This window comes from Variovorax sp. PDC80 (genome assembly GCF_900115375.1).
Classification (GTDB): domain Bacteria; phylum Pseudomonadota; class Gammaproteobacteria; order Burkholderiales; family Burkholderiaceae_C; genus Variovorax.
The window spans coordinates 111625-168234 of record NZ_FOWG01000014.1 but is presented as its reverse complement, the minus strand read 5'-3'; the positions used below and the strand labels follow the sequence as shown (position 1 = coordinate 168234).

At 70.0% G+C, this 56610-nt stretch carries 48 protein-coding genes and 1 pseudogene (2 of these 49 cut by a window edge); 16 read left to right on the top strand and 33 right to left on the bottom strand.

What is annotated here, in order from left to right; all coding sequences use genetic code 11:
- Positions 1-330, top strand: the 3' portion of a protein-coding gene (locus tag BM109_RS32925; protein ID WP_093352538.1) for an FMN-dependent NADH-azoreductase. Its footprint begins 276 nt before the window's first position; only the last 330 of its 606 coding nucleotides appear in the window; the start codon falls outside the window, past its left edge; its stop codon occupies positions 328-330.
- 7 nt (positions 331-337) lie between these two features.
- Here BM109_RS32925 and BM109_RS32920 read toward each other — a convergent pair whose 3' ends face one another.
- The 9 genes from BM109_RS32920 to BM109_RS32880 all read right to left on the bottom strand — a co-directional run bounded on the left by BM109_RS32920 (position 338) and on the right by BM109_RS32880 (position 8315).
- The gene (locus BM109_RS32920) at positions 338-1126 is read right to left on the bottom strand and encodes a class II aldolase/adducin family protein (RefSeq protein WP_218159434.1); all 789 of its coding nucleotides are present in this window, start codon (positions 1124-1126) and stop codon (positions 338-340) included.
- Between the two features lie 47 nt (positions 1127-1173).
- On the bottom strand, positions 1174-2142 hold the full coding sequence (locus BM109_RS32915; protein WP_093352536.1) for a Bug family tripartite tricarboxylate transporter substrate binding protein: 969 nt from the start codon (positions 2140-2142) through the stop codon (positions 1174-1176).
- Positions 2143-2159: 17 nt separating this feature from the next.
- Complete coding sequence (locus BM109_RS32910) at positions 2160-3143, bottom strand: Bug family tripartite tricarboxylate transporter substrate binding protein (protein WP_093352533.1); 984 nt, start codon at positions 3141-3143, stop codon at positions 2160-2162.
- A gap of 82 nt (positions 3144-3225) precedes the next feature.
- Positions 3226-3420 (bottom strand): hypothetical protein, encoded by a 195-nt coding sequence (locus tag BM109_RS32905; protein WP_093352531.1) that lies wholly within the window; start codon positions 3418-3420, stop codon positions 3226-3228.
- A gap of 9 nt (positions 3421-3429) precedes the next feature.
- Positions 3430-4020 carry a 3-phenylpropionate/cinnamic acid dioxygenase subunit beta gene (locus BM109_RS32900; RefSeq protein WP_093352528.1) on the bottom strand — a complete coding sequence of 197 codons (591 nt, stop codon included), beginning with the start codon at positions 4018-4020 and terminating at the stop codon, positions 3430-3432.
- Positions 4021-4046: 26 nt separating this feature from the next.
- The gene (locus tag BM109_RS32895; RefSeq protein ID WP_256222919.1) at positions 4047-4856 is read right to left on the bottom strand and encodes an SDR family NAD(P)-dependent oxidoreductase; all 810 of its coding nucleotides are present in this window, start codon (positions 4854-4856) and stop codon (positions 4047-4049) included.
- A 20-nt stretch (positions 4857-4876) separates the two neighbouring features.
- Positions 4877-6241 (bottom strand): aromatic ring-hydroxylating oxygenase subunit alpha, encoded by a 1365-nt coding sequence (locus BM109_RS32890; RefSeq protein WP_093352523.1) that lies wholly within the window; start codon positions 6239-6241, stop codon positions 4877-4879.
- 53 nt (positions 6242-6294) lie between these two features.
- Positions 6295-7302, bottom strand: coding sequence for a 2Fe-2S iron-sulfur cluster-binding protein (locus tag BM109_RS32885; RefSeq protein WP_093352521.1), 1008 nt, complete (start codon positions 7300-7302; stop codon positions 6295-6297).
- Between the two features lie 23 nt (positions 7303-7325).
- A complete protein-coding gene (locus tag BM109_RS32880; RefSeq protein ID WP_093352518.1) occupies positions 7326-8315 on the bottom strand; it encodes a tripartite tricarboxylate transporter substrate binding protein in 990 nt (329 codons plus the stop codon).
- A gap of 174 nt (positions 8316-8489) precedes the next feature.
- Between BM109_RS32880 and BM109_RS32875 the strand changes: the two genes are divergently transcribed.
- A complete protein-coding gene (locus BM109_RS32875; protein WP_093352516.1) occupies positions 8490-9275 on the top strand; it encodes an IclR family transcriptional regulator in 786 nt (261 codons plus the stop codon).
- 99 nt (positions 9276-9374) lie between these two features.
- The gene (locus BM109_RS32870) at positions 9375-10349 is read left to right on the top strand and encodes a hypothetical protein (RefSeq protein WP_143129299.1); all 975 of its coding nucleotides are present in this window, start codon (positions 9375-9377) and stop codon (positions 10347-10349) included.
- 4 nt (positions 10350-10353) lie between these two features.
- Here the strand turns inward: BM109_RS32870 and BM109_RS32865 are convergent, their stop codons facing one another.
- The 15 genes and pseudogenes from BM109_RS32865 to BM109_RS32800 all read right to left on the bottom strand — a co-directional run bounded on the left by BM109_RS32865 (position 10354) and on the right by BM109_RS32800 (position 26057).
- Entirely contained in the window at positions 10354-10731 is a 378-nt protein-coding gene (locus BM109_RS32865) for a VOC family protein (RefSeq protein WP_218159433.1), read from the bottom strand.
- A 31-nt stretch (positions 10732-10762) separates the two neighbouring features.
- Positions 10763-12235, bottom strand: coding sequence for an SRPBCC family protein (locus tag BM109_RS32860; protein WP_093352510.1), 1473 nt, complete (start codon positions 12233-12235; stop codon positions 10763-10765).
- Complete coding sequence (locus BM109_RS32855; protein ID WP_093352508.1) at positions 12235-12675, bottom strand: SRPBCC family protein; 441 nt, start codon at positions 12673-12675, stop codon at positions 12235-12237. Before BM109_RS32855 ends, BM109_RS32860 begins: the two co-directional genes overlap by 1 nt.
- 3 nt (positions 12676-12678) lie before the next feature.
- Complete coding sequence (locus BM109_RS32850; RefSeq protein WP_093352505.1) at positions 12679-14367, bottom strand: flotillin family protein; 1689 nt, start codon at positions 14365-14367, stop codon at positions 12679-12681.
- A 17-nt stretch (positions 14368-14384) separates the two neighbouring features.
- A complete protein-coding gene (locus BM109_RS32845) occupies positions 14385-15215 on the bottom strand; it encodes a phosphoenolpyruvate hydrolase family protein (RefSeq protein WP_093352503.1) in 831 nt (276 codons plus the stop codon).
- Positions 15216-15246: 31 nt separating this feature from the next.
- Complete coding sequence (locus BM109_RS32840; RefSeq protein ID WP_256222931.1) at positions 15247-16464, bottom strand: Tm-1-like ATP-binding domain-containing protein; 1218 nt, start codon at positions 16462-16464, stop codon at positions 15247-15249.
- 525 nt (positions 16465-16989) lie between these two features.
- Positions 16990-17487, bottom strand: a pseudogene (locus BM109_RS41535) (ABC transporter ATP-binding protein); the annotation flags it as partial.
- Entirely contained in the window at positions 17487-18308 is an 822-nt protein-coding gene (locus tag BM109_RS32835) for an ABC transporter ATP-binding protein (protein ID WP_093352498.1), read from the bottom strand. The gene BM109_RS32835 and the pseudogene BM109_RS41535, both read right to left, overlap by 1 nt.
- 71 nt (positions 18309-18379) lie before the next feature.
- A complete protein-coding gene (locus BM109_RS32830; protein WP_093352495.1) occupies positions 18380-19642 on the bottom strand; it encodes an ABC transporter substrate-binding protein in 1263 nt (420 codons plus the stop codon).
- A 16-nt stretch (positions 19643-19658) separates the two neighbouring features.
- Positions 19659-20810, bottom strand: coding sequence for a branched-chain amino acid ABC transporter permease (locus BM109_RS32825; RefSeq protein ID WP_093352492.1), 1152 nt, complete (start codon positions 20808-20810; stop codon positions 19659-19661).
- On the bottom strand, positions 20807-21757 hold the full coding sequence (locus BM109_RS32820) for a branched-chain amino acid ABC transporter permease (protein ID WP_057592689.1): 951 nt from the start codon (positions 21755-21757) through the stop codon (positions 20807-20809). Before BM109_RS32820 ends, BM109_RS32825 begins: the two co-directional genes overlap by 4 nt.
- Positions 21754-23049: a metal-dependent hydrolase family protein gene (locus tag BM109_RS32815; RefSeq protein ID WP_093352490.1), complete on the bottom strand. Its 1296-nt coding sequence runs from the start codon at positions 23047-23049 to the stop codon at positions 21754-21756. Before BM109_RS32815 ends, BM109_RS32820 begins: the two co-directional genes overlap by 4 nt.
- Positions 23050-23077: 28 nt before the next feature.
- Positions 23078-24385 carry a metal-dependent hydrolase family protein gene (locus tag BM109_RS32810; protein ID WP_093352487.1) on the bottom strand — a complete coding sequence of 436 codons (1308 nt, stop codon included), beginning with the start codon at positions 24383-24385 and terminating at the stop codon, positions 23078-23080.
- 2 nt (positions 24386-24387) lie between these two features.
- Positions 24388-25185, bottom strand: a complete 798-nt coding sequence (locus BM109_RS32805; RefSeq protein ID WP_093352484.1) for an alpha/beta fold hydrolase — start codon at positions 25183-25185, stop codon at positions 24388-24390.
- Complete coding sequence (locus BM109_RS32800) at positions 25182-26057, bottom strand: fumarylacetoacetate hydrolase family protein (protein WP_093352675.1); 876 nt, start codon at positions 26055-26057, stop codon at positions 25182-25184. Before BM109_RS32800 ends, BM109_RS32805 begins: the two co-directional genes overlap by 4 nt.
- A 179-nt stretch (positions 26058-26236) precedes the next feature.
- Here BM109_RS32800 and BM109_RS41700 point away from each other — a divergent pair, with 179 nt between their 5' ends.
- The 3 genes from BM109_RS41700 to BM109_RS32785 all read left to right on the top strand — a co-directional run bounded on the left by BM109_RS41700 (position 26237) and on the right by BM109_RS32785 (position 29362).
- Positions 26237-27778, top strand: a complete 1542-nt coding sequence (locus BM109_RS41700) for an alpha/beta hydrolase fold domain-containing protein (protein ID WP_256222917.1) — start codon at positions 26237-26239, stop codon at positions 27776-27778.
- A gap of 144 nt (positions 27779-27922) precedes the next feature.
- Positions 27923-28945, top strand: a complete 1023-nt coding sequence (locus BM109_RS32790; protein ID WP_093352481.1) for an alpha/beta hydrolase — start codon at positions 27923-27925, stop codon at positions 28943-28945.
- A gap of 30 nt (positions 28946-28975) precedes the next feature.
- The gene (locus BM109_RS32785; RefSeq protein ID WP_093352478.1) at positions 28976-29362 is read left to right on the top strand and encodes a response regulator; all 387 of its coding nucleotides are present in this window, start codon (positions 28976-28978) and stop codon (positions 29360-29362) included.
- Positions 29363-29371: 9 nt separating this feature from the next.
- On the opposite strand, the gene BM109_RS32780 is transcribed toward BM109_RS32785, so the two are convergent.
- The 3 genes from BM109_RS32780 to BM109_RS32770 are packed head-to-tail and all read right to left on the bottom strand — an operon-like array spanning position 29372 to position 33545.
- On the bottom strand, positions 29372-30862 hold the full coding sequence (locus BM109_RS32780) for a DUF1214 domain-containing protein (RefSeq protein WP_093352670.1): 1491 nt from the start codon (positions 30860-30862) through the stop codon (positions 29372-29374).
- Positions 30863-30894: 32 nt separating this feature from the next.
- The gene (locus tag BM109_RS32775) at positions 30895-31998 is read right to left on the bottom strand and encodes an NAD(P)-dependent alcohol dehydrogenase (protein WP_093352476.1); all 1104 of its coding nucleotides are present in this window, start codon (positions 31996-31998) and stop codon (positions 30895-30897) included.
- Positions 31999-32057: 59 nt separating this feature from the next.
- Complete coding sequence (locus BM109_RS32770; RefSeq protein ID WP_177239523.1) at positions 32058-33545, bottom strand: aldehyde dehydrogenase family protein; 1488 nt, start codon at positions 33543-33545, stop codon at positions 32058-32060.
- Positions 33546-33813: 268 nt separating this feature from the next.
- Between BM109_RS32770 and BM109_RS32765 the strand changes: the two genes are divergently transcribed.
- Together BM109_RS32765 and BM109_RS32760 are read left to right on the top strand one after the other, a co-directional pair.
- Positions 33814-34764 carry an AraC family transcriptional regulator gene (locus tag BM109_RS32765; protein WP_177239522.1) on the top strand — a complete coding sequence of 317 codons (951 nt, stop codon included), beginning with the start codon at positions 33814-33816 and terminating at the stop codon, positions 34762-34764.
- Between the two features lie 31 nt (positions 34765-34795).
- Positions 34796-35287: a GNAT family N-acetyltransferase gene (locus tag BM109_RS32760; protein WP_093352469.1), complete on the top strand. Its 492-nt coding sequence runs from the start codon at positions 34796-34798 to the stop codon at positions 35285-35287.
- A gap of 27 nt (positions 35288-35314) precedes the next feature.
- Here the strand turns inward: BM109_RS32760 and BM109_RS32755 are convergent, their stop codons facing one another.
- The 3 genes from BM109_RS32755 to BM109_RS32740 all read right to left on the bottom strand — a co-directional run bounded on the left by BM109_RS32755 (position 35315) and on the right by BM109_RS32740 (position 37493).
- Positions 35315-35578: a hypothetical protein gene (locus tag BM109_RS32755; RefSeq protein ID WP_093352466.1), complete on the bottom strand. Its 264-nt coding sequence runs from the start codon at positions 35576-35578 to the stop codon at positions 35315-35317.
- Positions 35579-35584: 6 nt separating this feature from the next.
- Positions 35585-35920 carry a patatin-like phospholipase domain-containing protein gene (locus tag BM109_RS32750; RefSeq protein ID WP_093352464.1) on the bottom strand — a complete coding sequence of 112 codons (336 nt, stop codon included), beginning with the start codon at positions 35918-35920 and terminating at the stop codon, positions 35585-35587.
- Between the two features lie 667 nt (positions 35921-36587).
- Positions 36588-37493: a LysR family transcriptional regulator gene (locus BM109_RS32740; RefSeq protein ID WP_093352459.1), complete on the bottom strand. Its 906-nt coding sequence runs from the start codon at positions 37491-37493 to the stop codon at positions 36588-36590.
- Positions 37494-37613: 120 nt separating this feature from the next.
- Between BM109_RS32740 and BM109_RS32735 the strand changes: the two genes are divergently transcribed.
- From BM109_RS32735 to BM109_RS32725, 3 genes are all read left to right on the top strand, one after another.
- Positions 37614-38561, top strand: a complete 948-nt coding sequence (locus tag BM109_RS32735) for an alpha/beta fold hydrolase (RefSeq protein ID WP_093352455.1) — start codon at positions 37614-37616, stop codon at positions 38559-38561.
- Positions 38562-38600: 39 nt separating this feature from the next.
- Positions 38601-39392, top strand: coding sequence for an SDR family NAD(P)-dependent oxidoreductase (locus BM109_RS32730; RefSeq protein ID WP_093352452.1), 792 nt, complete (start codon positions 38601-38603; stop codon positions 39390-39392).
- A gap of 148 nt (positions 39393-39540) precedes the next feature.
- Complete coding sequence (locus BM109_RS32725) at positions 39541-40431, top strand: DUF1444 family protein (protein WP_177239521.1); 891 nt, start codon at positions 39541-39543, stop codon at positions 40429-40431.
- Positions 40432-40566: 135 nt separating this feature from the next.
- On the opposite strand, the gene BM109_RS32720 is transcribed toward BM109_RS32725, so the two are convergent.
- From BM109_RS32720 to BM109_RS32710, 3 genes are all read right to left on the bottom strand, one after another.
- Positions 40567-40965 carry a hypothetical protein gene (locus BM109_RS32720; RefSeq protein WP_093352446.1) on the bottom strand — a complete coding sequence of 133 codons (399 nt, stop codon included), beginning with the start codon at positions 40963-40965 and terminating at the stop codon, positions 40567-40569.
- A 76-nt stretch (positions 40966-41041) separates the two neighbouring features.
- Positions 41042-41398, bottom strand: a complete 357-nt coding sequence (locus BM109_RS32715; protein WP_093352444.1) for a hypothetical protein — start codon at positions 41396-41398, stop codon at positions 41042-41044.
- A 242-nt stretch (positions 41399-41640) separates the two neighbouring features.
- Positions 41641-42294, bottom strand: a complete 654-nt coding sequence (locus BM109_RS32710) for a hydrolase (RefSeq protein WP_093352440.1) — start codon at positions 42292-42294, stop codon at positions 41641-41643.
- A 152-nt stretch (positions 42295-42446) separates the two neighbouring features.
- On the opposite strand from BM109_RS32710, the gene BM109_RS32705 reads away from it, so the two are divergent.
- From BM109_RS32705 to BM109_RS32685, 5 genes are all read left to right on the top strand, one after another.
- Entirely contained in the window at positions 42447-43328 is an 882-nt protein-coding gene (locus BM109_RS32705) for a LysR family transcriptional regulator (protein WP_093352438.1), read from the top strand.
- A gap of 191 nt (positions 43329-43519) precedes the next feature.
- On the top strand, positions 43520-44314 hold the full coding sequence (locus BM109_RS32700; RefSeq protein ID WP_177239520.1) for an STN domain-containing protein: 795 nt from the start codon (positions 43520-43522) through the stop codon (positions 44312-44314).
- A gap of 8 nt (positions 44315-44322) precedes the next feature.
- Complete coding sequence (locus tag BM109_RS32695) at positions 44323-44871, top strand: RNA polymerase sigma factor (protein WP_093352433.1); 549 nt, start codon at positions 44323-44325, stop codon at positions 44869-44871.
- Between the two features lie 5 nt (positions 44872-44876).
- Complete coding sequence (locus BM109_RS32690) at positions 44877-45866, top strand: FecR family protein (protein ID WP_177239519.1); 990 nt, start codon at positions 44877-44879, stop codon at positions 45864-45866.
- Positions 45867-46068: 202 nt separating this feature from the next.
- Positions 46069-56610: the 5' portion of a filamentous haemagglutinin family protein gene (locus BM109_RS32685; RefSeq protein ID WP_177239518.1), read on the top strand. 1626 nt of this gene lie beyond the right edge of the window; 10542 of the gene's 12168 nt are visible here — the first part of the coding sequence; it begins with the start codon at positions 46069-46071; its stop codon lies off the right edge, out of view.

The window sequence follows — 56610 nt, the reverse complement described above, 5'->3', positions numbered from 1 at the left end:
ATGCACAACCTGAGCCTGCCCTCGGTGCTCAAGGCCTGGATCGACCACGTGGTGCGCGCGCGCCGCACCTTCCGCATGACGCCCGAAGGCAAGGTCGGCATGCTGCGCGACCGGCCCGTGTTCATCGCGATCGCCTCGGGCGGCCGCTTCTCGGGCGAGCGGGCGCGGCAGCCCGATTTCCTCACGCCCTATCTGCGCGCCATCCTCGGCAGCATCGGGCTCACCGAGCTGCACTTCTTCTCGGTGCAGGGCACGGGACTGGGCGAGGCGGCCGTGGCCGAGGCGAGGTCCGCGGCGGACCTCGCGCTCGCGGCGCACTTCGCGAGCTAGTCCGGGCTCAGGCGAACATCGCGCGCGAGATGCCCGCGCGCCGCAGCATGGCCTCGAACACCAGCCGGTTCACCGGACCGCGCCCCGCGACGCGCGTGGCCGGCACGGTCTCGAGGATCTCGGCGGGAATCGCACGGTTAGCCCCGCGCCCGGCATCGGACGCGAGCTGGATCTCGCAGGCGCGCTGCAAGGTCCACAGGCGGTTGAAGGCGGTCGGGATGTCGGGCCCCGCGGTCAGCAGCCCGTGGTTGCGCAGGATCAGGTGGTTGGCCTGGCCGAGTGAGCGCACCAGCCGCGGCTGCTCGTCGAGGTTCGTGGTCACGCCCTCGTAGTCGTGGTAGGCCACGTCGCCGTACATCATCGCGCTGTAGAAGTTGTCGTGCCGCAGGCCTTCCTCCTTCGACGCGACGGCGCAGCCCGCGGTTGTGTGCACATGCATGATGCAGTGCGCATCGGGCCGCGCGGCATGCACCGCGCTGTGGATCACGAAGCCCGCCTTGTTGACCGTGTAGGCGCTCTCGCTTCGAGAGTTGCCGCCGATGTCGGTGCAGATCAGGTTCCGTGGCGTGACCTCGGCGTAGTGCAGGCCGAAGGGGTTGATCAGGTAGCGCGCTTCCGATCCCTCGCCGGCCTCGTCCACGCGCAGCGTGATGTGGTTGAAGATCAGCTCGGTCCAGCCGAGGTGATCGAACAGCCGGTAGCAGCAGGCCAGGTCGAGCCGGGCGGTCCATTCGGCGGCCGGCATGCCGGCCGGCGCGGGGGGAGCGGGTGGGGCCGAGGCCGCATCCATCGTCATTCGTGTGTCTCCTGGGTTCTTCATTCGGATCGTGAGGGGTGTGCTGGTCAGTCGACGGTGGCGCCGGTCGACTTGATGACCGCACCCCAGCGGTCGACTTCCTTGTCGATCCAGCGCGAGAAATCCTCGGGCGAGCCGGCCACCACGTCGAATTCCAGCTCCCGGAGTTTCGCGCTGATCTCGGGCGAGCGTACGATCTTCACGATCTCTGCATTGAGCCGGTCGATCACCGGCCGCGGCGTGCCGCCGGGCGCGAGGAAGCCGACCCACGACGTGGCGACGAAATCGGGATAGCCCGATTCGACCATCGTCGGCACCTCGGGCACGTTCGCGAAGCGCTTCTCGCCCGTGGTCGCGATCACGCGCAGCCGGCCGTCCTTGACGAACTGCTGCACGTTGCCCGGCACCAGGAAGGCGCTCTGCACGTTGCCGGCCACCAGGTCGACCAGCGCCGGGCCGGCGCCCTTGTACGGCACGTGCGTGATGTTGACCTGCGCGGCGGACTTCAGCATCTCCATCGTCAGGTGCGAGGCACTGCCCACCGCCACCGAGGCATACGACAGCCCGCCCTTGCGCGCCTTGGCCAGTGCGACGAACTCGGCCGGCGTCTTCGCGGGCAGGTCGGCATTGACCACGAGGTACTGCGGCGAGGTCACGGCCAGCGTGATCGGCGCCAGGTCCTTGCGCGGATCGAAGGGCATCTTGCGGAACAGCGTGGCGTTGATCGCGATCGGCCCGTTGTAGCCCACCAGCAGCGTGTGGCCGTCGGGCGGTGACTTGGCGACGTAGTCGGCGCCGATGTTGCCGCCCGCGCCGGGCCGGTTCTCGACGATCACCGGCTGGCCCAGCGCCTCCTGCAGCTTCGGCTGCACCAGCCGCGCCACCGTGTCGTTGGTGCTGCCGGTGATCGGCACGATGATGCGCACCGGCTTGGTGGGCGCCCAGGGCGCGGCGGTGCTGGCGCCGGCCAGTGCGACAAGACCGAGCAGGCTCGTGAATCTCTTCAGGCGGTTCATGGCGTCTCCTTGGCGGGCTACTTCTGCGGCGCGGGAATGGAGGCGATCACGCCCGCCCATTTGTCCGACTCGGCGTGGATGAAGCTCTTGAACCCGGCCGGCCCGAGGTAGCGCGGTTCGGCCGCGAGCCCGACGATCTGCGACTGCACCTCGGGCTTGGCGACCACGGCCTGGATCGCGCCGGCGAGCTTCTCGATCGCCTCGGGCGGTGCCTTGACGGGCGCGAACAGGCCCATCCACGCGGTGGCCGAGTAGCCGGGCACGCCGCCCTCGGCGATGGTCGGAATCTCGGGCGCCACCGCGCTGCGCGTGGCGCTGGTCACGCCGAGCGCCACCAGCGCGCCGCTCTTGATGTGCGGATAGGCCGAGGTCAGGTCGACCACCGCCACCGGCAACTGGCCACCGAGCAGGTCGGTCACCGCGGGGCCGCTGCCGCGGTAGGGCACGGCGACCAGCTTGAGCTTCGCCATGCTGGCCAGCAGTTCGCCCGCGAGGTGTTGCGCGGTGTACTGGCCGGTGGTGCCGTAGCTGGTGCCCTCGGGCGTGGCGCGTGCCTTCTCGATGAAGCCGCGCAGGTCGCGCAGCCCGGTCTTCGCGCCGGCCACCAGCACCAGCGGGATGTCGGCCACCTTCGCGACCGGCGCGAGCTGCTCCTGCGGCTTGAGCGGCGCGGCATCGGGCAGGTTCGGATTGACCACGATCGCGCCGGTGGCGCCCATGCCGATGGTGTAGCCGTCGGGCGCGGACTTCGCCACGCCGATCAGGCCGGTGGCGCCGCCGCCGCCGGGTTTGTTGTCGACCACCACGGGCTGGCCCAGCGCGGTGGAGAGTTCGCGCCCGACGATGCGCGCGATGCCGTCGGCCGAGGCGCCGGGCGCGAAGGGAACGACCAGCGTCACCGGCCGGGAAGGGAAGGGTTGGGCGGTGGCAGCGAAGGCGCAAAGCGCGAGGGCGGCGCTCGCGAGCGCACGCGCGCTGAAGCGCGTCGAAAGAATCTTCATGGGGCTTGTCTCCGTGGGTTCTGGATGTCGTCGACGGACGGCCGGGCTTCGTTGGCCCGGTCCTGCCCGCCGCGTGTCGATGTCAGTCGGGCGCGAGGTCCTTGATGTCCTCGCAATGGATCAGCTCTTCGTCGCCCGCGGCGAAGTCGCCGCGCGGCGCGCTCAGGATGCGCAGCTGCACCCAGATGCCGTCGCCCATGTTCTCGACGATCTCGCCGATGGCGCCGCTGCGCAGTTCGAGCCTGCGGCCCGCCTCGAGGTGCATGATGTTCAGCATGGGCGGGCCTCAGAAGAACATGGTGAGGTTCTTGGCCAGCAGCACGTTCTGGCCGAGCCGGATCTCGCGCCGCGCGAGCTGCCACCGGCCGTCCACGCGCCGCAGCACGTCGCTGCGCTTGCCGGCGAAGTAGTACTCCTCGTGCTCGCAGCGGTTCTGGTAGATCAGGAAGCCGCTGAGCACCGACACCTCCTGCTGGCCGGCCGCGTTCTCGCCGATCGCGGTGAGCTGCACGTTGGTGACGAGGCGGCACAGCCGCGACAGCGGTTCCTCGGCCCAGTGCACGCCGGTGAGGATCTGCTCGGCGCGCTTGGTCAGGGTCCACTTGCCCTCGTTGAACCAGCTCATGTCCTTCTCGTAGCGGGTCTTCTCGCGCGTCTCGTGCTGGCCGAACTTGACGTTGAACATCATCGGCATGAAGTACACGAGGTCCTCGGCCAGCGTGTCCAGCCATTCGCGGAATCGCCGCTGGTCGAGCATCTCGGCCTCGTCGTAGAGGAACTCCTCGATCTCGCGCTTGAGTTCGTAGTAGCGCGCGTCGCGCGGCGGCCTCGGCGGCGGGCTGGCGACGGCGGTCGGTTCGGTGAGGGTCTCGGTCATCGATGCGTCCTTCGTGGGAGGTTCGGTCAGGAATTCGGTGCGGGCGGGATCGGCCCGCCCTGGTTCGCGAAGCAGCCGACGTCGACCACCGTGCCCGAGACGGTGGCTGCATCGTCGGACAGCAGGAAGGCCACGGCATTGGCCAGATCGCGCCCGGTGGCCGGGCGGCCCGCCACCGTGCCCGCGACCTTGCGGCCCGCGAACAGCGCGGCGTCGCCGCCCACGCGGCCCACGCTCATGCCCGAGACGATGCCGCCGCCGCCGGGAATCGCGAGGTTCACGCGGATGCGTTGATGGAAGTGGTCGTAGGCCATCGCGGTGGTGAGCGCGAGCACCGCGCCCTTGCTGGCCGCGTAGGCCGCCATGTTGGGCTTGCCGTGGCCGGCGCCCGAGCCGATGTTGACGATCGAGCCGCCGCCCTGCGCGGCCATCGTGGGGATGACGGCGCGCGAGGCGAGGTACACGCCCTTCACGTTGACGGCCAGGATGCGGTCGAACATCTCCTCGCTCGTGTCGAGCACCGTGCCGAGCGGGCCGATGGCGGCGTTGTTGACGAGGCCGTCGATGCGGCCGAAGCGCGACAGCGCGCGTTCGACCACGCGTTCGACGTCGGCGGCGCTGGAGACATCGGCCTCGAGCACCTCGATGCGCTCCGCGAGGCCCGTGGCCTCGGCCGCGGCGCGCACGCCCTCGAGGCCCTGCGCGGTGCTCGAGACCTGCGGCTGCGCGAGCCCGAAGGCCAGCACGCGGTGGCCGCGCCGGGCCAGTTCGAGCGCGATGGCTTCGCCGAGGCCGAAGGTGCCGCCGGTGACGAGGGTGACGGGTTGGTGCGCCATGCCTGCCATTTCTGCGGCCGTCATCCGGCGAAGCTCGCCGCGCCGGTGTCGTGACGGCCCAGCAGGGTGTCCCAGTCGGCGCCGTCCATGTAGTCGCGCCAGCGGCGGTAGAACTGGCGCGGGTTCTCCTCGCTGACCTGCAGGCTCACGTTGCCGGGCACCGGGCCCTCGGTCGTGACCTTGCCCATCGACTGCTGGTAGTTGTAGGGATAGCGCTTGGCGATGGTGCCGCGGCTGCCGGCGGTGGCGTAGTTCCAGTTCTCCATGTCGTCCTGCTCGGTCATGCCGGCCGGGCCCGAATAGCGCATGTAGTAGGTGCGCAGGAAGTCCTTCACCTCCTGCGGCGCGTCGGCATCGACCAGGAAGAAGCGCCAGGCCTCGGTCGACTCCGGCCCGTTGGGATGCCACACGCAGAGGTTGCGCGGCTGCTTGCCGTGGAACGAGGTGTTCGGATAGATGGTGCCGACGAAGGGCACCAGCCGGTTCTTCTCGGCGCCGAGCCGGCGCTTGCGCTCCTCGTGGCAATGGCGGAAGTACTCGGCGATCACCGGGTTGTTCTTGTAGGTGTCGACGAAGGGCGTGTCTTCCGGCAGCAGCGCGCTGTGCACGCCGTGGCCGGCGGGGAAGTTCACCCACAGGTGCTGCGCGTACTCGAGCTCGTTGTCGCGCCGGCCCTTCACGCCGACTTCGGCGCTCGGGCCGATGCCGATCAGGTCGACCGAGCGGTGGCTCACGTTGTGATAGGTGTCGCCGAGGAAGTTCTCGGCCGCGAACTTCCAGTTGCAGGGGATCACCCATTTCTGCACGCCCACCAGCACCTCGGAGCCGCCCTCGCGGCCGTCGCGGCAGTCGAGCGCGAGGTCGAGGTGCGCGCGCGCGTCGCCCAGGTAGGTGAGGAAGTCGGGCGCGTCCTTGTCCCAGGTGGCCCACACCGTGCCCTTGTAGATCGCGAGCTGCGCGACCTCGATCAGCGACCAGTTCTCCTTCTCGAGGCAGCCTTCGTAGATGGCCTTGAACTGCGGCACGCCGAACAGCTTGCCCTCGGTGGTGTAGCTCCAGCTGTGATAGGGGCAGGTGAAGAGCTGCGTGTTGCCGTGGTCGTACTGGCACACCTTCATGCCGCGGTGGCGGCAGGAGTTGAGGAACACGTGCACCTTGTTCTTCTTGTCGCGCGTGAGGATCACCGACTCCGCGCCCATGCGCGAGGTGAAGTAGTCGCCGGGCTTGGGGATCTGGCTCTCGTGGCCCACGAAGAGCCAGGCGCGCGTGAACACCTTCTCGAGCTCTTCCTCGTACACGTCCTTGCTCGAGAAGATCTCGCGGCTGATCGTGCCCTGCTTGAGGTCGACCATCCGGTGATAGACCATCGGTGTCGTCGTCGTCATTCGTTGCGTCCTTGTCGTCGTGTGCGTCGGGTGGGGAATCGGAAAGCGGCGCTTCAGTTGAAGCGTTCGCAGAGCATGTCGGCGCGGGCCAGGCCGGCCGAGGCCGCGGCGCTGCGGCCGGCCTCGACCATCGGCGGCGGGCCGCACAGGTAGATGCGCGTGGCGGGATCGAGCGCGAGCGTGCCGATCAGGTCGGTGGCATAGCCGCCATGGCAGGCGTCGCCGGGCTCGGCCTCGGCGGCCAGGCGCACCTCGAGCGCCGGCAGCCGTTGCTTGAGCTGTTCGATCCGCTCGAGCGCGAACAGGTGGGCGCCGCTGCGCACGCCGAGCAGCAGCGTGGTCGGCTGCATCGCCGCGCCTTCGCGCGAAGCGATCGCCTCGAGCATCGAGAGAAAGGGCGCGAGCCCGGTGCCGCCGGCCACGAACAGGCGCGGCCGCGACTCCTGGCGCAGGAAGAAGCTGCCGCGCGGCTCGCTGAGTTCGAGCGTGGCGCCGACCGCGGCCGACTGCGCGAGCCAGCTCGAGAAGGCGCCGCCGTCGACCAGCCGCACGTAGAACACCAGCGTGCTGTCGCCCGAGGCATTGGCCATCGAGTAGGAACGCCAGGCCTCGCTGCCCGCGGCGCGCAGGCGCACGTACTGGCCGGGCTGGAAGCTCACGGGCGCATCGACGCGGACTTCGAGCCGCATCGTCTCGAGCGCCACGCGCTCGAGCGCGCTGACCGTGCCCACGATCGGCGGCGGTTCCTCGGCCGTGGCCTCGGAAAGGTCGTAGGGCAGCTCGATCACGCAGTCTTCCGCCGTGACGCGCGAGACGCAGCACAAGGTGGCGCCGTCCGCGCGGTCGGCATCGGGCAGCACGGCGCGGTCGTAGTCGCCGAGTTCGACGCTGCCGCAGACCAGCTGCGCGGTGCAGGTGCCGCACTGGCCGTTGCTGCAGTCGGTCAGCAGATTGAGCCCGGCCTCGGCGGCCGCGGCCACGACGGTGTCGCCGGGACGCGCGTCGACGCGGCGCGTGCCGCCATCGGCGAAGAGCAGGGTGATCGCGACGCTGGCGCTCATCGGTGGCTCCTTGGGTGCGCCGGTCAGTCGACCTTGAGGTTGGCGTTCTTCGCGAGCGCGGTCCAGCGCGCGATGTCGGCGGCGATCTGCCTGCCGAAGGCCGCGCTGTCGACATGGCCCGGCTCCATGCCGAGGGCCTGCAGCTTCTTCACGGTGTCGGGCTCGGCCAGCACCTCCTTGAGCGCGGCGCGGATGCGGTCCGCCACCTCGGTGGGCGTGCCCGCGGGCGCCACCAGGCCGGTCCAGATCGGCACGTCGTAGCCGGGCGTGCCCGACTCGGCGATGGTCGGCACCTGCGGCAGCACGCTCGAGCGCTTGGCCGTCGTCACGGCCACGGCCTTGAGCCGGCCGGCCTGGATCTGCGGCAGCACGGCCGCGATGTCGAGGAAGCCGAGGTCGACCTCGTTGCCCAGCAGCGCGGTGATGACTGGCCCGGTGCCCTTGTAGTTGACGTGTGTGAACTTCGCGCCGCCCTCGCTGGTGTAAAGCTCGGCCGCGAGCTGGAACGAGGACGAGGCCACGCCGTGGTTGAGGCCGCCGGCCGGCGCCTTGGCCGCGAGCGCCTTGAGCTCGGCCATGGTCTTCGCGCTCGACGCGGCGTTGGTCGTCACCACCAGCGGGAACGAGCCCAGCAGCGCCACCGGCTGGAAGTCCTTGACCGGGTCGTAGGGCAGCTTGCCGTAGACCGCCGGGTTCACCGTCATCGCGCCCGAGGAAGCCACGAACAGCGTGTAGCCATCGGCCGGTGCCTTGGCCACCAGCTCGGCCGCAATGATCGAGTTGGCGCCCGCGCGGTTGTCGACCACGAAGGACTGCTTGAGCCGCTCCGAGAGCTTGACCGAGATCAGCCGGGCCAGGATGTCGTTGGTGCCGCCGGGCGCGAAGCCGACCACCACGCGCACCGGCTTGTCGGGGTAGGCGGCCTGCGCGGGCGCGGCCAGGGCTGCGAGAAAGAGGGCGGCGGCCGCCAGCAGAGAGCGGCCGCGGAGGCGGGAAGGGGTGGCGGGGTTCATCGTGTCTCCAATCGCTTGTCGGTGCAGTTGTCCGTTGTGTGGACTATGCGCTCATTATACGGACAAGATTCGATCGTGCAATCGGGTCGCGCCGGCGCGGCCGCGCGGCGCGGGGGAGGGGATCGGGCGGGAAGCGAAAATGCCGCGATGCAAAGCGACAACACAGGAGGGACCATGGAGCCGAAGGAGAAGAACTCGGAGAACGTGCGCGCGGTCAACCGCGCCCTCGACATCCTTCTGGCGTTCACCAAGGACGACGCCGAGCTCACCGCCGGCGAGCTGCTGCAGCGCGTGGACCTGAGCCGGCCCACGCTCTACCGCATCCTCTACACGCTCGAGACCAAGGGCTTCATCGTCTCGGTCGGCGACCCGCAGCGCTTCCGGCTCGGGCCCTCGGTGGCGCGGCTGTCGCACGTGTGGACCGAGACGCTGGACCTGTCGGCGCTGGCCGAATCGATCATGCGCGGGCTGTGGAGCGAGACCCGCGAGACGGTCGCGATGTTCGTGGCGCAGGGCGAGATGCGCCTGTGTCTGGCCGAGATGCCGAGCCCGCAGCCGCTGAACTTCAAGCGCGGCGTCGGCTACACCGAGCGCATCGCGCGCGGCGCCAGCGGCCGCGCGATCCTGGCCTTCATGCCCGGGGCCGACGAGGGCCTCGCGCACTACACCAAGGACCTGAAGATCGACCTCAAGAAACTGCGCGCCGAACTCGAACGCACCCGCGAGCGCGGTTATGCCGTGAGCCGCGACGAACTGATCGAAGGCGCCGTGGCCGTGGCCGCGCCGTTCTACAACGGCCGCGGCGTCGCGGGATCGATCGGCATCTTCGGCCCGGCCGCGCGCATCGGCGAGGGGCATGTGGAGGCGCTGGGGCGGCAGGTGGTCGCGGCTTGTGCGCGGCTGTCGCAGGCGTTGGGGGTGAAGGGGGCGGGGGAGGCTCCACCCGCGTCACTGCCATGACGATGTAACAAACATCCGTAGGATGTCCGGACTCATACAAAGAGGGAGTTCGCGATGGCAGGGAGACGATGCGCTCCTCCGGCTTGGCTCGGAGTGGCGATGCTGCTGACCGCCTGTGGCGGCGGTGGAGGTGGTGGTGGCGGGTTTCCGATGATCGCGCCGCCCGCGGCCGTGGCGCCGCCGGCCGCAACGCCAGAACCGGCGCCGGAGCCTGAGGCCGATCCGATGGCGATCACGCCCTACACCTACCAACTGGGCGCGCAGGACATCAGCGATCCGAAGGCCCTGCTGGCGGAGCTGCACAGCACCCGGATGAGCGGCTTCCTGGTCTACCTTTCCTTCGGCATCCATGACCTGGTCAAGGGCGAGCAGAGAGCTCTCTATCAGAAGAAGGGCAACGCGGCCGGCTACGAGCATCGGATCCGGCCCATGAACGAGGCCAGGACCCTGGCCAGTATGCAGTCGCAGGGCGCCGAGGGCTATCGGATCACGGGCGACCAGTTCATCGAGACGGAGTTCAACGCGATCCTGAGCAAGGCCACCGACAGCACCACGACCTACGAATTCGTCGATACCGGCATCGTGTCGGGGCTTGACGGTATCCCGTCGAATCTCCTGGCCACGTTCAACAAGCTGGGACAGCAGGGCTATTGCGCGTTCGATTCCATCTACCCGGACGGCAAGCTGGTGCTGGGGCGCGAAGTGCCCACCACCTCGCGCTGCGTCTTCGAGCTGGTGCCTACGCGCGCGGAGGCCAGCCATCGAGAGAACGTGGAGCAGCTGAACGCACAGGGCGCCAAGGGCGCGAAGTTCGTCACGGGGCTCTCTTCGTCGAGCGAGCCGAAGAACCTGTTCGTCCGGGACGAAACCCAGCGCAGCACCTTCAGCTACCGCATCGTGGACACCTCGTCCTTCGAGGCGCCGACCGCGATCGAGTCGGCCGTGAAGGCGGTCGCGCTGTTCAACCAGGAAGGCGAGACCGGCGCCAAGCCCTATCGGGTGTTCAGCGATCCCGGGGGGCGGCCGTACACGGTCTTCATGACCGCCCGCGGCTGCAAGGGCCTGCTGTGCTGATCGCCTAAGGCATCTCCGCGGGATCGAAATCCAGCTCCACCTTGGCCCCGTTCGGATCGTGGCAGAACAGCTGCCAGGTCCCCGCGCCCGCCTGCTGCCGCAACTCGTACTTCACGCCCGCCGCGTCGAAGCGCGCCTTCACCGCGCGCAGGTCCTGCGCCGTGAAGGCCATGTGGTCGATCACGCCGGTGCGCTGCGCGGGCACGGGGCGGCCGAAGTACAGGTGCAGCACGGCCTGCGGCCCGCTGCCGTAGAGCCAGGCGCCCGGAAAGCCGAGGTCGGGCCGGTGGCCCACGCGCAGGCCGAGCAGGCCGGTGTAGAAGTCCAGCGTCTGGCGCTCGTCTTCCGCGGTGACGGTGAAGTGGTTCATGCCGACGATCACGGGCGTTCTCCTTGCATCGTGTTAACAGGCCCTAGGCCAGCAGAACCAATGCGCCGATGCTGGCGCGCGATTCGAGGCGTTCATGGGCGCGCGCCGCGGCATCGAGCGCGAAGCGTTCGATCGGCGGCTTGCGGATGGCGCCGCTGGCGAGCGCATCCCACAGGCGCTGCGCGCGCTCGGCCAGTTGCGCGGGCGTGGCGACGTAGTCGAACACCACCGGCCGCGAGAAGCTCAGCGACTTGGCGATCAACAGGTCGGGCGGCAGCGCGGCCAGCGCGCCGCTGGCCTGGCCGAGGCTGATCCAGTGGCCGCGACGCGCGAGCGCCGCATGGTTCTCGGCACGCGCGGCCTCGCCGAGGCCGTCGACCAGCACGTCGACGCCGCCGCAGGCGCGCTGCACCGCATCGGCGAAGCGGTAGTCGCGCGTGACGATCACGTGCTCGCAGCCATGGTCGCGCGCGACGCGGGCCTTCTCCTCGCTCGAGACGGTACCCACCACGACCGCGCCGAGGCTGCGCGCCCACGAACACAGCAGCAGGCCGACACCGCCGGCCGCGGCATGCACGAGGATGCGCGTGCCGCGCTGCACGCGGCCGAGGTCGCGCAGCAGGTAGTCGGCCGTGAGGCCCTTGAGCAGCAGTGCCGCGGCCTCGTCGTCCTCGACGGCCGCGGGCAGCCGCACCACCCAGTCCGCGGGCACCGATCGCACGCTGCGGTAGGCGCCGGGCACGGGCCCGAGGTAGGCCACGCGGTCGCCGGGAAAGAGGCCGCTGACGCCGCGGCCGACATCGATCACGCTGCCGGCCGCCTCCATTCCGGGCACGCCCGGCGCGCCCTCCGACACCGGCAGCATCGACGGCATCCAGCCGCGGCGCAGGTAGACGTCGAGGAAGTTCACGCCGATCGCGCGCTGGCGGATGCGCACCTCGCCCTCGGCGGGCGCCGCCGCTTCGTCGTCGCGCGGCCGCAGGACTTCGGGGCCGCCATAGGCTTCGAGGCCCACGCCGCGCCGCGGCAGCGCGAGCGCGGCCGATGCGGCGATGCCGGCGGAAGACGTGGACGTCCCGCGCTCCAGGTAGCGCCGCAGGTTCGCGAACCCCGCCTCGTACACGCCGCGCGCCACCGTGTCGCGCAGCTCGCGCTCGCGGCCCGGCGGCGTGGCGAAGGTCGATTCCCAATGCCAGAAGGTGCGGTTGCCGTCGGTCACGGGCTTCAGGGTGACGGTGGCCACGTAGCGCTGCAGCGGCAGGGTGGCCTCGACGATGCAGTAGGTGCTCCTGTGCTCGCTGTCCGACAGGCTCAGCAGCTGCTCGCGGATGCGGTTGCCGTCGCGCAGCGTGAAGCTGCGCACGCAGCCCACCTGGTCGCCGCGCTCGTCGCCCTCGATGCGGCTGGCCTCCACCACCTCGTGCCAGTCGGCATGGCTGTTGAAGTCGCGCAGCACCGCCCACACGCGCTCGATCGGCGCGTCGATGACGGTGGAGCGCACGACCCGCTGCAGCATCAGCGTCCTCCGAAGTGCCGCTTCAGCGCATCGAAGCCGCCCTGGAAGACGCCGTCGCCGATCGAGTCGGCCAGCTCGCGCTCGCGATGCTCCTCGCAGTCGAACTCGGCGCTCCATTCGGCGAAGCAGCGCCCGCCGTCGGTCACCGGCGTGAGCTTGAGCGTGGCGATGTAGTGGCTCACGCCCATCGGGCTCTCGAGGATCTCGTAGCTGCAGCTGTAGTCGTAGTCCGAGAGCGCGAGCAGCCGTTCGCGGATCATGCCGCCGTCGCGCAGGTGGAAGTGGCGGATGCAGCCCACGCGGTCGGCCGGCTGGTTGTTCTCGATCCGGCTGTCGGCGATCAGCGGATGCCATTGCGGCAGGCCGTTGAAGTCGCGCACGCGCGCCCACACGTTGTCGGCGCTCGCGTCGATCACGCTCGAGACGTAGACGTTCACCATGCCTTATTCCTTGGGCGTGCCGGCGCCCAGCGCGGCACGCGCGCCGCTGCTCTCGTTGACCAGCTTCTGGATGTCGCCGCCTTCGATGCCGATCTCGCGCAGCAGCTGGTCGACCAGCGGCGCCTGGGCCCGGAAGCGCAGCGCCGAATTGACCAGCCCGTCGGCGAAATTGCCACCGCCCTCGGCATTGCGAGCGCCGCCCGACGAACCGCCGAAGCCGTCGACCTGCAGGATCTTGATGCCCTCGATGCGCTCCATCGGCCGCACCGACTCGCGGATGATGCCCTCGGCCTTCTCCACCAGCCGCATGCGCAGGGCCGACATGCGCGCCTCGGGCGTGAGCATGTTGTGCGCCTCGTTCATCCAGCGCGCGGCCTCGGCCTCGATCTCGGCGCGCACGCGCGTGGCATCGGCGCGGATCTTCTCGGCGTCGGCATCGGCCTCGGCCTGGGCACGCAGCGCGGCGCCGCGGTGCGCGCTCGCGTCGTGCTCGGCCTGGGCCGCGGAGGTCAGCCGCAGCGCCTCGCGTTCGGCGATCAGCGCGGCCGCGATCAGCTCGATGGTCTTCTTGCGCTCGGCGCTCTCGACCTCGCGTGCCGTGAACACCTTCTCCTCGGCCGTCACGGCCTGGGCGCGCGCGGCCTCGGCCTCGGCCTGGGCCTCGCTCTGCGCCTTGCTCTCGCGCGCCACGGCGATCGAGCGCTGCTGCTCGGCCAGTTCGAGCGAGGTGCGGCGTTCGAGCTCGGCGCTCTGGATCGCGCGCTCCTTGCCGATGCGCTCCTCCTCGAGGGTCTGCTCGGAGCGAATGCGCGCGGCATCGATGCTCTGGCGCGCCGCGATCTGCGCGCTCTCTGCGTGCTGCTCGCGCTGCGCGCGCTCGATCGCCACCTCGGCGCGCTGGCGCGAGCGCGCCATCTCGACCTCGCGCTGCTGCGTCAGTCGCGCATGCTCGCTCTCGCGGTCGATCTCGAGCGACAGCTTCTCGGCCTCGAGGTTCTTGTTGCGGATCGCGATCAGCGTGTCCTGCTCGACGTCGTTGCGCTGCTTCTTGCGGTGCTCGATCTGCTCGGTCAGCCGCGTCAGGCCTTCCGCGTCGAAGGCATTGCTCGGGTTGAAGAACTCCATGCCGGTCTGGTCGAGCTGCGTGAGCGAGGCGGCCTCGAGCTCGAGGCCGTTGTTGGTCAGGTCCTCGGCCACTGCCTCGCGCACCCGCTTGACGTAGGCGCCGCGCTTCTCGTGCAGCTCCTCCATCGTCATCTCGGCCGCGGCGGTGCGCAGCGCGTCGACGAACTTGCCCTCGACCAGCTCCTTGAGCTGCTCGGGCTCCATGGTGCGCAGGCCCAGCGTCTGCGCAGCCACCGCCACCGCCTCGGCCTTGGCCGCCACGCGCACGTAGAACTCGGCGATCACGTCCACGCGCATGCGGTCCTTGGTGATCAGCGCCTTGTCGCGCCCGCGGCTGACCTCCAGCCGCAGCGTGTTCATGTTGACCGGGATCACGTCGTGCACGATCGGCAGCACGAAGGCGCCGCCGTCGAGCACCACCTTCTGGCCGCCGAGGCCGGTGCGCACGAAGGCGCGTTCCTTGGAACTGCGCAGGTAGAGCCAGTGCAGCAGCAGGACGACGATCGCGACCGCGATCGCCACCACCAGCAGCCCGAGAATGAAACTTCCGAATTGAGAACCTGACATGGATGTCGTCTCCTGGTTTATCGCGTGATCTGAACGAAGCGGCGCGTGGTCTCGGTCAGCGCCACCTCCGCGGGCAGGCGCTCCATCGAGCTGGCGCCATAGAAGCCGTCGCAGGCGGGGCAGCGCGCGAGCACGTACTGCGCATCCTCCGGCGTGGCGATCGGGCCGCCGTGAAAGAGCACGATCACCCCGGGGTTCACTTCCTGCGCGGCCGCGGCCCAGCGGTTGATCAGCGGCACGCAGTCGTCGAGCTTCAGCGAGGTCTCGGCGCCGATCGCGCCGCCCGTGGTCAGGCCCAGGTGGCAGACCACGATGTCGGCGCCCGCGCCGGCCATGGCGCGCGCATCGGCCTCGCTGAAGACATAGGGCGTGGTCAGCAGGTCGAGGGAACGCGCTCGCGCCACGAGCTCGACCTCCAGGCCGTAGCCCATGCCGGTCTCCTCGAGGTTGGCGCGGAAGGTGCCGTCGATCAGGCCCACGGTCGGAAAGTTCTGGATGCCCGAGAAGCCGAGCGCGATCAGCCGGTGCAGGAACTCGTCGGGGATCATGAACGGGTCGGTGCCGTTCACGCCCGCGAGCACCGGTGTGTGCTTGACCACCGGCAGCACCTCGCGCGCCATCTCGCAGACGATCTCGTTGGCATTGCCGTAGGCCATCAGCCCCGCGAGCGAGCCGCGCCCGGCCATGCGGTAGCGGCCCGAGTTGTAGATCACGATCAGGTCGATGCCGCCGGCTTCCTCGCACTTGGCCGACAGGCCGGTGCCGGCGCCGCCGCCGATCAGCGGCCGGCCCGAGGCGATCTTGGCGCGGAAGCGCTCCAGCAGCGCGGTGCGTGAGATGCGGGTCATGGTGATGGGCTCCTCCTCGGTTGTTCTTCGCTCATGCGCGGCGCGCGCCCGGCGCGGCCCGCGAGACCTCGCGCCAGGCCTCGACCAGCGCATCGGCGAAGGCTTCGTCGTTGATGTGCAGCGGCAGCCGCTTGAGCTGGCGGTTCGGCCCCGGCCGGAAGCCGGCCTCGAGCGCCGCGAACAGCGCGCGGTCGGCCTCGGGGTCATGGAAGGGCTGGCCCGGCCGGTCGATGGCCGAGACCCCGCCTTCGGGAATGAGGAAGCGCACCGGCCCGCGCATGGCGTTGAGCTTGGCGGCGATGAACTCGCCGATGGCGCGGCACTCTTCGGCCGTGGTGCGCATCAGCGTCACCGTGGTGTTGTGGCGATAGAGATTGCGCGCCCGGAAGCGCTCGGGCACGGTGTCCCAGGCACCGAAGTTCACCATGTCGAGCGCGCCGCACGAGCCCACGTAGGGCAGGGCGTGGCGCGCGAACACGTCGAGCCGGTCGGGCCCGGCCGACAGCACGCCGCCCGCGATCTCGTCGGCCACCTCGGTGGTCGACACGTCGATCGCGCCCGCGAGCAGGCCCGAGTCCGCGAGCTTCTCCATCGACTGGCCGCCCACGCCGGTGGCATGGAACACCAGGCAGTCCCAGTCGTCCTCGAGCCGCCGCGTCACGGCCTGCACGCAGGGCGTGGTCACGCCGAACATCGTGAGGCCGATGGCGGGCCGGGTCACGGCCGAGACCGAGGCCGGATGCGCCACCATGCCGGCCAGCGCATTGGCTGCGTTCGACAGCACGCTCTCGCTGATGCGGTTGATGCCCTGCACGTCGGTGACCGAATACATCATGCAGATGTCGCTCGGGCCCACGTAGGGCCGCGTGTCGCCGCTGGCCATGGTCGAGACCATGAGCTTGGGCACGCCGATCGGCAGCGCGCGCATGCCCTGCGTGGCCATCGAGGTGCCGCCCGAGCCGCCGGCCGAGATCAGGCCGCCGAGGTCGCGCCGCGTGCGCAGGAAGGCCTCGAAGGCCAGGCCCATGGCGGCGGTGGCGCTGCCGCGGTCGCCGCTGAACACCGCCGACTCGCCCTTGGGATGGTGGCGTGCCACCTCGCGCGGATGCACGCTCGCGGTCGAGGGCTTGCCCGAGGTCGAGAGGTCGACCGTGACCACGCGCAGGCCCAGCCGCTCGATGCACTGGCGCAGGAAGAACAGCTCGCGGCTCTTGGTGTCGAAGGTGCCGGCCACGTAGGCCGCGCGCACGCTGCTCGCGGCCACCGGGAAGTCGAACACCTGGCCCGAGGCTGCCGCGGGCTGCGCCGGCTCGGGCGGTGCGATCAGGCGCGGGATGTCGGCCGCGGGCGCGGCCGTGCCGCCGGCATTCCAGCGCGTGAAGCCGCGCACGCTGGCCGGCGCGAGGTCGTCGAGCGAGGGTGCGCCGTCGCCATGGGCGCGGCGCACGGTGTAGACGCGCGGCGCGTTGTCGCGGCCGTCGTCCTCGCCCATGCGCGGTGCCGGTTGCTCCGGCTCGGCCTCGTCGCCATGGCCGCCCGAGCGCACGCCTAAAAGCTTCTCCTGCAGCTCGCGGTCGGCCGCGAGTTCGGCCGCCGGCATCTCGCGCGCGATGCGGCCGTTGACCATCAGGCCGATGCGGTCGGCCACCGAGATCGCCACGCCGAGGTTCTGCTCGATCAGCAGCACCGCGATGCGGCCTTCGGCCGCGAGGTCGCGCAGCGCCTGCGCCACCTGGTCGACGATGACCGGCGCCAGGCCCTCGGTCGGCTCGTCCATCACCAGCAGCTTGGGGTTCAACAGCAGCGCGCGGCCGATCGCGAGCATCTGCTGCTCGCCGCCCGAGAGCTGGGCGCCGCCATTGCCGCGTCGCTCGGCCAGCCGCGGGAACATCGCATAGACGCGATCGACCTCGCGCCGGCGGCTGGCCACCAGCCGCAGCGTCTCGTCGACCGAGAGCGAGGGCCACACGCGCCGGCCCTGCGGCACGTAGGCGATGCCGCGGCGCGTGATCTCGTTGGGCGCCAGGCCCAGGATCTCCTCGCCGCCGAAGCGCACGCTGCCGCGCGCCGGCACCAGGCCGGTGAGCGCGTTGCACAGCGTGGTCTTGCCCATGCCGTTGCGCCCGACGATGCCGAGCACGCCGCGCTCCAGCGACAGGCTCACGTCCTGCAGCGCATGGGCGCGGCCGTAGTAGACGTCGAGGCCCTCGACCACCAGCGCGGTGGACCGGCCGGCCGCCGTGTCGCGATCGCCGCCGCCGAACCAGGCCATCAGTGCTTGCTCCCCATGTAGATCGCCTGCACCTGCGCATCGCCCTCGATCTCGGCCGGGCTGCCGGTGCGCAGCACGCGGCCGTTGTGCATCACCGTCACGCGGTCGACCACGCGCAGCGCGATGTCCAGGTCGTGCTCGATCAGCACGAAGCTCATGTGCGCGGGCAGCGAGGTCAACAGCGCCACCAGCTCGCGCCGCTCGGCCGGCGAGAGGCCGGCCGCGGGCTCGTCGAACAGGATCAGCCGCGGCGCGCCGGCCAGCGCCATGCCGATCTCGAGCTGGCGCTGCTGGCCGTGCGCGAGGTTCGCGACCTTCTCGTCGGCGATGTGCGACAGGCGCGCGCGCTCGAGCAGGTCCTCGGTCGCGCGGGTGCTCGGATGGCCGGCACCGGGTCGTCGAAAGCTGAAGCGGCCGCTGGCCACGCCGCGCACCGCGAGGAACAGGTTGTCGCGCACCGAGAGGTCGCGAAACAGCAGCGAGGACTGGTAGGTGCGCCGCAGGCCCTTGCGGATGCGGTCCTGCGGCGGCAGGTCGGTGATGTCCTCGCCGAAGAAATGGATGCGTCCCGCGGTCGGCGGGAAGTCGCCCGTGATGGCGTTGAACAGGGTGGTCTTGCCGGCGCCGTTCGATCCGAGGATGGCGTACTTCTGGCCCGCCGTGACCGCGAGCGAGACGCCGTCGACCGCGCGCAGCGCGCCGAAGGCGCGCGTCACGCCGTCCAGGCGCAATGCGTCGCCCGACAGGAGCTGCGTGCTCCCGCCGCGCGCGGGTTGGGGCGCGCGCGAGGCGGGCGGTCGCAGCGTGGTGATCGTGGCCATCCTGGATGTCTCGAAGGGGAGTGGGCGCGCGGGGCGGACCCCGCGCGTTCGTTCGACGGTGGTCGCCGGCCTCAGGTCCGGCAATCCGGCACGTCGCGCGTGCCCATCCCCATCTTCTTGAACTCGGCCTCCGACAGTCCCAGCGTCTGCGAGATGTTCGGCACCGACTTCACGACCTTGTTGTAGAACGAGCCGTCGGGCGCCTTGCTCACCTCGGTGATGTAGGTCGTGCCCACGCCGTTGCGGTTGGCATCGATCTTCACGTCGCCGGCCGGGCCCTTGAAGTTGGTCTTCTGCAGCGCCTCGCGGTAGGCCTTCTGGTTGTTCGACAGGTCGCCCTTGACCGCGTCGAGCGCATCGAGCGTGGCCTTGGTGTTGATGTAGTAGAGGTAGGCGAACAGCGACGGGCTCGGGAAGCCGTCCTTGAAGCTGGCCTTGTAGTCGGCCACGAACTTCTTCCACTCGGGCGTGTCGATCGAGTCGGCCATCGGGCCCGCCGAGGCCGTGCCCAAGAGCGATTCGCGGCGCTTGCCCTTGAAGTTCAGCACCGTCTGGTCGACCGTGATCGAGCCGCCGATCATCGGCTTGTCGCCGCCGGCCTGCTCGTACTGGGTCAGGAAGTTCACCGCGTCGGAGCCGCCGAGCACCACCACCAGCGCATCGACATTCTTCGGGATCTTCGCGATCACCGAGGCGTAGTCCTTGGTGCCCAGCGGCACCCAGGCCTTGTCGACCACCTTGCCGCCCTTGGCGCAGTAGCTGGCCATGAAGCCCTGCACCTGCGAGTAGGGGAAGCCGTAGTCCTCGGCGATCAGGAAGGTGCGCTTGTAGCCCTTGGACAGCGCGTGCTCGCCCAGGCCCACCATCCACTGTGCGCCCTCGGTGTTGAAGCGGTAGAAGTTGGGAGCGGGGTCCTGCAGCGTCGCGGCCTGCGCGCCGGCCGAGCCGTTGATGAAGGTGACGTTGGGCTGCGTCTTCGCGTAGTTCTTGACCGCGATGCCCTCGTCGCCCGACAGCGGGCCGATCATGATCTGCACCTTGTCCTGCTCGACCGCCTTGCGCGTCGAGTTCACGGCCTTGTCGGGCGTGGCGTCCGACGAGACCTTCACGAACTCGATCTTCTTGCCGCCGGCCATGCCCTTCTTCTCCTTCAGCGCGAGGTCGGCGCCGCGCATGCCGTCCTGGCCCGGCGCCGCGAACGGTCCCTCGAGCGAGGCCAGCAGGCCGATCTTGAGGGTTTCCTGCGCCTGCGCGAGGCCCGCGGCCCCGGCCATCGCGAACAACGCCGCGGCGGCGACGATGCCGCGTCCGAACACCTTCTCGACTCTCTTCATGTCTCGCTCCTTCTGGTCACTGGTGAATGCGGCCTGAGCCACGGGTGGGGAAAGGTGCGCCCAGGCGCGTGCGCAATCGATGCCACAGGCCCAGCAGTCCGTCGGGGGAAAAGAGGACGATCGCGAGGAAGACCCCGCCGATCACGAGATTGAAGCGTTCGCGGTCGACCAGGTCGATGGCGAAGTTCTGCAGCAGCACGAAGACGATCGCGCCGATGAAGGCACCGATGGGGTGCTTCATGCCGCCGAGCACGGCGATGATGAGGATGTTGATCATCGCGCCGATGCCGAGCGTGCCGGGCGAGATGCGGCCGTTGTACCAGACCAGCAGCACGCCGCCGACCGCGGCCAGGAAGCCCGAGACCGCATAGGCCGCGACCCGGTGCGCCGTGACGTCGAAGCCCAGCGCCTGCATGCGGCGCGGGTTGTCGCGGATGCCCTGCAGCGCCACACCGAAGGGCGCGCGGATCAGGTGCTTGATGAAGAAGTAGCCCGCCACCGAGCAGCCCAGCGTGAGCAGGTAGAAGGGCACGGGCTCGCGCAGGTCGAGCCCGAACACGGTGGGCGCGGCCAGCTTGCTGAAGCCCTGGAAGCCGTTGAACAGCGTGTAGTTCTGCTGCGCGAGGTAGAAGAAGGCCACGCCCACGGCCAGCGTGATCATGATGGTGTAGATGCCCTCGGTGCGCACCGAGAGCCAGCCCACCGCGGCCGAGAACAGCGTGGCCAGCGCCAGCGCGACGAGCACCGCGAGCCACCAGGGCCAGCCCAGGCTGATCGCCGTGTTGCTGCTGCTGCCCACGATCGCGACCACGTAGGCCGCGAAGCCCGCCACCGTCATCTGCGCCAGCGACACCATGCCGCCATAGCCGCCGAGGAAGGTCAGCGACAGCGCGATCAGGCCGAGCGCGAGCGACTGGGCGCCGATCTGGAAGGTGAAGAAGGGCGAGGCGACGAAGGGATAGACCAGCACCAGCAGCGCCACGACCAGATGGCGCCAGCGCACGGGGCGCAGCAGCCTGCCCAGCCAGCGCGGCAGCTCGCCGTGGGCCGGCGGCGGTTCGGCGGGTTGCGATGGCGATGCGACCGCGCGCGGCAACGCGGTGACGCGCGTCTCCTGCGCGGGCATTGCACCCGACTTCATGGCACGACGCCACTGCGCGGCGCTCATGCAGCCTTCCCCATCAGCCCGCGCGGCTTGAACGCCAGCGCGACCACCATGATCACGAAGGTGAAGACCACGCTGTAGGTCGGCGCATAGGCCAGCCCGAACTGCTCGGCCAGCCCGATCAGCAGCGCGCCGATGGCGGCACCGACCACGCTGCCCATGCCGCCGACGATCACCACCACCAGCGAGGCCAGCAGGTAGCGCGTGTCCTCGCCCGGCGAGATCGACAGGGCCGTGCCGCCGACCACGCCGGCCAGGCCCGCGAGGCCGGCGCCGATCGCGAAGGTCAGCGCGAACACCAGCTGCACGTTGACGCCCGAGGCGGCCAGCATGCCGCGGTCATCGACGCCGGCGCGGATCATCATGCCGATGCGCGTGCGCGCCAGCAGCAGCCACAGGCCCACGCCGATCAGCACCGAGGCCAGCAGCACCACCAGCCGGTAGGTCGGGAACTTCTCGACCAGCGGCAGCGTGGTCGAGCCGTAGATCCACGAGGGCGGATCGAAGGTGTAGATCTCGGCGCCCCAGATCCACAGCATCAGGTCGGCGAATACGATCGACAGGCCGATGGTCACCAGCGTCTGGCGCAGGTCCTGGCCCTGCATGTGGCGGAACACCAGCAGCTGCATCAGCAGGCCCAGCACCGCGGCCGCGAGGAAGCCCGCGATCACCGCGAGCACCCACGATCCGGTGTGCTCGCCGACGAACCAGCCCACGTAGGCGCCGAACAGGTAGAGCGAGCCGTGCGCGAGGTTCACGTTGCGCATCAGCCCGAACACCAGCGTGAAGCCGCTGGCCACGAGGAAGTAGAGCGAGGCCAGCGTGAGGCCGTTGAGCAGCGTCTTGAAGAACAGCGAGGCGTTGTCGGCCACGGCCCAGACCGCGAACACCGCGATCGGCACGCCGAGCACCAGCCACAGGGCCCAGCGCGTGAGGGCGGCGCGTGTCATGCCGCGCGCTCCCAGCCCCGGTCCCAGCCGCGCTCGGACGCGATCGCCGGTGCCTTGGCGAACTCGCCGTCCTTCATCACGGCCAGGATGCGCTTCGCGTCGCGCAGGATCGAGAGGTTGGCCAGCGGATCGCCGTCGACCAGCATCAGGTCGGCGAGGTAGCCTTCCTTGACGAGGCCGAGCTCGTCAGGCCGCATCATGATCTGGCCGCCATAGAGCGTGGTCGAGCGGATCGCCTCCATCGGCGTGAAGCCCAGGTACTTGACGAAGAACTCGAGGTCGCGCGCGTTCTGCGTGTGCGGCGTGAAGGCGAAGCCGTAGTCGCCGCCCGGCAGCACGCGGATGCCGCGCTTGTGCATCTTGGCGAGCGAGACGCAGGCCGCGTCCCATTCGATCTGGTAGCCCATGTCGGCCGCCATCTGGTAGGTCACGCCATAGGGCTCGGCCTCGTGCAGCATGGCGTAGAGGATGGCGATGCCGGGCGCGACGAAGACGCGGTCCTTCGCGGCCTCGAGCATGTCGAGCGCCTCCTCGTCGACGAAGCTCGCGTGGTAGATCAGGTCGATGCCGTGGCGCAGCGCCTGCTTCACGCTCTCCGACGAGCGCGCATGCGCCACGCCGCGCTTGCCGCGGATCTTGACCTCGCGCATCGCCGCGGCCACTTCCTCGTCGAGCATCCAGGTGGTTTCGGAGGGCGACTGCGGCGTGAAGTTGTCGCCCGAGAGGTTGAGCTTGATCGAGTCGACGCCGTACTTGAGGAACAGGCGCACCGCCTTGCGCATCTCGTCGGCGCCCGAGATGTTCACGCCGAAGCTGAACTCGGGAAAGGGCAGGTGCGGCAGCGTCTCGTCGCCCAGGCCGCCGAGCACCGTGATCTCCTGGCTCGCCGCGAGGTAGCGCGGCCCGGGGATCTGGCCCGCGTTGATCGCGTTGCGGATCACCACGTCGAGCCGCGGCTTGGCGCAGGCCGCGCCCACGCAGGAGGTGAAGCCGGCCTCGAGGTAGCGCTTCGCGACCTTGGCGCACCACAGCACGTGCTCCTCGAGCGGCATGGTCTGGATCGCCGCGAGCGTGGCGGCGTCGTTCCACGAGAAGTGCGTGTGGGCCTCGCACATGCCGGGCATGAGCGTGGCGCCCGCGCCGTCGATCACGGTGGCGCCGCCGGGCGCGATCGGCGCGGTGCTGCGGCCGACCTGGCGGATGCGGTTGCCGCGCACCAGCACGCTGCCGCTGTAGGGGTTCTGCCCCGTGCCGTCGAGGATGCGCACGTTGGTGAAGACGACGTCGGCCATGCGGTGCTCCGGTCGGGGTTCGGCGGGCCTAGGCGGCCCAGCGGGTGGGAGGGGCGACGCGCAGGCCCTGCGCCTGGCGCAGCGGCGGGGCGCGGTGGAACTCGCCGTCCTTCATGACGGCGAGGATGCGCGACTTGTCCTGCAGCACCGTGATGTCGGCCAGCGGATCGCCGTCGACGAGCAGGATGTCGGCCAGGTAGCCCTCGCGGATGTAGCCCAGCACCTTGCCCATGCGCATCATCGGACCGCCCCAGGCGGTGGCCGACAGCAGCGCCTCCATCGGGCTCATGCCCACGTACTTCACGAAGTACTCGAGGTCCTTGGCATTGGTGCCGTGCGGCGTCCAGGCAAAGCCGTAGTCGCCGCCCGGCAGGATGCGGATGCCGCGCTTGCGCATCGCGCGCATGCTCTCCACCGCGGCGTCGAGCTCGCGGTGATAGCCCATCTTCGTGGTGACTTCCTTCGTCAGGCCCCACTGGCTCGCGTGGTGGCAGGTGTTGATCAGCCACGCGAGGCCGGGCGCGATGAAGTGCTCCATCTTGTGCGCCTCGAGCAGGTCGAGCGCCTCGCTGTCGGTGAAGCTCGCGTGGTAGATCACCTCGATGCCGTGCTTCACGCACTGCTTGATCGACCAGGTCGAGCGCGCATGCGCGGCCACGCGCTTGCCCCAGGCCTTGGCCTCTTCCACGCAGACGCGGATCTCCTCCTCGGTGAACTGGCTCATCTCGCTGGGCATGCCGGTGATCGACTCGCCCGAGAGATTGATCTTGAGCGAATCGACGCCGTACTTGGCGAACATGCGCACGCAGCGGCGCATCTCCTCGGCGCCGCTGACCACCGCGCCGAAGGCGAACTCGGGCTGCGGCAGGTGCGGCTGCGTGGTGTCGCCGAGCCCGCCGGGCACCGTGATCTCCTGGCTCGCGGCCAGGTAGCGCGGGCCGACGATGGTGCCGTCGTTGATGGCGTTGCGGATCACCACGTCGAGCCGCGGCTTGGCGGTGGCGGCGCCCACGCAACTGGTCCAGCCCATGTCGAGGTAGCGCTTCGCGACCTCGGCGCACCACAGGATGTGCTCCTCGGGCGGCATGCGCTGGATCGCGTCGAGGCTGGGCTGGTCGTTCCACGAGAAATGCGTGTGGGCCTCGACCATGCCGGGCATCAGGAAGGCGCCAGCCCCGTCGATGACCTGGGCGCTATGCACGGGCGCGGAGCGCGCACCGTGCGAGGTCTTGACGACGCGCGCGATGCGGTTGCCCTGAACCAGCACGTCGCCGGTGAAGGGGGCTTCGCCGCCGCCGTCGAAGATGCGGACGTTGGTGAACAGCACGTCGGCCACGGTCAGCTCCTCGCCTGCGCCGCCAGGAATTCGCGCAACTCGCGCTGGCACTCGTCGGGGCGCTCGACGGGTGTCCAATGGCCGCACTTCGGCAGCACCACCACGCGCTTGCTGGCGGCACGGTGCAGCCGGTCGGCCATGGCGCGCACGGCCTGCGGCGGCGCCACGCCGTCCTCGTCGCCGGTCACCAGCAGCACCGCGGCCTCGATGTTCTCCACCGCCGCGGGCTGCGCGCCGGCCAGGGCCTCGCAGCTGCGGGCATAGGCTTCGCCGTCCTGGCGCATCAGGCTCTCGCGCACGAAGGCCGCCGTCACCGGCAGCCGCTGGCGCGTGTCGGCCGAGATCGCGCCCTGCAGCAGTGCCTGCGTGATCTCGTGCATGCCCGCCGCGCCGCCGCGCGCCTTGTCGGCGCGGGCCTTCATCGCGGTGCGCGCCGCGTCGGGCGGCGCGATCAGCGGGCCGAACAGCGCGAGGCTCGCCACGCACCTGGGATGCGCCGCGGCGATGTGCTGGCAGACGATGGTGCCCATCGAATGGCCGACCCAGTGCGCGCGCTGGATGCCCAGGCGTTCGCAGACCGACAGCACGGTCGCTACGTAGCGCTCGATCGAGAGCGGCCCTTCGGCGCGCTGCGAGCGGCCGCTGCCGGGCAGGTCGATGCGCACCACGCGGTGGCGCGCCAGCGCGGGCATCAGCGGCGTGTAGGTGTTCGAGCTGCCGCCCAGGCCATGCACGCAGACGACCACCGGGCCTTCGCCCTCGTCCTCCACCGCGATGCGGTCGATGAGCTGGAAGCTCATGCCAGGGCCTCGAAGCGGTTCTCGATGACGCCGATGCCGTCGATCTCGATGCGCACCGTGTCGCCCCGGCCCAGCCATTGCGGCGGGTTCAGGCCCATGCCCACGCCCGAGGGCGTGCCGGTGGCGATCACGTCGCCCGGATGCAGCGTGATGCCGCGCGAGCAGGTCTCGATCAGCGTCGGGATGTCGAAGATCATGTCGCGCGTCAGGCCGTCCTGGCGCAGCGCGCCGTTGACCCAGCCGCGCACGCGCGTGGCGCGGCCGTCCATCTCGTCGGCGGTCACGATCCACGGGCCCATCGGGCAGAAGGTGTCGAAGCTCTTGCCGAGGTCCCACTGCTGGTGGCGCATCTGCACGTCGCGCGCCGTCACGTCGTTGACGATGGTGTAGCCGAACACGTGCTCCATCGCCTGCGAGCGCGGAATGTCGCGCCCGCCGCGGCCGATGATCACCGCGAGTTCGGATTCGTAGTCGATCTGCACCGACACCGAGGACCGCGGCAGCCGCACCGGATCGTGCGGCCCGATCACGCATTCGCCGAGCTTGCCGAACACGATCGGCCAAGGATCGCTCTCGGGCATGCTGCTGCGGAACACCGAGCCCGCGAGTTCGGCCGCATGCGCGCGGTAGTTGCGCCCGACGCAGAACAGGCCGCGCAGCGGGCGCGGCAGCGGGGCGCGCAGGGTGATCACCTCGACCGGCAGCCGCGTGCCCGAGGGCTGCGGCAGCGGTTCGTTGCGTGCCAGCGCCTCGATCAGCGGCAGCACGCCGCGCGAGGCGTCGCCCACCGCCAATGGCGTGGCTTCCCGGCCGTCGGCCGAGATCGTGCCCGCATGGTTGCGGCCACCCCAACTCCAGCTTGCGAAGCGCATCGACTTTGTCTCCATATGGCCCCGAGGTCGTCGCGCTGTGCGCCGATCGCCTCGGTGGCTCCGGAAGTCATCTAGGGATTTTTGAGACTTGCGTCTCAAATCTGGGTGCGCGGATCATACGAGCCGTGTCACCATCTCCACAAGACGACTTCCGCATTTCCGAACCCCGTACAAACCCGATGGCAAGACTCAAGCACACACCGAGCGAGGCGCCGCGCGCGCCGGAACGCGGCGTTCGCGCCGCCACCTTCCGCCAGCTGCTGCAGGCCGCGATGGACATCATTCGATTGAAGGGCCACATCCCCTCGGTGGCCGAAGCGGCGGCGCGATCGAACGTGTCGCGCGCCACCGCCTACCGCTACTTTCCGAGCCGCAGCGCGCTGGTCACCGCGGTGGTCGACAGCTCGCTGGGCCCGGTGCGCCAGATGGCCTCGGACAACCCGAACGGGCGCGAGCGGCTGCACGAGCTGTTCTGCCAGACCTTCCCGCGCTTCAAGGAATTCGAGGCACCGATGCGCGCCGCGGCGCAGCTCTCGCTCGAGCAATGGGGCCTCGAGCGCGCGGGCCTGCTGGCCGAGGAACCGTACCGCCGCGGCCATCGCGTGCGCATCCTCGAGCACGCGCTCGAGCCGATGTCGCCGCTGCTGAGCCCGCGCATGCGCGACCGGCTGCACCATGCCCTCTCGATCGTCTACGGCATCGAGCCCTACGTGGTGCTCAAGGACATCTGGGGCCTCGAGGACCGCGAGGTCGAACGCACCGCGCTGTGGATGGCCGATGCGCTGGTCGACGCGGCGCTGCGCGACTCGGCGGCGAAGCGCGCGGCGGCCGAGGCGGCCGCGGCATCGACGCCGCCGCCGGCGCCCGAATGGTTCGATGCGCAGTACAACAACCGCGCGCGCATTCCCGAGCATCCGTCGATCCTGAAGTACTGGGCCGATGCATCGGCGCAGGCGCTGCAGCGGCCCGAGTGGATTCGCGATCTGGCCTATGGCGATGACGAGAGCGAGCGGCTCGACATCCTGCCGGCCGCATCGGGTGCCGGGAAGGCGCCCGTCTTCGTCTACATCCACGGCGGCTACTGGCGCGCGCTCGACAAGCGCGACCATGCCTTCCTCGCGCCGCCGCTGGCCGATGCGGGCGCCACCTTCGTGCAGCTCAACTACGCGCTGTGCCCGGCGGTCGACATCGAGCACATCGCGCGGCAGATGACGCAGGCGCTGGCCTGGGTGCATCGCAACATCGCGGCGCACGGCGGCGATCCCGCGCGCATCGTCGTCGCGGGCCATTCGGCCGGCGGCCACCTCGCCACCATGCTGCTGGCCTGCGACTGGCAGCGCGTTGCGCCCGACCTGCCGCGCGATCTCGTCAAGGCGGCGCTGCCGATCTCGGGCGTCTACGAGCTCGAGCCTTTGCGGCACGCGCCTTTCCTCGCGGCCGACATCGGGCTGACCGAGGCCTCGGCGCTGCGGCTGAGTCCGGCCGCGATGCCCGCGCCGAAGCAGGGCACGCTGGTGACCGTGGTCGGCGGCGACGAGAGCGAGGAGTTCCACCGCCAGGCCGAGCTGATCGCCAGCGCCTGGGGCCGCCGCGTGGTGGTGGGCGCCGAGCGGCCCGCGAACCGCAACCACATGAGCGTGCTGGCCGATCTCGCGGACCCGGCATCGGGCACGCACCGGCAGGCGCTGGGCCTGCTCGGGCTCGCCGATCCGGCGCGCTGAGCCCCGGTCCTCGCGCGGGCCGCGCCACGGCGGGGGTCTGGAAGCCCCACGACGTGGCGCGCCCACGTCCGACAAACCACCGGGGGGCCTCGCGTCGTACAAGTTGCTCAACCTGCTTCAACTTCATTCCCAGGAGAGCAATCGATGAGCGACAAGAAGCCGAATCCCGTGATCAATGCGGTGTCCAACGTCGTGGCGGCCCTGCGCGCCGATGACGACCAGATCGCGGTGGCCAAGGCCCACGAATCCCTCGAGCCCGAGGCGATCGAGAAACTCACGCCCGAGGAGGCACGCCGGCAGCCGACCGTGGCCGATGCCGTGAAGAAGCTGCTCGAGCAGCAGAACCGCTCGGCCGTGCCCGAGACCCTGGTGCCGGGCGTCACCACGCGCGAGCTCACGGTCGATGGCGCCACCGGCCCGCTGGCCGCCACGCTCTACACGCCCGCGGGGCAGGGGCCCTTCCCCGTCGTCCTGTATTTCCATGGCGGCGGCTGGGTGATCGCGAACCGGCAGGTGTACGACGGCGGCGCGCGCGGGCTCGCCGCCGCCGCACGGGCGATGGTGCTGTCGGTCGACTACCGGCTCGCGCCCGAGCACAAGTTTCCGGCCGCATGGGACGACGCGCTCGCGGCCTACCGCTGGCTGATCGAGCACGCGGCCTCATTCGGCGGCGATGCCACCCGCCTCGCGCTCGCGGGCGAATCGGCCGGCGGCAATCTCGCGGTGGCCACGGCGATCGCCGCGCGCGACGCCGGCCTGCGCGCGCCGCGCCATGTGCTGTCGGTCTACCCCGTCACGCAGACCAGCCGCAACACCGAGTCCTACCTCGAGAACGCGATCGCCAAGCCGCTCAACCGCGCGATGATGGACTGGTTCTTCACCCACGTGACGCGCAGCGAGCAGGACCTCGACGACCCGCGGCTGTCGCTGGTCGACGCGCAGCTCGCCGGCTTGGCGCCGGTCACCATCGTCAATGCGCGGCTCGATCCGCTGCGCAGCGATGGCGCGAGGCTCGAGAGCGCCCTGATCGACGCGGGCGTGGAGGTCGCGCGCAAGGAATTCGAGGGCGTGGCGCACGAGTTCTTCGGCGCCGCGGCGGTGCTCGAGAAGGCCAGGGACGCGCAGGCCTTTGCGGGCGAGCGGCTGCGGCGATCGTTCGCGCCCTGAAGGCCGGACCCACACGATGGCGAAAACACCATGAGCCTGACCGGTTACCTCGTCGAGGACAACCCCCTGATTCGCGACAGCCTGATCGCGACGCTGGAGGAGCTCGCGCCCGTGCACATGGTCGGCAGCGCGGAGACCCAGGCCGAGGCCGTGGCCTGGCTGCACGATGCCGATGGCCAATGGGACGTGGCCGTGGTCGATCTCTTCCTGCGCCACGGCACCGGCTTCGGCGTGCTCATGGGCTGCAGGGATCGCCTGCCGCGCCAGCGCATGGTGATCTTCTCGAACTTCGCGACCAAAGACATGCGCGAGCGCGCGCTGCTGCTGGGCGCCGATGCGGTGTTCGACAAGTCGACGGAGATCGAGGGCCTGCTGCGCTTTCTCGAGGAGACCGAGCGCGCGGTCGACCGGTCCTGAAGCGGTGCGCTACAGCGCCTGGATGTCGGGCAGAACCCAGGAGCGGTCGAAGTAGGCCGCGAGTGGGCCGAAGAGACGGAAATAGACGTACCAGGAATGTCCGGGCGTGGTGGGGATCCAGTTCTTCTCGAGGCCCGGTGCAGGCGTCGGACCCAGCACGATGTCGACCGACCCATCGGCGTTCTTCGCCAGGTCCTGGCGAGAGGAGCGGTCGACGATCTGCTGCGCGTTCTGGACCAGGCCGCGGGTCTGCGTGTCGTACAGCGTGGCCGACCAGAACAGCCTGGCGGGCACGTCCGCCGGCACGCGCAGGCGGTAGCTGCGCGCACCGTCGAACGGGGCCGCCTTCGCGTCGTAGTAGGCGGCGAGATAGGCCGCGCCGACGCCGGGCGTTCGCGTCAACACGGCCGCCGAGGTGCCGGTGACTTCGTAAAAGAAGGCCGTGCGCTCCTCGAACAGCGTGCCGCCGGGCACGTCCTGCGCGTTGTCGAAGCCGGGCGCGATCAGGTATTCCCAGTGGGTGTCGGGCCGATAGCGCATGCCGGGGATGCGCTTGCGGAAGGCGATGGCCTTGGCCGTCGCCTCGCCCACGATCGCGGCCTTCTCCAGCACGGCCTGTTGCCGAGCATCGGGCGCGAAGGGGCGATCGAATTTGATGCCGAGCGGCGCGAGCAGGGCGGCGAAGAAGCGGTCGCGATCCTCCACGGGCTCTCCCCGCAGCGCATTCGCCAGCCGTTGCCAGTAGGCGAGGCCTTGCGGATGCGCCATGCTCGTCAGTTCGCCCTCGGGCTTGAAGCGCAGCAGGCGTGTACTCGCCGCGGCAGGCTGCTGGCCGGGCGGATGGACCCGCAGGGCCGAGAAGACCGTTTCCACCTGCGCCAGGTCGGCATCGAGTCCGCGGCAGAACAGCAGGACCTTGAAGGTGCGCGATCGCAGCAGCTGCGCGCCGGCCGGCAGCTCGCCCGGCGCCTGCTGCCCCGGACCGAGCAGCACGAACACGGCGCCTCGGCCCGCATCGGGCCCGGTGATGCCGACATCGCACAGGGGACGGTCCCACCAGTCGATCAGCGAGCCCGCGGTCGCGCCCGGCGGATAGTGCAGCACCAGCGGTTGCCGCGAAAGATCGAAGAAGGCGAAGACATAGGGCGTGGTGACGTTCGAGCCGAGCATCGCGCTGACGTCGCGGTAGCCCGACACCCGCACGAAGTCGCCGCTGCGGGCGCCCGCGTTGTCGACCAGCATCTGCCGCGCGCTTTCCATGCCGACGATCGGGATGGCCCAGAGATAGCTCATCACGGCGCTCTGATGGTCGAGCGCCTGGTAGAGACTGTCCACAGTGCGCGCCGTGGGCATGCCGAGCTCGAACTCGAGCGCGCCGGCCTGCGTGTCGACCGCGGCGCGCGTGCCCGCGCCCTGGCCGGTGCCCGCGGCCGTGGGTTTCGAACTCAGCAGCGCCAGGGTCGTGGCCAGCTTGAAGGCGCCTCGTCGATTCAATGCCATGAACATCGGTCCTCGAAAGCTTGCAGCCTGCGTCAGTCGGGAAAACGCAGCACGGCCTTGATGGTCCGGCCCTGCTCGCCGTCTTCCACGGCCTCGTTGATCTGGTCGAAGGCATAGAACCGGATCAGCTTGTCGAAGGGGAAGCGCCCCTGCCGATACAGCTCGACCAGCTTCGGGATGAACAGGTCGGGCACCGAGTCGCCTTCGCAGATGCCGCGGATCTTGCGGCCCAGCAGCAGGCCCCAGGTGTCGAGGCCGATCTCGCTGCCGAAGGCGGGTGCGCCGATCATGCCGCACTCGCCCATGATCTGGATCGAATCGACGGCCTGGCGCAGGGCCGTGAGATTGCCCGAGGTCTCGAGCGAGAACTGGGTGCCGCCACCGCCGGTGATCTCCTGGATGCGCCGCACCGGGTCGGTGGTCCGCGGGTTGACCACATGGGTGGCGCCGAGCTCGAGCGCGAACCGCAGGCGCGCCTCGTTCGGGTCGACGCAGATGCGGATCGCGCAGCCGGTCACATTGGCCGCGAGCAGCGCCGAGAGGCCGACCGATCCCGCGCCGTAGATGGCGATCGAATCGCCGGCCTGCGGGCGCAGCGAGTTGATGACCGCGCCCGCGCCGGTCTGCACGCCGCAGCCCAGCGGCCCCATGATCTCGAGCGGCACGTCGGACGGGATCTTCACCACGCTGCGTTCGGTGCCCAGCGCATAGGTCGCGAACGAGGACTGGTTGAAGAAGGCCCCGTGCACGACGTCGCCGCCCTGGCGCATGGTGGGCGTTCCGTCCATGCGCGCGAAGCCGAAATTGGCCTTGAAGAAGTGCCGGCAGTACATGGGCTTGCCGGTCTGGCAGGTGTCGCAGTGGCCGCAGAAGTTGCAGCTCATCACGACGTGGTCGCCGGGTTTCAGCTTGCTCACGCGGCTGCCGACCTGCTCGACGATGCCCGCGCCCTCGTGGCCGTACACCGCGGGGAAGGGCGCCGGCACCACCTGGTCGCGCGGGAGGGTGTCGGTGTGGCAGACGCCGCAGCTCTTCATGCGGATGAGCACCTCGTCGTCGCGCGGCGGCTCCAGTTCGATGTCCTCGAGGGTGAACTTGCCACCCTTCTCGCGCATGACGGCGGCTGTGATCTGCATGGGATGACCTCTTTGGATGTAGGGGGTGGGGGGAGGGCGAAGCGCTGCGTGCCGCGGGCTCAGGCCCTGGGGGCGAACCACGGGGCCGCCACCTGCGTCTGGACCGTCACGGCCTTGAGGTGCGTGTACATGTTGAGCGTCTCGTGGCAGTACTCGCTGCCGATCCCGCTCTCCTTGAAGCCGCCGAAGGGCGAGCCGCTCGCGAGGTTGAAGTAGTGGTTGATCCACACCGAGCCGGCCTGCAGCCGGTCGGCCGTGTCCCAGGCGTTGCGCAGGTTGCTGGTGTAGAGGCCGGCGGCCAGGCCGTAGCGCACGCCGTTGGCCTCCTCGATCATCCGGTCGTGGTCCTTCCAGCGGATCACGCTGAGCACCGGGCCGAAGATCTCCTCCTGCGCGATGCGCATGCGGTTCTCGGCCTCGAACACGGTCGGCGCGATGAAGTGGCCGTGGGCCTGCCCCTCGACGTCGATGCGCTGGCCGCCGGTCATCAGCCGCGCGCCCTCGGCCTTGCCGATGTCGATGTAGTTCATCACGCGCCGGCCCTGCTCGGGCGACACCAGGTTCGAGAGCACGGTGTCGGGCGCGAGCGCCGCGCCGACCCGCACGCGCTCCATGCCGGCGACGAGGCGGTCCATCACGGCGTCGTAGACCGCGTCGTGCACGAACAGCCGGGTGCCCGCGAGGCAGGACTGGCCGTTGCAGTACAGGGTCGCGAACATCGCGTTGTCGACCACCGCGTCGATGTCCTCGATGTCGGGAAAGATGATGTTCGGGCTCTTGCCGCCCAGTTCCAGCGACACGGGAACCAGCCGGTCGGCGCCGGCGCGCGAGATGATCCGCCCGACCTCGCTGCTGCCCGTGAAGGCCAGCTTCGCCACGCCGGGGTGCGCGGTCAGCGCGGCCCCGGCCTCCTCGCCGAAGCCGGGCACGATGTTGATGACGCCGGGCGGAAAGATCTTCGCGATGTGCCGGCACAGCTCCAGCGTGCTGAGCGAGGCGTTCTCGTCGGGTTTCAGCACCACCGTGTTGCCCGCCGCGATCGCCGGCGCGATCTTGAAGGCCGCCATGATCGCGGGCACGTTCCACGGAATGATCTGGCCGCACACGCCATAGGGCTCGCGCCTGGCGACCAGGTAGCCGCCGGGGATCGGGCGGCCGAATCCCTCGTGCGTGAGGGCCGCGGCCGCGAAGTAGCGGTACTGCGAGATCGCGAACTGGTGATCGAGGCCGGTCTCGAACAGGCGCCGGCCGATGTCGATCGAATCGATGCGCGCGAGGCGCTGCTGGTCGGCTTCCACGGCCGCCGCCAGCTTCAGCAGCAGGGCCGAGCGCTCCTCGGGCGCGGTGGCGCGCCAGGCCGGGAAGGCCCTGGCGGCGGCCCGCACGGCCGCATCGACCTCGGCCGCGCCGCAGCGCGCGATGCGCGCGACCTGTTCGCCGGTGCCCGAATGCCGCGCCTCGAAGGTCGGACCGTCGATCGGCTGGAACGCGTTGTCGATGAAGGCACCGTAGGTTTCGGAAAGACCGAGGTCGTGGATCGAGCTCATCAAGGGACTCCTGTGCATGGATGGATGGGGGCGCGACCGGCCTGATGGGCACGGTCGGCTCGGCTGGCGCCAGTCTTCAGGAAGACGCGCCGCGCCGCGATCCGGAATGCGAAGCGCTATCCGCGATGCGCAGGACGGGGGCTCCGGGCGTTCCCGCATCGCGCCGCTCAGCGAGGGAACGCGAGGGAACGCGAGGGAACGCACCCCTAGAATGCGGGCCCGGCGGCAGCACGCAGAAGCTGTCGCGCCGTCTGTGGAAGGGGCGACCATGCACTATCGGACCCATGATCTCGACGAAGCCATCCACGCCGTGGGCGCCGTGTACTGCCCGCACGAGCTCCACCTGGATCGCCGGGCCAAGGCCCTGGACACCCGGCTGAGCGCGACCGAGGCGAGGCCGCTGGCGCTGGTCCAGCTCGCCTACGGCGCGCGCGTGGAGGTCGACGCGGGCGAGTTCCCTGGCTTGTTCCTCTTCATGCGCTGCACCGCCGGCGAAGGCACCGTGTCGCAGGGCAACCGCAGCGCCACCTGGCGCGCGGGCACGACGATCCCCGTATCGGCCGGCCGGCCGACCCGCTTCGATTTCGGTGCCAGCTTCGAGCAGATCACCTTCCGGCCCGACACGGCGACGCTGGAGGCGTGCTGCGCCAGCCTCGTCGGCCGTCCGCTCGACGACGGGCTGAAGTTCGACCCCGTGCCGTTCACGCCGGCGCTCGAGCGTTCATGGTCCGGCGTGTGGGACCTGGTCGACACCTTGCCCGCGGCGCTGCCGGCCCCGGCGTACCGTTCGCTCGAGCAGTTCGTTCTGATGTCCCTGCTGCACGGGCATCCGCACAACTACACCGGCTGGATGCGCGGAGAGCGGCCGGCATCGCGGCCCGCGCGCCTCGCGGGCCTGGCCGAGGCGCTCATTCACGACCGCATCGCGGACCTGTCGCTGACGGTGTCCGACATCGCCTCGTCGCTGGGCGTGGGCGTGCGTGCCTTGCAGCTGGCGTTCCAGGCGCACCGGGGGATGACGCCGACGGCCTACCTGCGGCGGATCCGCCTCGCGCAGGTGCGCGAGCGATTGCTGGACGGCGCGGACGACGACACGGTGACGGACATCGCGTTCGCCCACGGCTTCTTTCATCTGAGCCGCCTCGCGCAGCAGTACAAGGCGCAATTCGGCGAGGCGCCATCGGACACCCTGCGCGCGCGCCATCGCCGGACGGCATGATGGGCGCATGCCTCGTTCCAACCCCTCATCCATGCCAGAACCCGTTTTCCGCCAAGCCCTTCCTTCCGATGCCGAACGCTGCTACGCGATAGAGATCGGCGCCTACGAGGGCGACGAGGCCGCCACCCTCGCCAAGATCCGCACCCGCATCGAGCAGTACCCGCAAGGCTTCCTCGTCATGGAGCTCGAGGAGCAGCTCATCGGCTTCATCAACAGCGGGTGCGCGCACGAGGTCGTGATGTCGGACGAGGCCGTCAAGGAGCTGGTCGGCCACGACGCCGCCGCGCCCAACGTCGTGATCATGTCCGTGGTCATCGATCCCCTGTTCCAGGGGCGCGGGTATGCCAGCGTGATGATGAAGACCTTCGTCGACCAGATGCGGCAGGCCGGCAAGCAAACGATCCACCTGATGTGCAAGGAGCGCCACGTGGCGCTCTATGCCCGGCAGGGGTACGGCTACGTGAGGCCTTCGCCGTCCGGCCATGGCGGGATGTCCTGGCACGAGATGCTGATGGTGCTCTAGCGGGCACCATCAGCGCGCCGCAGGCTCTCAGCCTTCGTTGGTCGGAGGCAGGAAGCAGAAGGCCATCGGCGTGTCCTTCTGGTAGTCCAGCGCCACGCCGTAGCAGTCCTCGGTGTTCCACTGCTGGGCGCCCCAGTCGAAGAAGGCGCCATCGACGTTCCCGTCGATGGACCCCAGCTGTCCCGGCATGGCGCCGCTGGACGTCGCGGCCACCGCGATGGGGGTGTCGCCGTTGCCGTCGAGGCCGTCCAGCCGGTCCCGGTCGCTGCCGAGCATGTTCGTGAACATCATCGGCTTTCACGGCGTGGGCATCATCTTGTTGTCGCGGTCGGGTTCGACCTGGCCGACGTTGAACGAGACGAGCAGGACGTCCTTGCGCGCGTCGGCGATCTTCGTGTCGAAGTGGATGGCCTTCTGGCTGCCCAGCACCTTGTCGATCGAGTAGGCGGGCGTCCGCGGGTCGGGGTTCATGGAGTTGTAGAAGTTCAGTTCATCGCCGGCGAGCATTCTCGTTTCGTCCAGCAGCGCCTTGTTGGCGTCGTACAGGCGCTGGAGGATGGTGGCGGAGAGCAGGCCGCGGATGCCGCCGCCAACGAACGAGAGAATTGTGTAATGGCCGGGAAGCGTCGACATTGCGAAAGCTCCTTCAGGTGAGTTGATCCCATGCGGGGAGTTGCAGTGTCGAGTGCCGCTATTGCAATTGCACCTTGCTTTTTTTGCAGTGGATATCTCGATGCAATGGAGAAATTGCCAATTAGGCCTATTGGTTGACAACGGATTTCAGTGGGGAATGGCGGAGGTTGCGGGGTCAATCAGGCGCCCGCGAAGTTCGCCATGGATCGGGCACCGGAATCGGTGAGGCAGGAAGTTTCGGGGTGTCGCGGCCTCGGCCACCCATGGCCATGGAGTGCGAAGCGCCATTCGCACGTTCTTGCCGCCGCGTCGGCGGAAATTTCTTCGAAGTGCCGCTAGTCGCCGAACCAGAAGATCACCCAGAGGCCGACGGAGCTGTATGCGACGAACATGGCCAGCATCTCGCGTTGAAGAGCCAGGCGCGCGTACTGCAGGCGAATACGAACCATCATGTCGACCTCCTCGCTCCACGGCCGCTCCCTTCGGCGGAGATTGCGCGGGGCTTGTCCATTCGTCAAGCCGAAATTAGTTCACGCGGAGAGCGGCGACATAGAGATGCAATTGCGTCGCAATAGCGAGCTAATTGAACAGGGAGTCGCACAAAACGATTGGCCCTCAGGTGCCCGCTGAAATGTTCAACGAATGCGTAGCGTTGACCGCTCCAGACTCAGTTCGATCCCCGCGGTGAACTCTGGAGGGCATCGACCAGGAAGTCGACCATCACCCGCACCTTCGCGCTGAGATGGCGACGGCTGGCGTAGATCGCGAGGATGTCGATCGGCGGCATGCGATAGCCCGGCATCACCTCGACCAGTCGACCGGCCTGCACGTCCTCGCCAATCACGAAACTCGGTTGCCAGATGACGCCGGCGCCGGCAAGCGCCGCCGCACGAGCGGTTTCGCCGTTGTTGGCCCGCAGGGCCCAGCGCACGCGAACCGATTCCAGCGACCCGCCGGGGCCGGCGAACTGCCACTCGTCGGAGGTCGCGCCGTAGGTATAGCCCAGGCACAGGTGCCGCGACAGGTCCGCGGGCACCTCGGGCATGCCATGCCTCGCCAGGTAGTCGGGCGAGGCGCACACGAGGTTCTGCGAACGGCCCAGGTTGCGCGCGATGTGATTGCCCGAGGTGGTCCGCGAGATGCGGATCGCCAGGTCGTAGCCTTCCTCGACGATGTCGACCACGCGGTCGATGAGCGCGATGTCGAGTTCGACATCGGGGTACTTCGCCATGAACTTTGGCCACAGCGGCGCCAGCACGAGGCTGCCGAAACTCAGCGGCGCATTGAGGCGCAGCCGCCCGCGCGGCTGGAGCGACGCAGTGGTCGCGAGCGCCTCGGTCTCCGCCACCTCTTCGAGGATCGACTTCGCCCGGTCGAACAGGGCCTCGCCGCCCTCGGTGAGCGACAGGCGGCGCGAGGTGCGGTTGATCAGCCGCGTGCGCAGGTGGGCTTCGAGCTCGTTGACGTAGCGCGTCACGTTGGCCGGTGAGGTGTCGAGCGCGTCGGCCGCCTTGACGAAGCTGCCGCGCGCGACCACGGTCACGAACACCTCGTACGCACGCAATCGGTCCATGGCCTCGGGCTCCAATCATTCACAAAAGCTGAATGAGTAAACCACTTTTGGGGCCTTTCTGGAAGTGAAGCTGAATCATAAATTCGCTTCACCCCAAAACACGGACCGAAAGGCCTAGACATGAACACCCTCCATCCCGCCCCCACCCGCCGCGCGCTGATCGCCGGCGCCGCCGCATTCGGCGCCACGCTGAGCTTCGGCTCCGTGGCGCACGCCGCGCCCGCCGTCGACGCGGTGCCGGGCTTTCGCGCCGGCAGCGCCGAGGTGAACGGCACCCGCATCAACTACCGCATCGGCGGCACCGGGCCGGCCATCGTGCTGCTGCACGGCTATGCCGAGACCGGCCACATGTGGAACCCGCTGATGCCGTTGCTGGCCAAGACGCACACCGTGGTCGTGCCCGATCTGCGCGGCGCGGGCAACTCGTCGAAGCCCGAGAGCGGCTACGGCAAGAAGAACATGGCCGTCGACATCCACGAGCTCGTCAAGTCGCTCGGCATCCGCAACGTGAGCATCGTGGGCCACGACATCGGCCTGATGGTGGCCTACGCCTATGCCGCGCAGTTCCCGTTGGAGACCGACAAGGTGGTGCTCATGGACGCCTTCCTGCCCGGCATCGGCCAATGGCAGAACGTCTGGCTGCTGCGCGACCTCTGGCACTTCCATTTCCACGGCGCGACGCCGCTGGCGCTGGTGCACGGACGCGAGCGCATCTACTTCGAGCATTTCTGGAACGACTTCGCGGCCGACCCCAAGCGCTCGGTGCCCGAGGCCGATCGCCGCTTCTATGCCAAGGCCTATGCGCAGCCCGGCGGCATGCGCGCCGGCTTCGAATACTTCAAGGCCTTCGAGCAGGACGCGGCCGAGTTCGCCGAACTGGGCAAGACGCCGCTGCCCATGCCGATGCTGGTGCTGTCCGGGGAAAAAGCCGGTGGCACTTTCCTGATCGAACAGGGCAAGATGGTCGCAACCAACGTGCAGGGCGTGATCGTCAAGGGCTCCGGTCACTGGCTGATGGAGGAGGCGCCCGATCAGGTCATTCCCGCGCTGGTCAATTTCCTGGGCTGACAGGCAACCCATCTCGTCATCGACACAAGGAGCATCGACATGGATCTTCAACTGAAGGGCAAGCTGGCCCTGGTCAGCGGCAGCACCGCAGGCATCGGCTATGCGATCGCGCACACGCTGGCCCAGGAGGGCGCCAGCGTCATCGTCAACGGCCGGTCGCAGACCGCGGTCGACGAGGCGGTGGAGCGCATCCGCTCGCAGACGCAGGGCACGGTGGTCGGCTACGCCGGCGATCTCAGCCGCGCCGACGCCGCCGAGGAACTCGTGCGCCGCCATCCCGGCATCGGCATCCTCGTCAACAACCTCGGCATCTTCGAGGCCAAGGCCTTCGAGGACATTCCCGATGAGGACTGGCTGCGCTTCTTCGACGTCAACGTGCTGAGCGGCGTGCGCCTTGCGCGCCTGGTGCTGCCGGAGATGAAGCGGGCGAACTGGGGCAGGATCATCTTCATCTCGAGCGAAAGCGCGGTGCAGATACCGACCGAGATGATCCACTACGGCGTGACGAAGACCGCGCAGCTCGCGGTGTCGCGCGGGCTCGCGGAATCGGTCGCCGGCACGAACATCACGGTGAACAGCGTGCTGCCCGGACCGACGAAATCGCGCGGCGTCGGCGACTTCGTGGAAGGCATGGCGCGCTCGAGCAGCAAGAGCTTCGAGCAGGTCGAGGCGGAGTTCTTCGACCATGTTCGCCCGACCTCGCTGATCAAGCGTTTTGCGTCGCCGCAGGAGGTGGCCTCGCTCGTGGCCTATGTGGCGAGTCCGCTCGCGTCGGCGACCACGGGCGCGGCGCTTCGCGTGGATGGGGGCGTGGTCAAGAGCGCCTTCTGAGCTCGCTGGCGCGGGGCGCTCCTCGAGGCCGTCTTTGGTATCGTGCGGTCGAATCGCAGGGTGGTGGACGCCGCCTGGTGATGCGGGCTCGACACCCGACGACGGGTTCAACGATCGCGAGGAGACGCGCAATGGTGGTGTGGCAGTGGTGAGCGAGCACGCAGCGACACGGCCGCCGATCCGCATCGGGCGCCTTCGGCGTGCGTCGTGGATGGCCGCGGTGGCGGTGCTGAGCCTGGGCGCCGGCGTCTGCCGGGCGGACGGCTTGACCGACAAGGTCTTGCGGGCACTGCGGAGCGAGGCCCCGGAGATCGGCGTGACCGTCGTGACCGACAACGAATTGAAGATCGCGAGCAAGAGCGCGTCGACGGTCTATCTTTTCAATGTCCGCAAGTCCTGCGAATCCCGTGCCGATCGCTGCGACGAGGAGATTGCGAACTTCGTCCGGGGCGTTGTCTCCGTCGCTTCGGTGGACTCGGCGCAGCGTGCGTTCGTGGGCGAGAAGGTGTTCCCGGTGCTGCGCCGGTCCGGCTTCGGAACACGGGCCACCGAGCGGATCAAGGAGCCCGACAAGCAGCTGGTGGTCATGCCCTTCGCCGAAAGCATCGAGACGCTCTTCGTCGTCGACAGCGAGAAGACGGTTCGGTTCATCAACCTCGACGACATGGCCCAAGCCGGATTGACGGTGACAACACTCGCCGAGCTGGCGTCGCGCAACGCCGCGCGCCTGCCCGCGTTGAAGGCCGAGCCCATCAAGGGGATGGAGGGCGTCCATTTCATGCCCGCCAACGATGGACTGGGATCGTCGAGGGTCTTCGACCCCGCGCTCTGGACCAGGCTGGAGGCCCTGGCCGGCGGACCCGTGGCCATGGCCGTGCCGACCGGGGACTGGATTTTCTTCACGCGCGCAGACCAGCCCGACCAGGTGGCGAAGTTGCGTGGACTGGTCGCGCGTGTCGTTCGCGGGGAGCCTTATTCGGTGTCCGATGCGGTGCTGGTCAGGGATCGGGGCGGCTGGAAGGCGTTGCGAACGCAATGAGTCTGGAACCGCGTTGTCCAGCGAGGTTTCGAGTTCTCGTGCAGCGATCGCCACGAGCCGCGCCGCCATCCGCGCGGCCGTAGGATCGCAGGGATCGCCCCAGCGCGCGATGGAGGCGTCGATGTCGCTCCCACTTCAACGCGGCACCTGGGCATCGGCTTCCTTGACCGGACATGCCGAAGCATTGACGGACTTGCCGGGCGCGATGACGCCGCCTTCGTACACGCAACGATGCAGCGGGCGATCGGGCCAGCGCGCTTCGTACCACTGCACGCGGCCAGCGACGTAGTAGGCGGTGATGACCTTCTCCATGGTGGACGGCGCATTGCCATCGCCGATCCAGCCGTACTGGCAACCGGTGAACGAATTCGGAACCGGCTGGGGATCGACGATGAAATCGAAGCCGTGCGTGTGGGTGACTTCGGCGCCCGCGCGCGGTGAAGCCCGGGAACAGAGTTCGGCCGCACTCGCGACCCCCGCGCACAAGGCGGCGGTCGAAACGATCATCGGGATGAACAGCCAGTACAGGCGCATGGGTCGATTCCTTGCATGACGGGTCATGCCGGCCTCATGCATCGGCCGGCGCGCAATTCTCGTCCAAGGCCGGGCATCAGACCCGGAACCAGATCTTGAACGTCACGTACAGCGCATACCCCAGCGCGAGAACGAGCCACACCATGTAGAAGACGTTCGACCAGTACTCCCCCGCATGCGTCGCCAGCGCATACACCTGCCCCGAGCAGGCCTTGCCGAGGCACGGCACCTCGCCCCGGATCAGCGCGCGCAAGGTGGAGACGAAGAGATAGCACGCGATGGCGCCGGCCACGAGGAAGCCGACCGGTCCGACGAAGCCCTTGGTGAGTTCGTCGTTCTCGTCGCGATTGCCTTTCTTCAGCAGGCTCTGCCCGAAGCGGTACCAGGCGAATCCCAGCAGGAGCATCAGCGAGTAATAGAGAAAGTCACGCATGGCATCGAAGGGGCGAGGGCGGTCGAAAGCACGGATTCGTCACGAAGCCGTCGCGGCCACGGCGTGGCCTCCGCCGCATTTTCCGACAGCCGGCTCCTCGGTTGTCCCGATGCCGTCCGCGCCATTCGGCCTGGCCGCGGTCCATGCGCGAGCGCCCAGGCCTTTCGGGGATGAAGTGGATCGAGCCGGCGTTCAGCCTTCGCAACGCCTCGACGGAAGCGCGTCCATCCCCCTTGTTTCTGTCAGCCCGCCTTGGCAGGCACCGGCGTGTTGAGCAACTGCTGCTCCCAGAGGTACGCGATGCCGCTGCCTCCCGCGTGTTGCGTGATCACCTGGGTCAATGCAGCGGCGCTCTCGGTGCGTGCCCAGTCGCGCTGCCATTCCGAGGCGACCGCGAGCCAGGTGAGCATGTTCGCGCCGGCCGCGATCATTCGCTGGATCGCGACCTGGTGCGACTCGACGGAGACGCCGCCGGACGCGTCGGTGACCACGGTGACGTCCCAGCCTTCGCCGAGTGCCTGGATCGTCGGCATCGCGACGCAGACCTCGGTCCACAGGCCCGCGATGATCAGTTGCTTGCGGCCCGTGGCCTTGACCACATCGACCACCGCCTTGTCCTGCCAGGTATTGATGAACGTACGGTCGATGACCTCCTGGCCGGGGAAGACCTCGGTGAGCTGGGGGAAGAGGAGGCCGCCGCGTTCGGCGATCACGCTCGTCAGGATGGTGGGGACGCCGAAGGCCTTGGCGGCCTTCGCGAGGCCGACGGTGTTGTTGATGACCATCTGCGGTTCGTGACTGTTCAGGTTCGCGAGCTGGTAGGGCTGGTGGTCGATCAGGACGAGGACCGAGTCTTCGGGACGAAGAAGCGAAGAGAGGCCGTTGCGAGAAGTCATTGCTGGTTCCTGTGTTGCCGCTGTCAGCGGGAGGGGTTCTGGACGACGGAACCGCTCGTGGCGATGCCGTCCGCAGGGAGTATTGCGATCCCGCTCTTCGCCCGGTAGTACCATTCTTCGGCGAACTGTGTCGCGATTGGAGGAACGCCAGCTTGGACATCGAGGACCTGCGTACATTCGTCGAAGTGGCCAGTGCCGGAGGGGTGTCGCCGGCGGCGGTGCGACTGGGCATCTCCAAGTCGATGGTGAGTCGGCGACTACTTCGGCTCGAGGCGGAACTGGGTGTTCAACTGCTCGCGCGATCCACGCGCGGTGCGGCGCTCACGGAAGCGGGCAGCACGTTCCGCGACTACGCGGCCAAGGTCTGCGTCGACATCGACACGGCCATGGAGACGATCCTGCCCGCGGGCGAGCTTCGCGGCCGCCTGAGGATCGCGGTGCCATTGAGTTTCGGCCCGACGCACTTCGCGCCCATGCTCGCCGAGATGGCGAAGCGTCATCCCCAGCTCCACATCCAGACCTGCTACAGCGACAGATTCGTCGATCTGATCGCCGAAGGCTTCGACTGCGCGATCCGGGTCGGCTATCTCGAGGACTCCAACCTCATTGCAAGAAGCGTCGGACCGATCTACGGCAAGCTCGTGGCGAGCCCGAGCTATATCAGCGCGCACGGGTCGCCCGAGACCCCGGACGAGCTCGGTGCCCATGAAGCGCTGATGCAGGGCACCGAGGCCTGGCAACTGATGGATGGCGACCGGATCATCACGGTCCGGCCGCAGGGACGATTCAAGGCCGACAACGGCACGGCGCTGGTCGCCGCCGCGGTGGCGGGCCTCGGGATCGCCTATGTGCCGGACTGGCTCACGCATGAATACGTGGCCGCCGGTGCATTGGTGCCGGTCATGACGCGCTATCCACCGCCCCCCGCGGGGGCTTACGTCATCCGGCCGCCCGGCCAGCATCCGGCCAGGAAGATACGCGTGCTGACCGAACTGCTGATCGAGCACTGCGAGCGGTTGTCGCATCCGGCGTGAGCGGGTGCTTTGTCGTTTTCGTCGCGCTTGCCGTGCGGCGAGCGAAGCGGCGTGTCTCCGTTCTGTCACGTACATGTAAACAAATCGAACTAGCCTCCTCGACAACTTGCTGAGCGGTCTGCCTCGGGCACTTCATTTCAACTTCCGGACGTGTGCGATAGCAGATGACAGCTAACCCGGCATCGGTCAGTGTGCTGGCACTGACAGGGTACCTGCTGTGGGGCTGCCTCGCGTTCATGGGCACGCTGCTGGTGGCTTCGGAGGCCCGGGCGCAGGTGCCGGCGGCAGCCGATGGTGCAGCCGTGAGTCCCATCCCTTTCGACATTGCCGCCCAGGACCTGGGCAGCGCGCTCAACGCCTACAGCCGCCTGACCGGCCTGGCCGTGATGATCGACAGCGCCGACGCGAAGCGCCAAGCCGGCGCGGTGCAGGGCAGCTTCGGCGCGGACGAGGCGCTGCGGCAACTGCTGGCGGGAACGGGGCTGCGCGCGCGTCATGCCGATGCGCAGTCCGTCGTGATCTCCGCAGCGGACGATCCGGCGCCGGCCACCGCGGTGTCGCCGGTTGCGACGGCGGGAGGCCCCGACATCCCGGGCGTCACCGGTAGGAACCCCGACTTCATGGCTTACATCGCGCGGGTGCAGCAGAGCCTGCGCGATGCGCTGTGCGCGTCGCCGCAGACCCGGCCCGGCCCGTACCGGCTGGCGTTGCAGCTTCGCCTCGATGCGCGCGGCATGGTCGAGCGCTTCCGGCTGCTCGACACGACGGGGCAGGCAACACGCGACGCGGCGATCGCCCGGGTGCTGCGGCGCATGGCCGTGGGCGTGCCGCCGCCCGCCGCGATGGCGCAGCCGGTCTCGATCCTGCTGCTGCCCGAAGGGCCCTCGGCGCGCCCGCAATGCCCGTCCGCCATCGAGGGCGAAGGGGAGGGCGCGGCCCTGACGGCCGCGCGCACGCCGGACGCGTTCCGGATCGTCGGGCCCTGAGCCACGCCATGCCGGACTCGCTTCGCTCCACGCTGCGCCTGCGCCTGACCGCGCGCTATGCGGAGCTGCGCCGCAGCCTGGAGCGCATCGTGGGCTCGCGCGACGACGCCGCCGATGCGCTGCAGGAGACCTGGGTGCGGCTCGAGGCGACGGCCACGGCGGGCTCGGTGCGCAATGCCGATGCCTACCTGCTGCGCATGGCCGCCAACATCGCGATCGACACGCACCGCCACAACAACGTGCTGCTGACCGATGGCGACGTGGAGGCGCTGATGAACATCGCCGACGAGGTGGGCGATCCGCTGCGCACGGTCGCGGCGCGCAGCGAGCTCGCGACGCTCGATGAGGTGCTGGCGGAGATGCCGCCGCGGCGCCGCGCGATCCTGATCGCGGCGCGCATGGACGGGCTGCTCAACACCGAGATCGCCGAGCGCTTCGGGATCTCCGAGAGCTCGGTGGAAAAGGAGCTGCGCCACGCCATGCGCCATTGCCGCGAGCGCATGGCGCAGTCCGATGCGGTCGAGCGTTCGAACGTCGCGGGCCGTCGGAGATACTGATGTTCATGAGCGCCGACCGCAACGCTCACGCCTCGATCCGCGAACAGGCCGACGCCTGGTGGGCGCGGCTGCGCTCGGGCCGGGCCACGCGCGCCGATGCCGAAGCGCTGCGCCAGTGGTGCGCGCAGAGCGCCGAGCATGCACGGGCCTGGCGCGAAGTGAAGAAGGCCTGGGAGGCGCTGGAACCGGCCGCCGCGCGGGCGGTGCAGGCGGATCCCTCGGCGGCGTTTCCCGAGCGGCCGCGGCGTGTGGCCGCACCGGCCGATCGGGCTTACCGGCCCGGCCGGCGTGCCTTCGTCGCGGGTGCGGTGGCGGCGTCGGCCACCACCTTCCTGGCCTTCAGGCCGCCGCTGGGGCTGTGGCCGTCGGTCGCGGAACTGGGCGCCGACTACCGCACGGGCACCGGCGAACAGCGGCAGGTGGCGCTGTCCGACCAGGTCAGCGTGCAGATGAACACGCAGACCCGCATGAACCTGAAAGCCGGCGAGGCCGGCGACGGCATCGAGCTGGTGGCGGGCGAGGCCGAGATCCTCGCGGGCCCGCAGCGGCCGTTCGCGGTGTATGCGGGCGCCGGGCGGCTGCTGGCGCGTTCCGCGCGCTTCAACGTGCGCCACACCGGCCCGCAGGTGTGCGTGAGCTGCCTAGAGGGCACGGTCGACGTCGACCTGGCGGGCCAGCACCGCGTGCTCGAGCGCGGCCTGCAGCTGGTCTACGACGCGCAGGGTGCGCGCCCCCCGGTGGCCGTCGATCCGGCGAGCGTCAGCGCCTGGCGCAGCGGCGCGCTGATCTTCACCGACGTGCCGCTGGCCGAGGTGATCGACGAGATCAACCGCTACCGGCCGGGCCGCGTCATCCTGCGCAATGCCGAGATGGGACGCCGGCCGGTGCAGATGCGCTTCGCCATCCACCAGACCGACACGGCGCTGACGATGATCCGCGAGCTGTACGGCGCCAAGCTGACGGCGCTGCCGGGCAACATCGTGCTGATGAGCTGAGCGGCTTCACCGCTCTTCAACCGCGGTAGCGGGGGCCCCGGCGCGGGTGCCGCGCGAAATTCCAGAAAAAAAGTTCGAGAAGCATTGCGACTTCTTTCGACGAGGCACGTCATCGAGGCATGGATGTCCTTTTCCCATGCGTCGCGTGCCCGGGGCCGGCGTCCTTCGTCACCCTTTCAAACAGTTCCAGGAAAGTACCCTCATGAAATCGTTCCATGCAGCGGCGCGCCGCAAGGCCCACGGCAGGCCGCCCGCGTCGTCTGCGCCGGCCTCGCAGGGGCTGGGCTGGCGCCTGACGCCGCCGGCATCGGCCGTCGCCGCGCTCCTGATTGCCGCGGGCGCGGGCGGCAGCGTGCATGCGCAGCACGCCTTCAGCGCGGGCTGGATGGCGCAGAAGAACATGGCGCAGAGCACGGCGATGGCCACGGGCCGGCTGCCCAACGGCATGCCGGCCTCCACGCTGACCAACCCGCAGGCGCAGCAGCAGCAGGCCAGCGCGCAGTTGCAGCGTTCGATCGGCAACCTCAACCTGGCCGCGCAGGCGATCGCGGCGCAGCAGGCGGCACAGGCGGCCGCGCGCCAGGCCGCGCAGAACGATCCCTCGTCGGTGCCCGACGGTCTCGCCGACGGTGGCTTGAAGGTCGATACCGATTCGCTGACCGCCGGCTGGCTCAATGCCAATGCGCCCGTGCAATCGCAGGTCGGTGGCCGCACGCAGGTCGCGATCCAGCAGACCGGCGACAAGGCGATCCTCAATTGGGAGAGCTTCAACGTCGGCAGGAACACGACGGTGCAGTTCCAGCAGCAGCCCGATTGGGCGGTGCTCAACCGTGTCAACGACCCGCAGGCACGGCCTTCGCAGATCCAGGGCCAGATCAAGGGCGACGGCACGGTGTTGATCGCCAACCGCAACGGCGTGGTGTTCTCGGGCAGCAGCCAGGTCGATACACGCAACCTGGTGGCGGCAGCCGCGAAGATCGGCGACGAGCAGTTCAAGGCGCGCGGCATCTACAGCGCGCAGCAGGACGGGACCTATGCGCCCAGCTTCACCGACGCGCTGGGCAGCGTGAAGGTCGAGGCCGGCGCGCGGATCGCGACCACGGCGCCCGCCTCCGTCACGCAGGGCGGCGGCTATGTGCTGCTGCTGGGCACCGAGGTCGGCAATGCCGGGCAGATCAGCACGCCGCGCGGTCAGGTCCAGCTGGCGGCCGGCGATTCCTTTCTCATCCGCGCCGGCCAGGCCACGACGGCGAATGCCTATGCGACCACGCGCGGCAACGAGGTCTCGCCGCAGTTCAAGGTCGACAGCACGGCGGGCGCGGTGAGCAACACCGGCCTGCTGCAGGCGCCCGAAGGCGACATCACGCTCGCGGGCCGCCAGGTGGTGCAGGACGGCGTCGCGCTCGCCACCACCACCGTCAATGCCCGCGGCAGCATCCACCTGCTGAACTCGGCCAGCGATGCGCTGGGCAGGGTGACCATCGGCGCGCACGCCACCAACGCCATCGTGCTCGACGACAGCGCCGGCAGCGCGCTCGACAGCCAGCGCGACGCCTTGATCAGCGAGTCGGCGAAGCAGGACCTGGCGCGCATGACGGTACCCGTCACGCCCGGCGTGTTCGACAACCTGGCGCGCATGGACGACCGCCGCGACCTGTCGCGCTTGGAGATCGTCTCCGGCGGCGACGTCGGCTTCGAGGGCGGCTCGCTGACCCTGGCCACCGGCGGCCAGGTCGCGGTGAGCGCGAAGGGCCGCAGCAATGTCGCGAGCCAGGCCCGGCTCGACGTCTCCGGCGCGGTCGGCGTGCAGGTGGCGATGGCCTCGAACAACGTCGAGATCAACGTGCAGGGCAACGAGCAGCGCGATGCGCCGCTGAACCGCGACACCACCCGGCTCAACAACGCCAACGTGTGGATCGACCGCCGGAAGCTGCTCTACGTGCCCGCCGGCGTCGGCGGCTACGACAAGGAACGCTGGTACACGCAAGGCGGCCTGCTCGAGGTCGGCGGCTACCTGGGCCTGCAGGGCCACGGCATCGGCGAGTGGGCCGCGCAGGGCGGCAGCATCGCCTTCGCGGGCGGCGAGCTCGTCACGCAGAAGGGCTCGAACCTCAACCTCTCGGGCGGCACGCTGGACGTGCAGACCGGCATGCTGCGCCAGAGCTGGCTCAAGGGTGCGGACGGGCGGCTCTACCGCGTCGACGATGCACCGGCGGACGTGCAGTACCAGGGCCTGTACAAGGGCTACGAGGACGCGCACCCGCGCTGGGGCGACGAGAACACGGCCTACTACTACAACCCGCTGATCGGTCCGCAGCAGCGGCTGGAGAGCGGCTACACGATCGGCCGCGACGCGGGGCAACTGATCGTGGCCACCGGCGCGGCGGTGCTCGAGGGCGATGTCACGGCCACCGCCTACCAGGGGCCGCGGCAGGTGCAGAAGCCGCAGGCCGGGCTCGACGGCTACGGGCAGTCGCAGTTCGCGGCCGCGCGCGCGGCGCAGTGGATGCTGGGCGACTGGCGCACGGCGCTGAACACCGACGCGAAGAACGGCCCGCTGGGGATCTTCCACAACCTGGCGCCGACCTCGAACGAGATCGTGTTCGCGCCCGACACGGCCGCGGTCGCGGACAGCCTGCAGGGCGGCAGCCAGGCCGCGCCGCTGCCCGAGGAACTGCAGGGCAAGGTGGTGGTGGACAGCCGCCTCGTCGACGGCTTCGGCCTGGGCACGCTCATGGCCGCCGCGAAGAACGGCGTGACGGTCGACGGCGAGCTCGCGGCGACGCCCGGCGGTGCCATTCGGCTCTACGCGCCGCAGGTCGACGTCAACGCCGACCTCACGGCGCGCGGCGGCGAGATCGCGCTGGGCAACGTGCGCACCGTCACGCTGACCACGGGCCGGACCGTCGACCAGGCGATCTATGCCGCCGCGGGCAAGACGACGCAGGTCACGGTCGGCGCGGGCGTGATGCTCGATGCGCGCGGCCTGTGGAGCAACCTGCAGCAGGACGCCGGCGACATCGCGTTCGCGCCCTACATCGACGGCGGCAGCGTGTCGATCCGCAGCATCGGCGACGTGCGGCTGGGCGCGGGCAGCGTGGTCGACGTCTCCTCGGGCGCCTCGGTCGGCCAGAGCGGCGCATTGACCGGCGGCAGGGGCGGCGACATCGCGCTCGCGGCCAGCATCAACCTCAACGACGGCAGCAACCGGGCGCCGGGCCATGCGGAACTGCAACTCGGTGGCACGTTGCGCGGCTATGGCGTCACGGGTGGGGGCAGCCTCAGCATCGAGTCGGGCACGGCGATCGGCATCGGCGGCGAGGTGCTGCGCAACCCCGGCGAGCTGATGGCCGGCGAAGGCGCGCAGGTGAGCCTGCGGCTGCTGCACGACTACGTGATCCAGCCCGGCGAGACGGTGCCGGTCGACCAGATCACCGTCAGCCGGCTCGCGCCGGGCGAGCAGGTGCAGGCCACGGTCGTGCCCGCGCTGAGCTACGGCACCTCGGTGGTGGTCACGGCGGCCGCGTGGCGCCTGGGCCCCGGCCAGGTCGCCTATGGCATCGACGCGCGCGGCGCCACCAGCCTGTTCCAGTCGGGCAGCGTGGTGCCGGCCGGCATCAGCCTCTACTACATCTCGCAGTTCGCGGCGGGCGACGTGGTGCCCGCCGATGCCTTCCCCGACGGCATCCCGATCCCGCCCAGCACCCAGCACTACGCGCCCGGCAGCGTCGCGAGCGCGCCGATCCGGCTCGCGGCCGGCACGCTGCTCGCGCCGGGCGTGGTGCTGCAGCGCGACAGCGCGGTGCAGCCGGTGCTCGGCCTCGATCCCTCGCTGTTCCGCAGCGGCTTCTCGCACTACACGGTGACGGGCCACGACGGCGTCGCCGTGCTCGACGGCACGCAACTGGACGTGCGCATGCCGGTCTACCGCTGGGACGGCAGCGCGCCGCTGCCGCCGACCGGCACCGAGACGGCGCGCGCGCTGCAGCTGTGGACGCCGCCGCTCTACACCGAGGACCCGTTGCACGCGAAGCTCGCGCAACGCGGCGGCGCCAGCCTGGCGCTGGGCTCGCAGGTCGCGGGCACCACCATCGGTGCGGTGTCCGACGTGGTGCCGCTGTCGATCGGCGCGGGCGCGGTGGTCACGGTCGATCCGGGCCAGGAGATCGCGCTGCTCAGCAGCGGCGGCCAGGTCACCATCGACGGCACGCTCAACGCCTGGGGCGGCCGCATCTCGGTCGCGTCGCTGAACCTGGCGGCCGGCGGTCCGGGCACCTCGATCTGGATCGGCGACGACGCGCGGCTCGACGTGGCGGCGCGGCCCTACGTGGCGCGCGACACGCTGGGCCGGCCCTACGGCATCGCGCCCGATGGCGGATCCATCGAGCTCGGCCTGGCGCAAGCCTTCATCGTGGTGCGGCCCGGTGCCGTGCTCGATGCCTCGGGCAGCCAGGCCGGCATCGATCTCGCGGCCGGCGGCGCCGCGTCGGCGCCCGCGCATCCGGTGCAGATCGCGGGCGACGGCGGCAGCATCGCGCTGCGCTCCTACGACGGCATGTTCCTCGACGGCCAGCTGCTGGCGCGTGCCGGCGGTGCCGGCGCGGCGGGCGGCACGCTCACGCTGGAGATGAACAACCGCATCTACGACACGGCCACCGACGACGACCAGGTGCTGCACCGCATCACGCTGTCGCAGCGGCACGTGCCGACCGCGCTGCCGTCCACGCTGCGGCCCGGCCAGGCCGATGCGGCGCTGCGCTGGGGCAATGCGGCGCTGGGCGTCGACCAGATCGAGGCCGGTGGCTTCGATGCGCTGACGCTGTATGCGCACGACCTGATGGTGTTCGACGGCGACGTCGATCTCTCGCTCGGGCGCAGCCTCAACTTCAAGAGCGGCGTGTTCACCATGGCCGACGGCACGCCCACGGCGCAGGTCCGCATCGCGGCACCCTACATCCGGCTCGACGGCGGCGTCGACTGGACGCCCAACGGCAGCCGCTACCAGCCCGGCCTGGTCGGGCCGACGGCCGGGCCCGGTGTCTCGAAGGGCAGCCTGCTGTCGCTCTCGGGCGACCTGATCGACATCTACGGCCAGGTGCTCGACGGCATGAGCGTGTACCTGGGCGGCGCGGGGCCGATGGTGCCGGCGCACACGGCCTCGGCGCTGGCCTTCGACACGACGGCGCTCACCAGCAGCGGCGACATCCGCTTCGCGGGCGCGGTGACATCGAGCGGCGACATCGTGGCCACCGCGGCGCAGCTCTATCCGATGAGCGGCAAGTACGGCGGTCTGCTCGCGGGCGCCAGGGGCAACGGCACCAGCGGCGGCATCGATCCCGACAGCGTGCTCGCGATCCGCTCGAACGGCAATGCCGCGCCGGTGCCGGCCTCGGTGTTCGGCGCCCTGCTGCTGGCCGGCGGCACGGTCGACCAGGGCGGCGTGGTGCGCGCGCCGCTCGGCGTCATCGCGCTCAACGAACTCGGCGGCCCGCTCACCAACATCGCCTGGCAGACCGCGGCCGGTGCGAACCGCCTGTTCGACGGCAAGGTGGTGCTGCGCGACGGCAGCCTGACCTCGGTCAGCGCGCAGGGGCTGGTCATGCCCTTCGGCGGTACCCAGGACGGCCTGACCTACCAGGGCGCGAGCGGCACGCTGTTCGACCTCGCGCAGGCGCAGGTCAACATCGCGATCGCCGGCAAGTCGATCCAGGTCGAGCCCGGCGCGGTGCTCGATCTCGCGGGCGGCGGCCAATTGATGGGCGAGGGCTTCGTCTCGGGCCGCGGCGGCTCGGTCAACGTGCTGGCCACGCCGCTGTACAACGCCAACCCGGCGCTCAACCGCTACAGCAGCGCGGGCAACGCGGTGTATGCGGTCGTGCCCGGCTATGCCGCGGCCTATGCGCCGACCCTCGCCGACAAGGGCGCGGGCGACCCCGCCATCGGCCAGCAGGTGACGGTGGGGGCCGGCGTGCCGGGCCTGCCCGCGGGCACCTACACGCTGCTGCCGGCCAGCTATGCGCTGCTGCCCGGTGCCTTCCGCGTCGAGCTCGGCGCGCCGCAGGATGCGCTGCTGCCGGCGCGCCAGTCGGGCCTGGTGGCCGTGCCCGGCGGCTCGTGGCGCACCGAAGGCACGCTGCAACTGGCCGGCACCGGCATCCGCGAATCGCTGCCGCGCGAACTGCTGCTGACGCCCGGCCAGGCGGTGCGCAGCTACACCCAGTTCAACGAAACCAGCTATGCCGACTTCGCGCTCTCGCAGGCGGCGCAGTTCGATGGCCGGCGCGCGCGGTTGCCGTCGGACGGCAAGACCCTGCTGCTGGACTTCCGGCAGAGCGACGAGGTGGCCGCGCCGCTGCGCTTCGGCGGCAGCGCGCGCTTCGACGCCGCGGCCGGCGGCATCCCGGGCCAGCTCTTCGTGATCGGCAATGCCGACATGGAGATCACCGGCCCCGGCGCGGCACCGGTGCCCGGCGCGATCTCGCTCGCGGCCAGCGAGCTCAGCGCCTTCGGCGCCAGCACGCTGGCCCTGGGCGGCTGGTACACCTACTTCAACGGTCTGGATTCGTCGGGCGACGGCGCGCGCCTGTACTTCACGCAGGTCTACAACGGCGGCAACGCGCTGCACGTGCGCGACGGCGCCACCCTGCGCGCGGGCCAGATCTTTCTGCTCGGGCGCGACGAGGTCACGGTGGACGGCGGTGCCACGCTCGACACGCGCGGCTTCGGCTCCCCCGGCATCGACTCCGACCTCGGCTACATCTATGCCAACAACCTGCGCAGCAGCGCCACCAGCGACACGCCCGCGGTGCTGGCGGTGGGCAACGGCTGGCTCGACTTCCTGCCGTCGGTGGGGCCGGGCCGCGTCACCGTGGCCGACGGCGCCACCTTGCTGACCGAAGGCACCATCGCCTTCGCCGCGCCCGGTGATCTGGTGCTCGGCGATGCGCGGCTGGGCGCGCGCTATCTCTCGGTGTCGCAGAACCAGATCAACATCGGCACTGCCGATTCGCTCGCCGCGGCGCGGGCCGCCGGTGCGTTGCCCGCGGGCTGGCAACTGACCCAGGACGTGCTCGACCGGCTGCTGCGTCCGGCCGCCGACGCGGGCGTGCCGGCGCTCGAGCGGCTGAGCCTGTCGGCCGGCGGGGCCTTCAATTTCTTCGGCTCGCTCTCGCTCGACACCGGCAACGCGCAGGCCCAGTTGGTACTCAACACGCCGGCCTTCTACGGCTGGGGCGACAGCGCGGACACGGTGCGCATCGCGACCCGATCGCTGGTGTGGAACGGCGTCGCGACCGGTGCCGGCACCGTCGCCAGCCCCTACGCCAGCGCGCTGCCCGCGCCGGTGCAGGCCGGCGGCCCGGGCACCGGCAGCGGCCGGCTGGTGATCGATGCGCAGAGCGTGCAGTTCGGCTACGACGCGCTGAGCCGGCCGCAGGCGCAGGCCACGCTCGACCGCGTCGCGCTGGGCTTCGCCGGTGTCGAGATCAATGCCAGCGACAGCATCGTGTCCAACAGCGCCGGCTCGCTCTCGGTCGGCCATGCGCGCGGCGCCGACGGCCGGCTGGTGGACGGCGACCTGCGCATGAACACGCCGCTGCTCGCGGGCCAGGCCGGCTCGTCGATGCGCTATGCCGCGGGCGGTGCGCTGCGCATCGCCACGCCCGAGGGCGTGGCGGTCGCCGACACGGCGGCCTTCGACGAACTCGGCGGCCGCATCGCGCTGCAGGGGCGCTCGGTGTCGCTCGACACCGCCGTGGCACTGCCCAGCGGCAGGCTCGACGTGCAGGCCGAGGGCGACATCGCGCTCGGCGACCACGCGCAGATCGACCTGGCGGGCCGCGGCATCGCCTTCTTCGACCTCACGCGCTACAGCTGGGGCGGCAGCGTGACGCTGACCAGCACCGGCGGCAGCATCGCGCAGGGCGCGGGCTCGCGCATCGACGTCTCGGCCGCGCACAACGACGCCGGCTCGCTGAGCGCGAGCGCGCTGGGCGCGGGCGGACAGGTCCGGCTCGGCGGCACGCTGCGCGGGCAGGGCGGCGGCACACAGGAGGGCCGCGGCTTCGCGGACGGCCGCTTCACGCTGGCAGCCGACCGCTTCGGCGACGCCGACTTCGCGGCCTACAACACGCAACTCGATGGCGCTGGCTTCTTCGGCGCGCGCGACTTCACGCTCGGCAGCGGCGACCTGCGCGTGGGCAGCCTGCGCGCGCACGAGGTCAGCATCACGGTCAATGGCGGCAGCCTGGCCATCGACGGCCGCATCGACGCCTCGGGCCCCGACGTCGGCAGCATCGCGCTGGCGGCGCGCGACGATCTCTCGCTGGGTGCCGGCGCGGTGCTCGACGCGCACGGCACGCGGCTCGCGGTCGACAGCCAGGGCCAGGCCATCGATGCCTCGAACCGGGCCCGGGTGTCGCTCGCCACCACGGCCGGCACCCTGCGGCTGGCCGGCGGCGCCAGCGTCGATCTGCGCGCGGCCGACGACGTGGCGCGTGGCCAGTTCGGCCTCGCGGCGCCGCGCATCGGCGAGACCGCCGGCGACCTCAGGATCGAGGCCGGCGGCGCGCTGTCGGTCAAGGGTGCCGCGAGCATCGCGCTCGATGCCTTCTGGACCTACACGCCCACGGATGCGAACGGCACCGTCACGCAGGACAACGGCGACGCGGCCGGCGGCGCGGTCGGCGCCAACGGCAAGGTGGGCCTGAACCAGGTCGACCGGCGCAACGCGGCCTTCATCGACGCGGCCTGGGCCAACGCCGCGCTGCGCGGCCGGCTCGCGGGGCTCACGGCCTACGGCGATGCCTTCCACCTGCGTCCCGGCGTGGAGATCCGCGCCAGCGGCGACCTGAGCACCGAGGGCGACCTCGATCTCTCGGGCCTGCGCTACGGCCCGAAGGCCGATCCCGCGCGGCGCGGCGCGGGCGAGCCGGGCACGATCGTGCTGCGCGCCGCGGGCGACCTGAACATCCGCGGCAGCATCAACGACGGCTTCGCGCCACCGGGCGCCACGCCCGACGACAACGGCTGGGCGGACCGCCCGACCGGTGCCGACGGCACGCAGGGCCGCATGTGGGCGACGGCGCCGATGCTCGCGCCCGGCATGCAGTCGTGGTCGATGCGGCTGGTCAGCGGCGCCGACCTGCAGAGCGCCGACAGCCGCGTCGTGCTGCCGTCGTCGCGGCTCGGCGGCAAGGGCGCGCTGGTGCTCGACGACCTGCACTATGCGGGCACCGCGGGCGATGCGCCCTTCGCCGCGGTGAGCGTGGTGCGCACCGGCACCGGCGACCTCGGGCTCTACGCCGGCGGCAGCTACGTGCAGAAGTCGCCGTTCGGCGTCTACACCGCCGGCACGCAGCTGGCGGACACCGGCCCCGACTCGGGCTACAACGCACCGCGCTCGCTGCAGTCCGACGGCACGGCCTTCGGTCCCTACCAGGACGCCTACGGCGCCACCCTCGGCGCGCAGCGCATGTGGTACGCGGGCGGCGGCGGCGACCTCAGCCTCTGGGCACAGGGCGACATCACGGGCTTCCAGGACGCCGGCACGCAGTCGGTCGGCGAATGGCTCTGGCGCCAGGGCGGCGATGCGCTGGGGCAGAAGACCGGCTGGGGCATCAACTTCGGCAGCTACGCGGTCGACAGCGACGGCTTCAACTACTCGCTCACGCTGCCGGCCTTCTCGGGCATCGGCGCGCTCGGCGGCGGCAACGTGTCGGTGCGCGCCGGCGGCAACATCGGCAGCCCGCACGGCTGGAACGATTCGACCTCCAAGCCCGGCCTGGACGGCATCGCGGTCGCGGTGGGCGGCAGCGGGCGCGTGGTCGACGGCCAGCTGCAGCAGACCGGCGGCGGCACGCTGCGCGTGAGCGCGGGCGGCGGCATCTACGCCGGCGTGTACGCCAACCTGCGCGGCGACACCCTGGTCGACGCACAGCACGCGGGCACGCTCGAGCTCAAGAACTACGGCGCGCGCAACACCGACCCGCGCACGCTCGATCCGCGCACCGCCTATGCGGCCGAGACGCGCGATGCGCTGAACTTCGCGCCCGGCGACGGCACGGTGTCGGTGCGCACGCTGGGCGACCTGGCGCTCAACACGTTGATCGACCCGGGCCGCGTGGGCCAGCACGTCGACACCGCGGTGCCGCTGGACGGCAATCCCACCGGCGGCGCGGGCGCGACCTGGTTCACGCTGTGGTCCGAGGACAGCGGCGCCGAGCTGTTCTCGGCCGGCGGCAACCTCACGGCCTTCGGCACCACGCTCACGCAGTTCCTGCCGCCGGTGATGCGCGCGGTGGCCGCGGGCGGCAGCATCTACAACGCCCCGGCCAATTCGGCCACCCTGATGCTGCCCTCGCCGCGCGGCGCGCTCGACCTGCTCGCCAAGGGCAGCGTGGTGGGCGACTCGGCCAACAACCCGGCCAACAACACCGGGCAGATCGGCCTGCTCGGCAGCTCGCGCGCGACGCTGGCGACGCCGCTGAACCCGGCCTGGCGCGTGATCCAGACGGGCACCGTCGGCGACTACATCGTCGCGAGCAACTACTGGACCGCGCCCTATCCCTTCTCGTACATCGACCCGTTCGACTACACGGCGATCTACGAGCACCTGTACGACTACTACGGCGCCCACGGCTACATGGGCATCGGCGGCACGCCGTTCGTGTTCGGGCCCAACACCCTGACCGACGACAGCGCGGCCGGCAACGGCACGCCGATCCACGTCTATGCGGTGCACGGC

Excerpts from the sequence above, each read along its gene's own strand:
- BM109_RS32920 (WP_218159434.1), bottom strand. The coding sequence starts at position 1,126 with ATGACGATGGATGCGGCCTCGGCCCCACCCGCTCCCCCCGCGCCGGCC.
- BM109_RS32915 (WP_093352536.1), bottom strand. The coding sequence starts at position 2,142 with ATGAACCGCCTGAAGAGATTCACGAGCCTGCTCGGTCTTGTCGCACTG.
- BM109_RS32910 (WP_093352533.1), bottom strand. The coding sequence starts at position 3,143 with ATGAAGATTCTTTCGACGCGCTTCAGCGCGCGTGCGCTCGCGAGCGCC.
- BM109_RS32905 (WP_093352531.1), bottom strand. The coding sequence starts at position 3,420 with ATGCTGAACATCATGCACCTCGAGGCGGGCCGCAGGCTCGAACTGCGC.
- BM109_RS32900 (WP_093352528.1), bottom strand. The coding sequence starts at position 4,020 with ATGACCGAGACCCTCACCGAACCGACCGCCGTCGCCAGCCCGCCGCCG.
- BM109_RS32895 (WP_256222919.1), bottom strand. The coding sequence starts at position 4,856 with ATGGCGCACCAACCCGTCACCCTCGTCACCGGCGGCACCTTCGGCCTC.
- BM109_RS32890 (WP_093352523.1), bottom strand. The coding sequence starts at position 6,241 with ATGACGACGACGACACCGATGGTCTATCACCGGATGGTCGACCTCAAG.
- BM109_RS32885 (WP_093352521.1), bottom strand. The coding sequence starts at position 7,302 with ATGAGCGCCAGCGTCGCGATCACCCTGCTCTTCGCCGATGGCGGCACG.
- BM109_RS32880 (WP_093352518.1), bottom strand. The coding sequence starts at position 8,315 with ATGAACCCCGCCACCCCTTCCCGCCTCCGCGGCCGCTCTCTGCTGGCG.
- BM109_RS32875 (WP_093352516.1), top strand. The coding sequence starts at position 8,490 with ATGGAGCCGAAGGAGAAGAACTCGGAGAACGTGCGCGCGGTCAACCGC.
- BM109_RS32870 (WP_143129299.1), top strand. The coding sequence starts at position 9,375 with ATGCTGCTGACCGCCTGTGGCGGCGGTGGAGGTGGTGGTGGCGGGTTT.
- BM109_RS32860 (WP_093352510.1), bottom strand. The coding sequence starts at position 12,235 with ATGCTGCAGCGGGTCGTGCGCTCCACCGTCATCGACGCGCCGATCGAG.
- BM109_RS32855 (WP_093352508.1), bottom strand. The coding sequence starts at position 12,675 with ATGGTGAACGTCTACGTCTCGAGCGTGATCGACGCGAGCGCCGACAAC.
- BM109_RS32850 (WP_093352505.1), bottom strand. The coding sequence starts at position 14,367 with ATGTCAGGTTCTCAATTCGGAAGTTTCATTCTCGGGCTGCTGGTGGTG.
- BM109_RS32845 (WP_093352503.1), bottom strand. The coding sequence starts at position 15,215 with ATGACCCGCATCTCACGCACCGCGCTGCTGGAGCGCTTCCGCGCCAAG.
- BM109_RS32835 (WP_093352498.1), bottom strand. The coding sequence starts at position 18,308 with ATGGCCACGATCACCACGCTGCGACCGCCCGCCTCGCGCGCGCCCCAA.
- BM109_RS32830 (WP_093352495.1), bottom strand. The coding sequence starts at position 19,642 with ATGAAGAGAGTCGAGAAGGTGTTCGGACGCGGCATCGTCGCCGCCGCG.
- BM109_RS32825 (WP_093352492.1), bottom strand. The coding sequence starts at position 20,810 with ATGAGCGCCGCGCAGTGGCGTCGTGCCATGAAGTCGGGTGCAATGCCC.
- BM109_RS32820 (WP_057592689.1), bottom strand. The coding sequence starts at position 21,757 with ATGACACGCGCCGCCCTCACGCGCTGGGCCCTGTGGCTGGTGCTCGGC.
- BM109_RS32815 (WP_093352490.1), bottom strand. The coding sequence starts at position 23,049 with ATGGCCGACGTCGTCTTCACCAACGTGCGCATCCTCGACGGCACGGGG.
- BM109_RS32805 (WP_093352484.1), bottom strand. The coding sequence starts at position 25,185 with ATGAGCTTCCAGCTCATCGACCGCATCGCGGTGGAGGACGAGGGCGAA.
- BM109_RS32800 (WP_093352675.1), bottom strand. The coding sequence starts at position 26,057 with ATGCGCTTCGCAAGCTGGAGTTGGGGTGGCCGCAACCATGCGGGCACG.
- BM109_RS41700 (WP_256222917.1), top strand. The coding sequence starts at position 26,237 with ATGGCAAGACTCAAGCACACACCGAGCGAGGCGCCGCGCGCGCCGGAA.
- BM109_RS32790 (WP_093352481.1), top strand. The coding sequence starts at position 27,923 with ATGAGCGACAAGAAGCCGAATCCCGTGATCAATGCGGTGTCCAACGTC.
- BM109_RS32785 (WP_093352478.1), top strand. The coding sequence starts at position 28,976 with ATGAGCCTGACCGGTTACCTCGTCGAGGACAACCCCCTGATTCGCGAC.
- BM109_RS32780 (WP_093352670.1), bottom strand. The coding sequence starts at position 30,862 with ATGGCATTGAATCGACGAGGCGCCTTCAAGCTGGCCACGACCCTGGCG.
- BM109_RS32775 (WP_093352476.1), bottom strand. The coding sequence starts at position 31,998 with ATGCAGATCACAGCCGCCGTCATGCGCGAGAAGGGTGGCAAGTTCACC.
- BM109_RS32770 (WP_177239523.1), bottom strand. The coding sequence starts at position 33,545 with ATGAGCTCGATCCACGACCTCGGTCTTTCCGAAACCTACGGTGCCTTC.
- BM109_RS32765 (WP_177239522.1), top strand. The coding sequence starts at position 33,814 with ATGCACTATCGGACCCATGATCTCGACGAAGCCATCCACGCCGTGGGC.
- BM109_RS32760 (WP_093352469.1), top strand. The coding sequence starts at position 34,796 with ATGCCAGAACCCGTTTTCCGCCAAGCCCTTCCTTCCGATGCCGAACGC.
- BM109_RS32755 (WP_093352466.1), bottom strand. The coding sequence starts at position 35,578 with ATGATGTTCACGAACATGCTCGGCAGCGACCGGGACCGGCTGGACGGC.
- BM109_RS32750 (WP_093352464.1), bottom strand. The coding sequence starts at position 35,920 with ATGTCGACGCTTCCCGGCCATTACACAATTCTCTCGTTCGTTGGCGGC.
- BM109_RS32740 (WP_093352459.1), bottom strand. The coding sequence starts at position 37,493 with ATGGACCGATTGCGTGCGTACGAGGTGTTCGTGACCGTGGTCGCGCGC.
- BM109_RS32735 (WP_093352455.1), top strand. The coding sequence starts at position 37,614 with ATGAACACCCTCCATCCCGCCCCCACCCGCCGCGCGCTGATCGCCGGC.
- BM109_RS32730 (WP_093352452.1), top strand. The coding sequence starts at position 38,601 with ATGGATCTTCAACTGAAGGGCAAGCTGGCCCTGGTCAGCGGCAGCACC.
- BM109_RS32720 (WP_093352446.1), bottom strand. The coding sequence starts at position 40,965 with ATGCGCCTGTACTGGCTGTTCATCCCGATGATCGTTTCGACCGCCGCC.
- BM109_RS32715 (WP_093352444.1), bottom strand. The coding sequence starts at position 41,398 with ATGCGTGACTTTCTCTATTACTCGCTGATGCTCCTGCTGGGATTCGCC.
- BM109_RS32710 (WP_093352440.1), bottom strand. The coding sequence starts at position 42,294 with ATGACTTCTCGCAACGGCCTCTCTTCGCTTCTTCGTCCCGAAGACTCG.
- BM109_RS32695 (WP_093352433.1), top strand. The coding sequence starts at position 44,323 with ATGCCGGACTCGCTTCGCTCCACGCTGCGCCTGCGCCTGACCGCGCGC.
- BM109_RS32690 (WP_177239519.1), top strand. The coding sequence starts at position 44,877 with ATGAGCGCCGACCGCAACGCTCACGCCTCGATCCGCGAACAGGCCGAC.